Genomic DNA, 57671 nt, shown 5'->3' with positions numbered 1-57671 from the left:
TGATTGAGGCCGAACGCGATCTTGACCTCGTCGACTGCACGACGAACGGCGTCGGGACCGAGACGCAGCGCATCGAGGCGAGCCCGATAGCGTTCTTTGAAAGGCTTGGGCCGCACCGGGAATCGGTACATTGCCAACCCGGCACCCCCGAGCGAGAACGTGCGGTCGAGAATTCTGCCGATGGCCTGGCCGCCGGAGAGGTCCCCGAGATAGCGGGTGTAGTGGTGGGCCACCAGCGCTCCGCCCCACGAGGCCGTCTCGATACGGTCGCGGTAGGCCTGCGCGGCGGGTGACTGGATCTCGCTGCCGCCGTTGGGTTTCCAGTGTTTGAGGTCTTCCTCGATGGCCGGCAGGCGCTCCAACAAGGGGTCGTACACCGCGGCCACCATCGGATCGTCGCGACGGCTGCGGACGGCATCCTCCAAGGCGGCATAAACCACACGCAGCCGAAGCAGGTAATCGGCGTAGCCGTGATTGTTGACCCGTCCCGCCAGCAACTCGGTCACGAACGGCGACTGCTCCGCCCGGGCGTGCTCTTCGGCCGAGCCTTCCTTCATCGCGACGGAAAGCGGCCGGCCCGTCTCAGCGACGTTCACCGGCATTGTGTGCTCTCCTCGACGTGGCGGCACCATCGTCTTGGATGCTACCGAGCCACCACCCACGGTGGCAGGTTGAACCTTCCGTTAGCCGACATCGAGCGCGCCGGCTAAACGGTTGTTGACCGAGGTGTATCCCGCGCGTGACCTGACCGCGACCACGGCAATGGACGCTCGTCACCATGGCGGTTCTGGTGCTGGTCTGCGCGCTCGCGACGACGACGTGCGTCGGCTATTACGCGGGCCGGCGCGCGAGCTCGTCGCCGCCGACCTGGAGACGACGCACCAGTCGGGTCGCGATAGGCAGGCTCGCGATGAGCTTCGTCATGGTGGTGGCCGCGCGCCGGATCCGGCGCACCGTCGTGGCGCACCGCCTGATCCGCAACGTGACGGGCACGTCGGGTCTGAGATCCGTTGAGCCGCTTGAACTCGTGCGTGGCGGCGTCGCGTTCGTACTGAGGCGCACCAGCTTGGTGTGAGGCGCCTCGGGGGCCCTGGTGGTATGCGCCGGCGTGACAGTTGATTTGCTAGTCGCGCGCCCCGCGAACCGCGGCGCGTCTGCGACCGCGGTTTGAGAGGACGAAGATGACGGCATTGCAGGGCAAGGTCGCGTTCGTGACGGGCGCGTCGTCGGGCCTGGGCGCCGAAACGGCCAAGCTGCTTTCCCGGCAGGGCGCAACGGTTTTCGGCATAGCCCGGGATAGCGCACGCCTGGCCGAGGTCTTCGCCGACGTCGAGCGGGGTTCCTACGCTTCGGTGGACGTCAGCTCGGCGCAGGCGTGCAAGGACGCCGTCGAGCAGTGCGTCCGCGAGTTCGGCGGTCTCGACGTCCTGATCAACATCGCCGGCAAGCACCAGATGCGCCGAACCGAATCGATGACGGACGACGACTGGACAGCGGATCTCGCCGTCAATCTGAGCGGCCCGTTCTACCTGTGCCGGGCCGCGCTGCCTGCGCTGCTGGAACGGGGCGGCAACATCGTCAACGTCGCCTCCATCGCCGGTGTCGAAGGGCAGGCCTATTCGGCCGGCTACTGCGCGGCCAAGCATGGACTCATCGGGCTGACCCGAGCATTGGCGGTGGAGTACACCGCGGACCGCTTGCGCGTCAACGCGGTATGCCCGGGCGGCATGCTCACACCGCAACTGGAACAGTTCACCGCGCCGGAGAATCCGAACTACGACCTGATCATGCGAACGGCCTCGCCACGCGGCATGATGCAGCCCCTCGATGTCGCGAATGTGGTCGCGTTCCTGGCCAGCGACGCCGCGGTGGCCATCCACGGCGCGGTCTATCGGGTCGACAATGGCAAGGGTGCCGGGTAGTTAGCCGAATCCCGCTCGCGGCCAAGCGAAGTCAGGGCCGGATCAGACCTCGCCGGCCCACCCGCGCGAGTTCGCGTTGGACTTCTTTTCCTCGTACATCAACTCGTCGGCTTGGGTGAGCAGCTCGTCCACGGTGGTGGTGGGCCCGTCAGCGGACGCGCGCACCAGACCGATGCTGGCCGAAAGACGATAGGGCCGATCGCTGGTCTCGTTGAAGGCCCGAAATGCCCGGGCCACCCGCTCCCGCAGCGTCGAGGTGCCGCTTGCGTTTTCGGTCACCATGATGCAGAACTCGTCACCGCCCAAGCGGGCGAGGATGTCGGACTCGCACAGTGTCTCGCCCAGCACGTAGGCGACATCTTTGATCAGCATGTCGCCCACCTCGTGGCCGTGTTCGTCGTTGACTCGTTTGAGACCGTCGACGTCGAGGAAAGCGACCACGCTGTCGTGGCCGAGGAAGTGCGCCCCGCGGAGCTTTTGCGCTGCCAACAGGTAGAAACCGCGACGGTTGGTGAGCCCGGTCATTTCGTCGGTCACCGAGAGCTGGCGGATCTCTTCGTTGGCCTGCTCGAGCGCGGCGGTGCGGTCGCGAACCCGCTGTTCCAATTCGGAGTAGACCTGGATGTTCTCCATGGCGATCGAGGTCGAATCGGCCAGGGCCTGCAGTAAGCGGACCTCGTGCTCGGTCGGCTGATGTTCGTCGGCCCAGTAATTACCGATCGCGCCGATCGGGTCGCGCCTGCGGATCGGAACCATCACCAGGCTCTTGACGAACGTCGGGCGGTACAGGTCGTGCGGGATACGCGAATCGAGATAGATGTCCGGGATGATCGCCGCATCCTGGTTGAGCATCGCCCACCCGCTGATGCACGACGTCATCGGAAAGCGCAGACCCTTCCACAGCGGGCCGATCGCGTTCTCTTCGGCGTAAAAGCACTTGCCGTTATCGCGCAGCACCAATGTGGCGCCGTCACAGCTGGTGAGTTCGCGCGCCGATGACGAGACGAGCAGCTGGATGTCGGCCTGGCTGCGAGCCAAGGAGAGGTCCTGGACGGCCTGCAACAGGCGCTCCATACCTTCGAGATACTCGGCATCGCCGAATCGGGGCGCGGGCGCCGCGGTTGCCGGCAGCCCGGGCAGGAACGAGGGTTCCATGCCTACCTCCGAGCGAAAAGGCCGCAGGTACCCTCGCGGCTCCACAAGCGGTCGCCAACACTAACATTCATCGATCGTCTCGCCGCGCTAATTCCGCCGATAATATGCGCTCCCGGGCTGGTCCGCGTAGTAATGGCGGCCCACTTTGATGTCGCAAAAGCGCCAGCATGTGGGCATCTGAGCGTGATCTTGTGGCACCTGTGAACACAATCTTGACCAAAATTCTTGGGCGGCATCCGGTGCAAGCCGGTTTCGTTCGTGTGCTTGCCGACATTCCGGGCGGCCCCAGGCTGCTGCGGCTCGCCAACACCCCGGCGCAGGGGGCGTTCATCGCCTTCGTGGAGGCCATGCTCGCGGCCGACCCCGACGCACCCACGCGGTGTGCCGGATGGACCGTCCACGAGCTCACCGCGCATATGGCCGCGGGGTCTGCCGAAATCGCCGATCTGGTTGCGCTCGAGCTCTCCGGGGCTGGTTCCCGCCCCACCCGCGACTTCGAAGAGCGCGAGGCACCATACCGGGCACTTAGTCCAAAACAATTGCGTCGCAGGTTCTTTGAGGAAGCACTCAAGGCGACGGTTGCCGTGGAGCGGCTGCGGCAGTGCACCGGGCGCAGCGTGGCATTCACGGGTACTGTGCTGGACGCACGAGCGTTGACGCTGCACGTCGAAAGTGAATTGATACTGCACCGATGGGATATCGTCGGCGGCGACGAAACCAGCATCCGGGCACTGAGCGACGTACGTATCGGCGTCCATGCCGCGACGACGGTCGCCGCCATGAAGCCGAACGTGTTTCCTCCCCGCGGAGGCGAATACGAGTCGCTCATCCTGCGCTCAGCGGGTGCCTCCGACATCACCGTTACCGGTGGTCCGGTGACGAAAATCGAACTCGCCTCTGCCGACCATTTACATCCCGTCGTGGAATGTCACCCGGCGGCACGGACCCTATTGATTTGGGGACGCTGCCCGGGACCCGATCTACTGACTCCCGTCGGTGACCCGAAAATGGTCGACGCCGTCATCACGATGCTGCGGCCAAATCCGCACCGTGTGACCCACCACGAACACCAAGAATGTTGAACCGGGACCGCCCACCGAAGAAATAAGTTGTCGGCCTTTGTACAGGTATTGGATAGGTCAGCCGGGTAGCGTGCCCCCATGGCTTTCACAGTGACCTGGGCAGATGGCACCGAAATTACGTACGGTGACGAATTCCATTTCGACACCGATGGTGCGGTGCTCAAGATCGGGCCTTCCACGGGCAAGTGGACGTGGTACTTCTCGTCCCACCAGTGGGCACGCATCGAGAATGAGGATCCGCACACCTCGCTGCGACCCGAATTTCCTCCGATGGTCGTCCACGCTCACCCCTCGGCCTGAGAGCCAGACCTGCCCGCGGGCAGGCAGATACGCCGCGCCGGGTCGATCGGTGTGAACCGCCCCGGCTGGTAGGGTCCGCGAGGATGCCAGGCTGCGCGCGGCCATCCGTTTCGGCATTTCTCACGCAGGTCGCGACCGACCCGAGGGCTGGATTTTCCGCGGCGTACGACGCGCGGTGGCGGGTATCTCTCTATCCACCGAGAACGGAGACAGTATGAGCCCAGGCGCGCAAACGAAAACGATCACGACGCATGTTCCGGCGCGGCTGGACCGGCTGCCGTGGTCGAGATTTCACTGGCGCGTCGTGGTGGGGCTGGGCGGGGTATGGATCCTCGATGGGCTCGAGGTCACCATGGTCGGCAACGTCTCGGCCCGGCTCACCGAGAAGGGCAGCGGCATCGAGCTCAACCCGGCGCAGATCGGCTACGCGGCGGCGATCTACATCACCGGGGCATGCTTGGGCGCCTTGTTCTTCGGTCACCTGACCGACCGGTTCGGACGGCGCAATCTGTTCATTCTGACCCTGGCGGTCTACCTCGTCGCCACCGTCGCGACCGCATTCGCCTTCGCGCCGTGGTATTTCTTCATCGCCCGCTTTTTCACCGGCGCCGGCATAGGCGGCGAATACGCGGCGATCAACTCGGCGATCGACGAGTTGATTCCGGCCCGGGTGCGCGGCCGGGTCGACCTGATCATCAACGGCACCTACTGGTTGGGTTCAGCCGCCGGAGCCGCCGGCGCATTGGTCCTGCTGGACACGTCGAACTTCCCCGCGAACGTCGGTTGGCGGCTTGCCTTCGGCATCGGAGCCATCTTCGGCATCTTCGTCCTGCTGGTCCGGCGCAATATTCCGGAAAGCCCGCGCTGGCTGTTCATTCACGGGCGCGACGAGGAAGCCGAGCAGATCGTCGGCGAGATCGAACAAGACGTGCAGCGCGAAACCGGACAGCCGCTGCCCGAGCCGGACGGCGAGCCGCTGAGAATTCGTCAGCGCCATGCGATTTCGTTCATGGAGATCGCCCGGGTGGCGTTCAAGCTCTATCCCAAGCGCGCGGTCCTGGGGCTGGCGCTGTTCATCGGCCAAGCGTTCCTGTACAACGGCGTCACGTTCAATCTGGGCACGCTGTTGAGCGCGTTCTACGGCATTCCATCCGGAGAAGTGCCGGTGTTCTTCATCTTCTGGGCGATGAGCAATTTCCTTGGCCCGTTGGTTCTCGGGCGGCTGTTCGACACCATCGGCCGCAAACCGATGATCACCGGCACCTACATCGGCTCCGCGGTGATCGCGGTTATCCTCGCAGTGTTATTCGTGGATCAGGTCGGCGGTGTGTGGACCTTCATCGCCGTGCTGGCGGCGGCGTTCTTCCTGGCGTCCGCGGGCGCCAGCGCGGCCTACCTGACCGTCAGCGAGATCTTCCCGATGGAGACCCGGGCGCTGGCGATCGCGTTCTTCTACGCGGTGGGCACCGCGATCGGCGGCATCACCGGCCCCGTGCTGTTCGGTGAGCTGATCAACTCGGGCGATCGGGGCCAGGTGCTGTGGTCGTTCCTGATCGGGGCGATCGTGATGGCGATCGCGGGCCTGGTCGAGCTGTGGCTCGGGATCGCCGCCGAGCAACGCGCCCTGGAAGACCTGGCGTTGCCGTTGACAGTGGCCGACGCCGAGCACCAATAAGAAGCGACCACGGCGGCGGGGCTATCGTCGGCGACGTGACGGTCCCGCGCGGCGACGTCGATCCGTACTACGACCTCGGCTCCTACCACCGGGCCGTCGATACGCCCTCGCCGGATGCCCAGGTGTGGTTCAACCGCGGCATGGTGTGGGCCTATGCGTTCAACCATGAAGAGGCAGTGCGATGCTTCGACCAGGCGCTCGCCTTGGACCCGGACCTTGCGGTCGCGCGATGGGGCGTCGCGTACTCGGTCGGCCCGAATTACAACAAGGCATGGGACGCATTCGATCCCGTCGATCTGGCAGCGTCGCTGGCCCGGGCTCGCGAGGAGCTCCACCTCGCCGCCGCGGGCCGTGCCACGGCCACCGAGCGCGGCCTGATCGACGCCCTGGCCGCTCGCTTTCCGACCCTCGACATCGCGGACTCCGCTGCGCTGGCCGACGGAAACGCGACGTATGCGGAGTCGATGTCGAGGTTGGCGTCGGCCTACCCGGACGACATCGATGTCGCGGCTCTGGCGGCCGATGCGCTGGTCAATGTGACGGCCTGGGCACTATGGGACACCCGCACCGGTGACCCGGCGCCAGGATCCCGGGTGGTGGAGGCCAAGCACATTCTTCAGGCCGCCCTGACGACCCCTGCCGGTCGTGCCCATCCGGGCATCCTGCACTTCTACCTGCACACGATGGAGTTGTCCGCCCATCCCGAGGAGGCGCTGCCCGCGGCCGATCTGCTGCGTGGGCTGGCACCCGACGCCGGTCACCTCGAACACATGCCCACCCATATCGATGTGCTGTGCGGCGACTACCGCAACGCGGTGGTGTCAAACCTTTCGGCAGTGCGCGCGGATCGCAAATTCCTCGAACGCCAAGGCGCACTGAACTTTTACTCGGCCTACCGTGCCCACAACCTGCACTTCGTGGTGTACGCGGCGATGTTCTCGGGGCAGTCGGCCGTCGCACTGGAGGCCGCCGACGAGATCGCCGGGCAGCTCACCCCGGAGGTGCTGTCGATCGAGTCACCCCCAATGGCCGACTGGCTGGAAGCCTTTGTGCCGCTTCGGGTGCACGTCTTGATCCGGTTCGGCCGTTGGGAGGACTTGATAACCGAACCACTGCCCGCAGACCAGGATTTGTACTGCACCACGGCGGCCACCGTGTACTACGGCCGCGGCGTTGCCTATGCGGCCACCGGCCAACTGTCCCAGGCAGATTCCGCGCGGGAAGCCTTTACCGATGTCTATGCCCGCATCCCCGCATCGCGGTATCTGTTCAACAACACCAGTCGTGACATTCTCGCGGTCGCCGAAGCGATGCTCGACGGTGAAATCGCTTACCGGAAGCGGCAATTCGATTCGGCTTTCATGCACCTGCGCCACGCGGTGGAACTCGACGACGCCCTGCCCTACGACGAACCATGGGGCTGGATGCAGCCGACCCGTCACGCCCTCGGTGCACTGCTGCTCGAGCAGGGTCACGTGAAAGAAGCGGCCGACGTGTACGCGGCCGATCTGGGTCTGGATCCGTCCGTGCGCCGATGCTGCCAACATCCGGGCAATGTGTGGAGCCTGCACGGGTACCACGAGTGTCTGCGACGTCTTGGTCGCTTCGCCGAAGCGACGATCATCGAGCAGCAACTGACCCTGGCGCGCGCCCACGCCGACGTCCCGATCACCGCGTCCTGTGCCTGCAGGGCCGGCTCTTGACCCTGAGTATTGTATACTATACCTAGGATGAGTGAGAAACTTCCGGCTCGGCTGGCGGAGCACCCCACCGTGCGAGAGGTGCGAACGCGCCGGTTACAGAAACCCGGAGTGCTCGACGCGGATTGGCTGCGCGAGCTGTGCCTGGACGTCGGCGTCGACGACGTCGCTTTCGCCAGCGTGGACAACCCCGAGTTGGCCTCCGAGGTCGAGCACGTCGAGGCCGCGCTGCCCGGCACCAAGAGCTACATCTCGCTGGTGGTCAAGATGAACCGCGACAACATCCGCTCGACCGCGCGCAGCGTCGCCAATCAGGAGTTTCACCGCAGCGGTGAGGTGCTCAACGAGGCGGCCTACCGCATCGTTCGGCGGCTGCAGGACGCGGGCCACCGGGTGCTGAACCCGTCGGCGACCTTTCCGATGGAGATGGACAACTACCCGGGACGCATCTGGGTGGTAGCGCACAAACCCGTCGCGGTCGCTGCCGGACTCGGGGTGATGGGCATCCACCGCAACGTGATCCACCCCAAGTTCGGCAATTTCATCTTGCTGGGCACGATCTTGGTGGACACCCCGATCAGCAGCTACGGCGAGCCGTTGGACTACAGCCCGTGCCTGGAATGCAAGCTGTGTGTCGCGGCGTGCCCGGTCGGCGCGATCGGCAAGGACGGCAGCTTCGATTGGCTGGCGTGTTCGACGCACAACTACCGCGAGTTCATGGGCGGCTTCACCGATTGGGTGCAGACCGTTGCCGACAGCACCGACGCGGCCGACTTCCGTTCGCGGGTAACCGATTCCGAGAACGCGTCGATGTGGCAGAGCCTGGCGTTCAAGCCCAACTACAAGGCGGCCTACTGCCTGGCGGTGTGCCCGGCCGGCGAGGACGTGATCGAGCCCTACCTGGACAACCGCAAGAGCTTTATGGACCTGGTGCTAAAACCGTTGCAGGACAAGAAGGAAACCCTGTACGTGCTACCGAACTCCAAGGCGAAGGAATACGCGCAACGCCGCTATCCGCACAAGCAGGTGAAGGTCGTCGACGGCGGGCACCGTTAGGACTCGGCTCCGTACGCGCGGGCGATGTCGGGGGAGTCCGGCCAACCCGAGTAGGTGGGCCGTGACGGCCAGCCTTCCGGCGAATCGAGCCATTCCTCCTGACGGCCCCACGGCAGGAGGTCGATCAACGCGAACGAGTGGCTGAGTTGCTCGGTGCCGCGCCCGTTCGTGTGCCAGGTGCGATACACCGTGTCGCCGTCGCGCAGGAACACGTTGACCCCGAAGCCCCCGCCCGGCGGCGCGTCCATGTCGGCGCCGAAGCTGCTCTGCGACGACGAGTACCACTGCATCCGATTACCGACTCGCTGTTTGTAGGCGAGCGCCTCCTCGATCGGGCCGTTGGTGACAATGACGAACCGGGCGTCGTAGTTGTCCAGGAATTCGAGTCGGGTGAACTGCGACGTGAAACCCGTGCACCCGGGGCACTGCCATTGGGCGCCGTCCGACCACATGTGGTGATAGGTGATGAGCTGCGATCGGCCATCGAACACGTCGGCGAGGCGGATGGGCCCGTCGGCGCCGATCAGGGTGTAATCGGGCAACTCGACCATCGGCAACCGGCGCCGCTGTGCGGCGATCGCATCCAGTTCCCGGGTGGCGGCCTTCTCGAGTTTGCGCAGTTCATCGAGCTCGACGCGCCAGGTCCGCGCGTCGACGATGGGCGGTAGCGCCGTGTTGTTCGGGGACATGGGATCCACCTTCATTTCTGTCGAAGGGTCTCGGTTTTTTTCCGGCTCGATGTCTGACCGTTCGTCCACCCGGAATTCATCGGCGAGCGCCGGCGAGTGCGAAAGCGCTGTTCACAGCTGAGAACTCGCTTTGAATATGGTTTGCGACGCGCGCGCTGGGGTATCTATGTGCAAACTTTAGATGTCACGCGGGGGGACCCTGGGTCCGGAAAGGCGACGCAAGATGACTCAGGGGTTGAGCCCGAACATCGACGACGTGCAGGCGCGGTACGACTTGTCGGACGACTTCTTCCGCTTGTTCCTCGATCGCACTCAGACCTACAGTTGCGCGTACTTCGAGCGCGAGGACATGACGCTGGAAGAGGCCCAAATCGCCAAGATCGATCTGGCGCTGGCCGAGCTGGATCTGCGGCCCGGCATGACATTGCTCGACGTCGCCTGCGGTTGGGGCACCACGATGCGACGGGCAATCGAGAAGTACGACGTCAATGTCGTCGGACTGACAAGGTCCAGCGATCAGGCCGCCCACGTCCAGAAAATGTTCGACGAGATGGACACCGAGCGCAGCAAGTGGGTGCTGCTGCAGGGCTGGGAAGAGTTTACCGAGCCCGTCGACCGGATCGTGTCCATCGGGGCGTTCGAGCAGCGCCGCTTCGACCGCTACGACGATTTCTTCGAGATGGCCTACACCGTCCTGCCAGACGACGGTGTGATGTTCTTGCACACGATCACCGGTCTGCCGTCGATCGACCCGGTCGAGCAGCACGCTGCCGGGGCGGGTTTCACCCTGACGCTGCGCGAGCCGCTGCAGCCGCATTACGTCAGAACCCTCGACCTGTGGGCCGAGGCGCTCGAGGCGCACCGGGCCGAAGCCATCGCAATGCAGTCCGAAGAGGTCTACGAGCGATACCTGCACTACCTGACCGGTCGGGCCAACGCGTTTCGCACCGGCCAGATCGACGTCAACCAGGTAACCCTCGAGAAGAACTGATCGCTCACGCGAATCTGCAGACAACGACACGGCCAACGAGACGATAACGATTCGCACATCACCCTGGCACGGCGTCAATGCCAGTGGGAGGGTGGTGCCCGTGAGTGTTCATGTCAACGAGCTGGCGCATGGCTCGCGCACGCAATGGATGGACAGACCACCACAACGGTGTGCACGTGGTCACTGGCTGTTGCCCGGACACATGATCGTGGCAACCGTGCCGTGTTCCTGCGGCCGGCATATCTGCTGGGAATGTGAGTGCGGTGCGGCGACCTATGGGCCCGAGCTGGCCCAGTCGTGCAGCCTCGCCAAGGGTCGGCGCGGATCCGCAGTGATCGCGTCGGACTCCATGAAAAGCCTGTCCTGAAACAGGTTTGGCTTCCCTCGCTACGACCGGGTCACGACCGCGGAGTTGTGATTGGGCGCCCATGCCCGTCCGAAGGTGGCGATCGGTATCTGCTCGTCGCGGCCGCTATCGATGCCGCTGTCGTTGAGATGCACGACGCCGGCCTTGGTGTCGATGCCGGTGACAACCACAAAGTGGTTCCCGACGTCGCGATTGCCTGGGCGGTTCCAGATGGTCTCGGCGTTGACCAGCGCGATCACCTTGCGCTTGTCGGCCAGATCCTGTTGTAACGCAGCGATATTGGTCTGGACGTTGTCAGCCCTGACCCAGTAGTGCCAGAGCAGCGGCGGCAGATCCCTGATGTCGGTGTTGCCTGGAGGATTCCATATCGGTTTGGAACCCGTTGCCCCCGAAGTATTTTCGGCTACGGCGGCGATCTGCCACTCGGTAGGCTGGCGGCCGGTGAGCTCGCCGACCACGTCGGCGACCGCGATCTCGCCGCAGTCCGAAGAGTGTTGGCGACGCCAATGCGGGGCGGCCGCCGCCGGGTCGCCGTACATGCCCGCCTCGTGGTCGGCGTCCGGCGCGGGCGGGCCGGGGGTGGCGTGGGCAGCCGCGGCCCAGGCGATCGATGTCGCCGCGGCGGTAACCCATGCCAGAGCGGCCGTGGTGGCTCTCGTCATCAGGGTGCGGGCCATGGGCGTCCTTTTCTCGAGCCGCGGCTGGCGGCGCGCAACGGTATTGAGAAAAGGGTTGCTAGTCGCCCTCTGCGGAGCATTAAACGGTAAGTTGGCCAAGATCGTGGGCCAACGCGCCGAAATGTTGCCGGCATGAGACCGCGCCGATCCACCCGCTACCGCCCGGTGTCCGACTCTTTTCATCAGCGTGACTTTTTACGCCGGTGCCGCTGATGGGAGCGCGCGACGTCGACGTCACGCCCGGCTAAGTCGGTGTGCGGGCTCCGTCGCCGCCCTGGCAACGACGAATACCGTGTTGTAGCAGCGCCGTACGGGTACGCGTGCTTTGCTACGCTCGCGCCATGCATGCGGCAGCCGGTTCTCTGGAACGCTTTGCCGACGTGCGCTGTTGTCGCTGACTCTGCTGTCCGTTCGCGGTCTGGTCTCGAGTTGGCGAATTCCTCGGATGCCTTAGTGCCCTTCCGCAGCAACGGGATCGACGCACCCACGTCCCGCACTGGAAGGCCGGCTCATGCTCGACGACATCGGTATTGGACCCCGGTGGCGCCATGGCGTCGCGATACTGTCGGCCGCCGGCCTGGTCGCGGCATGTGCGGGCGGCGCCAGCGATGCCGTGGGCGGCAGCGGGCTGAACAACGCGGACACCAAGATCACTCTGGTGGCCTATTCGGTTCCAGAACCTGGCTGGAGCAAGGTGATTCCGGCCTTCAATGCCTCGGCAGAAGGCAAAGGCGTCCAGGTGGTCACGTCTTACGCGGCGTCAGCCGACCAGTCGCGCGGGGTCGTCGAAGGGAAACCGGCCGACATCGTGAACTTCTCCGTCGAACCCGACATCACCCGCTTGGTGAAGGCGGGAAAGGTGGCCGCGGATTGGGACAAGGGCGCCGGCCATGGCAACCCGTTCGGGTCGGTCGTGACTTTGGTTGTGCGCAAGGGTAATCCGAAGGGCATCAGAGATTGGGACGATCTGCTCAGGCCCGGCGTCGAGGTCATCACGCCCAGCCCGCTGAGTTCGGGTTCGGCGAAATGGAATCTGCTCGCGCCGTATGCCGCCAAGAGCCGTGGCGGCGCGGATCCGCAGGCGGGTATCGATTTCATCAGCACGTTGGTGCACGAGCACGTCAAGTTGCGGCCCGGGTCGGGGCGGATTGCCACGTCTGTTTTCGCCGAGGGCAGTGGCGATGTGTTGATCAGCTACGAGAACGAGGCCATCGCCGCCGAGCGGCAGGGCAAGCCCGTCGAACACATCATCCCGTCGCAGACGTTCAAGATCGAGAATCCGGTGGCCGTAGTGAGCACCAGCGCGCACCTGGATGTCGCGACCGCCTTCAAGAACTTCCAGTACAGCGCCGCCGCGCAGAAGCTTTGGGCGCAAGCAGGTTTCCGGCCGATCGATCCCGCCGTCACCGCCAGCTTCCGGAGTCAGTATCCGGTGCCTGTCAAACTCTGGACGATCGATGACCTCGGAGGCTGGGGCACGGCGGATTCGCAGCTGTTCGACAAGAACACCGGAAACATCACCAAGGTCTACATGCAGGCCACCGGATGACTGGATCCCTTTTAGGCGAAAGCCTCGGTCCGGAGGCGATCCGGCCCGAGCTGGCCACCCCCGGTAGCGAACTTCCGGAGCCGCCGGAGGGGCTGCGCCCGACGACCAGGCCGGGTCTGACCTCACTTCGGGTTGGGGTGACGACCCTGTGGCTGTCGGTGATCGTGCTGCTGCCGTTGGTCGCCATCGCGTGGCAGGCCGCCGGCGGCGGATGGCAGGCCTTTTGGCTGGCGGTAACCTCGCATGCCGCGGTCCAGTCGTTTCAGGTGACGTTCGGGATTTCCTTGGTGGTAACCATTCTCGACGTGGTGTTCGGGCTGGCGACCGCGTGGGTGTTGGTGCGGGACGACTTCGTCGGGAAAGGGCTGATCGACGCGATCATCGATCTGCCGTTCGCGCTGCCGACCATAGTGACCAGCCTGGTGATGCTGGCCCTCTACGGCAAGAACAGCCCGGTGCACATTCATCTGCAGCACACGCCGCCCGGAGTGGGGATGGCGCTGGCGTTCGTCACGCTGCCGTTGGTGGTGCGCGCCGTGCAGCCGGTGCTGCTGGAGATCGATCGCGACGTCGAAGAGGCGGCGGCATCATTGGGGGCGAGCGGCACGAAGGTCTTCACCACTATCGTGCTGCCCTCGGTAGCTCCCTCATTGCTGACCGGCGCCGGGTTGGCCTTCTCGCGGTGCATCGCCGAGTTCGGCTCGGTGGTGACCATCGGCGGTGCCGTGCCGGGCAAAACCGAAGTGTCCTCGCAATGGATCCGCTCGTTGATCGAAAACGACGACCGCACCGGGGCGGCCGCGATGTCCATTGTGCTGCTGTCGATTTCGTTCACCGTGCTGGTGCTGCTGCGCATCGTGGGCGGGCGCACGGCCAAACGCGAGGAAAAGGCGGCATGACGTCGTCTTCGTGGGCTCGCTACGTCACCCGATCCGTGACGCTGGCCTATGTCGGCGTGATGCTGATCGTCCCCGTGTCGATCATCCTGTGGCGGACCTTCCGGCCGGGGCTCGATCAGTTCTTCGCGTGGATCACCACACCGGCCGCGATCTCGGCGCTGCACCTGTCACTTCTCGTCGTCGCAATCGTGGTGCCGCTGAACGTGGTCTTTGGTGTACTCACCTCGTTACTGCTCGCGCGCGGCCGTTTTCGCGGGCGTGGTGTGCTCCAGGCGCTCGTCGACCTGCCCTTCGCCGTGTCGCCCATCATTGTGGGGGTCGCCCTGATCCTGCTGTGGGGCTCGGCCGGGGCTTTGGGCTTCGTTGAAAACGACCTCGGCATCAAAATCATCATTGGTCTTCCCGGGCTTGTGCTCGTCAGCATCTTCGTGACCTTGCCCTTCGTGGTGCGTGAGGTCCAACCGGTGCTGCAGGAGGTGGGAACCGAGCAGGAGCAGGCGGCGGCAACCCTGGGTTCGGGGCCGTGGCAGACGTTTTGGCGGATCACGTTGCCGACCATTCGGTGGGGCCTGATCTACGGAACCGTGCTGACCACCGCGCGCACCCTCGGCGAGTTCGGCGGGGTCATCATGGTGTCGTCCAACTTGCCGGGGGAGTCGCAAACTTTGACGCTACTGGTCAACGACCGCTACGCCCGCGGGGCCGAGTACGGCGCCTACGCGCTGTCCACGCTGATGATGGGCGTCGCGGTGTTGTTCCTGATCGTCAAGACGACCCTGCTGGTGCGCCGCAAACGCGCTACGGCCGCCTGACCCGACACAGGAAGCGAGCCTGCACGGGTAGGCGATACGGGGTCTCATGTTCGAAACCGATGAAGCGCATCGTTGACGCGTGCGTAACAAGTTTGCCATCGAAACTTCCTAGGGTGGGGCGGTCCACCTTCCCGCAAGCGAAGGCAGAGGCCCCCCTCACGATAGGAACTCCATTGAGCGGAAACGCAGTGCGCCTGCAGGCGATCAACAACGTCGAGGCATACGTCCCCCCGGCCATCAGCTTCGTCGCCGGCGAGGCTCCCGGCGAGGTCTTCGGATCCAGTGTCTTCACCAAGGCCGAGATGCAGGCGCGGCTGCCCAAGTCGGTGTTCAAGTCCATCGTGGCGACCATCGAGAAGGGCGCCAAGCTCGACCCCGCCGTCGCCGACACGGTGGCGGTGGCGATGAAGGACTGGGCGCTGGAGAAGGGCGCCACCCACTACGCCCACGTCTTCTACCCGATGACCGGCCTGACCGCCGAGAAGCACGACAGCTTCCTCGAACCCGTCTCCGATGGACAGACGCTGGCCGAATTCGCCGGCAAGACCCTCATCCAGGGCGAGCCCGACGCGTCCAGCTTCCCCTCGGGTGGGCTGCGCAGCACCTTCGAAGCGCGCGGCTACACCGGCTGGGACGTCACCAGCCCCGCCTACATCCTGGAAAATCCGAACGGCAATACGCTCTGCATCCCTACGGTTTTCGTCTCGATGACCGGCGAAGCGCTGGACTACAAGACGCCCCTGCTGCGCAGCCAGCAAGCCATGGGCACGCACGCCGAGCGCATCCTGACGTTGTTCGGTCATAAGGACCTCAACAAGGTGGTGTCCTTCTGCGGCCCGGAGCAGGAGTACTTCCTGATCGACCGGCACTTCTTCCTGGCGCGACCGGACCTGGTCAACGCTGGTCGCACCGTGTTCGGGGCCAAGCCGCCCAAGGGCCAGGAATTCGACGACCACTACTTCGGCGCGGTGCCCGAGCGGGTGCTGGGCTTCATGATGGACACCGAACGCGAGCTGTTCAAACTGGGCATCCCCGCCAAAACCCGGCACAACGAGGTGGCCCCCGGCCAGTTCGAGATCGCGCCGATGTTCGAGCGGGCCAACATCGCCTCCGATCACCAGCAACTCCTGATGACGATCTTCAAGACGATCGCCAAGAAACACGGCATGGAGTGCCTGTTCCACGAGAAGCCGTTCGCCGGTGTCAACGGTTCGGGCAAGCACGTCAACTTCTCGATGGGCAACTCCGAGCTGGGCTCGCTGCTGGTCCCGGGCGACACCCCGCACGAGAACGCCCAATTCCTGGTGTTCTGTGCCGCGGTGATCCGGGCCGTGCACAAGTTCTCCGGGCTGCTTCGGGTGTCGGTCGCATCCGCGACCAACGACCACCGGTTGGGTGCCAACGAGGCACCGCCCGCGATCATCTCGATCTTCCTGGGCGAACAGCTCGCCGACGTCTTCGAGCAGATCGCCAAGGGCGCGGCGACGTCCTCAAAAGGCAAGGGCACCATGATCATCGGTGTCGACACGCTGCCACCGCTGCCTACTGATGCCGGCGACCGCAACCGGACCAGCCCGTTCGCCTTCACCGGCAACCGGTTCGAGTTCCGGGCGCCCGGGTCCGGGCAGACGGTCGCGGTGCCGTTGATCGTGCTGAACACGATCATGGCGGACTCGCTGGACTACATGGCCGGTGTTCTAGAGCAGGCCGTCGCCGACGGCGAGGACTTCGATCAGGCGGTGCAGAAGCTGCTCACCGAGGTCATCACCGAGCACGGCGCGGTGGTGTTCAACGGGGACGGCTACTCGGACAACTGGCAGATCGAAGCGGCCGAGCGCGGCCTGCCGAACCTGAAGACCACGCTGGACGCCATTCCGGAGCTGATCAAGCCGGATGCGATCGAGCTCTTCACGAAATACGGGGTGTTCAACGAACGCGAGTTGCACAGCCGCTACGAGGTCCGGTTGGAGCAGTACGCGTTGACGATCGCGGTCGAGGCGAAGTTGGCGTTGGAAATCGGGACGACCATCATCCTGCCCGCCGCAATCCGTTATCAGACCGAACTCGCGCAGAACGTCGCGACGATGAAGAAGGCCGGCGTTGCAGCCAGCACGGCGGTGCTGGAAGCGGTTTCGGCCCCGCTGGCTGATTTGTCTGCGGCGCTGACGACGTTGAAGGCGGCCCTGTCCGATCACTCGGCGGAGTCGGCTCTCGACGAGGCCGTGCATGCCCAAGAGGCGCTGCTGCCAGCGATGGAAGCGGTGCGTACCGCCGCCGACACGCTGGAAGGCGTTGTAGCCGACGACTTGTGGCCGCTGCCCACCTACCAGGAGATGCTCTACATCCTCTAGATCCGTCGTCGGGCGTGGGGGTCGACCGCGCGCTCGCGGGGCTTGGTAATCCGTGGCTCCCACGCTCGGCGACTCGACATCCCGCTACACGTGCCGCATCTGACGCGTTAAGTTCTGAAGGGACGAAGTCGCGCGGTCAGGGGAAAGCATGGGGCCATTTGACGACGCCCAGCGTCGTGTCGCCGAACTGGAGGCGTACCAGGCGCTGTGGAACCTGTGGCGTTCCGCGCGGCGATCCGACATCGAGAACTGGGAGTCGGCGTGCCAGATGCTCGAAAATTACTACACCGTCGGCAAAGCCCGGGACAACGCCGAAGTCTGCGAAATGCGGATCCACTACTTGGAGATCGCTGAACCGTTGCCCCGGCTTGCGGACTTCGTGCAGCCGCCGGCCTACGACCGAGTGCCCGACGCAGAGCGGCTACTGGGGCAGGCCCGCTATCAATATCAGCTGGCCCGCCGGCGGCACCCGGTGCGCGAACAGCAGCGATTGAAAGAACTCGAAACGACCAAAGCGCTCTATGCGGCGGTGCGGGCCGCCGAAGCGAGGGCTAAAGCCGCGGAGCTGGCCCGCCGGCGTGAATGGCAGCAGAGCTGCTGGCCCAAAGGCGTTGTGCTGGAACGCGACGTCTACGACCTCGACGGCGTGGCCGCGCAGGTGGATCGGCAGAACGCGAAAATCGAATCCCAGGTAGCCGCCCTGACCGATCTGCTGCGAACAGGATTGCGCCAGCTGCCCGACGCGCCGACGCCCGCCCCGGCCGAGTTGGCGGCCCACGTCGAATCGGTGCTCGCGGCGATGTCGTTGCCACGCGGCATCACCCCCAAGCCCGTAGTCGAGTATGCCCCGGCCACAGGCCAATTGGTCGTCGAATATGAACTGCCCACCGTGGCTGTCGTCCCGTCGGCCAAGGCGTACCGCTACGTCAAGAGCCGCGACACGGTTGTCGAGACGGCGCGGCCGGTAGGGCAGGTGAAAGCGTTGTACGCCAGCACTATTGCACGGCTGGCGCTGCTGGCTTTGGCGACCGTCTTCGCCCTCGACGGCGAGCGCCGATTCAGGGTGGTGATTTTCAGCGGTGTCGTCGAAACGACCGATCCGAACACGGATCAGCCGGTCCGCCCGTGCTTGATCAGTGCGCGGGTCGACGCGGACACGTTCGCCGGGATCGACCTGGACGACGTCGACCCGTCCGTGTGCCTCAAACGCCTCTCGGCGCTGGTGTCGCCGAACCCGGCGGGGCTCGTCCCGGTGTCGCCCGTGGGCGATCAGCCGTAGGCGTCCCACCAGGTGTGCAAGTCCTCGACGGTGGCGGGATCGCCCGCGACGTCGCTGAGCATCAGCTTTTCCTCGTTGGTCCAGATCACGTTCGGGTGGCCGTTGTAGGTGCCGCAGGCGATCAAACCGGCCATTTCATTGGGAGTTTGGTCGTAGTGCCAGCTCACCGGCGAGGCCCCCTCGCCCGGGCAGTTCACCAGGCTGACGTTGGCGATGTCATCGGTGAAGGACTTCTTGAGCCGGTCCGGCGTCGGGAACAGGCCGTAGGTGGCCTTGCTCGGGCCGCCGGGCTGCGTGTTCTTTCCACAGGACACCATCGCTACCGCGTTGGTCCAGATGCTTCCCGATTCGGGTGTGGCCGGCGTGCACGTGCCGGCCAGGTAGCCGGGCGGAAGCAGGCTGATCAGCCGGGCCTGATCGTTGCTGGGGCCCTGGCTCGACGGCACCGTGGTCTTCCCGCCACCCGCCCTGGGCGGCGGTTGCTGCGGGGTGGGCGAGGGCTTGATCGTCAGCCAGATGCCGACCGCGGCAGCGGCGACGACGACAGCGGCGCCGGCCGCGGCCAGGATCGGCCAGCGGCTGCGCTTACCTGGCGTCACCGGCTGATCCGATTCGGCGGCGCCCGGCGCGGTTTCGGGGCTGGGTTGCTCGGCGTTGGGTGCCGCACCGCCGACGGTCGTCAGCGGCGGCGGTGGGCTGTCCGGCTGCGTCTCGGGTCCGGATGGCAGCGGGTTGTACCGCGTGTGCGGGGAGCTCGACGACTCGGCCGTTGCGTTCGGCTGGGTGTCTTGTGGCTTCGCCGATGTTTCACTGCGCCGCAGAATGGTTGCGGCGCGGTCGCGCTCCGGCCGGGAAAGCGCGTCGTGTGCGGCCTCTGCCAGATCACCGGCGCTGGCATAGCGTTCGATCGGGTTCTTAGCCATGCCGCCCGCGATTACGGCGTCGAATGCCTTGTCCACGCCGAAGCCTTGGGCGCTGGGCAGCGGGATGGGCTCCATCATGTGCGAGGTGACCAGCACGCCGGTGCTGTCGGCGGGATAGGGCGGCGCCCCGGTCAGGCACTCGAACAGCACACAGGCCAGCGCGTAGACGTCGGCCCGGGGAGTCACCTCGTCGCTCGAAAAGCGTTCGGGCGCCATGTATTTCCAGGTTCCCACCGCGGTGCCCATTTGGGTGAGCTTCTCGTCGGTTTTCGCGCTGGCGATACCGAAGTCAACGAGATAGGCGAAGTCGTTGCCGGTGATCAGGATGTTCTGCGGTTTGACGTCGCGGTGCGTGACCCCGGCGGCGTGTGCGGCATCCAACGCCGCGGCGACCTGAAGGATGATGGCCACCGCGCGCGGCGGAGTCAGCGCCCCGTCCCGCTCGAGCAGGCTGCCCAGGTCGATGCCCTCGATCAGGCGCATCTCCAAGTACAGTTGCCCGTCGATTTCGCCGTAGTCGTGGATGGGCACCACGTGGGGCTCCAGCAAACGGCCGGTGATGCGGGCTTCGCGCTCCATCCGCTTGCGAAAAACCGGATCCTGGCTGTACGCAACCGACATCAGCTTGAGCGCCACCGTCCACTGCTTGACGGTGTGCTCGGCCTCGTAGACCTCGCCCATGCCGCCGCGGCCCAGCAGCCGTTTGAGATGGTAGGGGCCGAACATCGTCCCCAACCGCGAGCCCTGCGCGCCGCTCATCGCTGACTCCTATTCACGGTCCGGCAACCATGACGGTAAGCCGCGACCAATATCACCGCTCGAAAACTACAACATCACGGTGGCAAATGCGCGATCGTGTTACCCCCGCGGCTGCCCGTGTTTTCGTCCAACAGGCCACCGCTATTCGCGGGCCCCGGCCGGCCGCTGCGAACGGTTGGTGAATTCCAGGCAACGCAGGGGTTCGTGCTTTGCTACCCGGCGTAACGGAAACACTAAATCCCTTGTGCCGCATCATATTTGACGTGTTCAGCGATGTGCGAGCGCAAGGATCTGGGGCAACGCTTCGCGGGCAGCGGCCCGGCCGGCCTCGCGGGCCTGGTCGATCTGATGGAACTCCAGCAGCCCGACACCGCGGCTGCTGGGTCGGATCACCACGTCGGCTTGAGCCAGCGTCGCGGCGGCGGCCAGCCCGCTGCCCATCATCATCGTGCGAATGAGGGTCTCGCCGATCCCGGGAACACGTGGGGGATCGACGAATTCGCTCGTGGACGCCGTCGCGTCGCCGCCGAAACCGACGGCAACCGCGACCAGCGGGCCCTCGGTGCTCGACAGCGACGAGACGGGAAGGTTGTCGAGTACCCCTCCGTCGACGTGCAGCGTGCCGCCGTAGACGTAGGGCGGGAAGATGCCCGGCAGGCGCAGCGAACACCCCACGGCGTCGGCAACCGGGCCCCGGCGGTGCACCACGGTGCGCCGCCCCAGCAGGTCGACGCTGACGCACCGGAACTCCTTGGGCAGTTCCTCGATCAGCCGCTCGCCGTAGGCCCGACGCAGCAGCGCCGGAATGCGCCGCCCGCGCGTCAATCCCTTGATCGGCACGGTGTAGTCGCGGATCGGATTGGTGCGGATGAAGTACTCGTACACGTAGGCGTCGACGCCCGCCGCGTCCAGGCCGCTGGCCGCCAGCGCGGCGACGATCGCGCCCATGCTGGTGCCGGCGAATCGATCGACGACGACGCCGGCGGCTTCCAGCTCCTCGAGCACGCCGAGATGGGCGAACGCCCGAGCACCCCCACCGCCCAGGACCAAACCGATCGAACGCCCGACGATGCGCGCTGCGAGCGGCCGCAGGTCCTCGGCAGAGCCGGAGGTACGCAACGTCAGTACCGACCGCGGCGTGAGCAGTTCTTCCCAGGCGCGCCGATGCTCCCGGCTGGCGGGCGGACCGGCCAGCAGCAGATCTGCGCCGACCGCGCGATCGGGCAGCGGATCGGCCGGTGGCGCCGGATTTCCGGCGACGAGCACGATCCGATCGGCGACGCGCAGGCAGAAGTCTCGCCATTCCGCATCGTCGACCTGCGCCTGCAACACCACCTTGTCCGCGGCCCGCTCGGCCCGCTCCAGCCCCTCGCGGTCGACGCGGCCCGGTCGCACCGCGCGGACGTAGCCCGACAGCAGGTACACCAGTTCGTGGGCCACCATCGTCACGGGCGCGTCGGCGTCGACGCCGACAATCGCGACCACCACATCGCAGGTCGTCAGGTTGGCCGTTGTCGGCGGTGGCAACTGGTGCAGCCGGGTGGCCAGCGAGCGCACCAAGGCGCCGAGCATGCCGACGTCGGCGATCTTGTCGAACTGCGCCTTGGTGAGCCGTACCAGGGTGGAGTCGCGCACCGCCCGGATGGACGCGGACCGCGGTGCGCCGGTGAACAGTCCGAGCTCGCCGATCACTTCGCCGCGCCCCAGTTCCCGGATCGCAACGCCCTGCTGCAGCGCTTGCACGCGGCCGTTGCGCACCACGTACAGGGAATCGGCCGCGTCGCCCTCGTGGAACAGATAGGTGCCCGCCGTGAGTTCAATCTCCTCGGCGCTGTGCCGTAGATCGGCAAGAGCGTCCGGATCCAGGCCGGCGAACAGCGGCAGGGTCTCCAGCAGGTCGTCTTTGCGGTCGACCGCAAGCACCTGTTCGTGCCGCGCGACAGCCGTTGCGCGCGAACGTGGTTCGAATTTCGGTGTCGGTTCGGCGACGACGGCGGCATCCGCCGCCTGTGGACCGGTGCGGCCGAGGAACAACGCCCCGATGGCTACCGCCGCGAAGCAGATGGCTGCCATCACCCAGCCTCGTCGCAACGCCTCCGCGGCCTCACCGCGTGCCGGTGTCCCGATCAGGACGACCAGTAACGCGATTCCGATCACCGCGCCCAGTTGGCGGCAGCTGCTGACCACCGCCGAGGCGGTCGCGTAGCTGCCGCCCTTGGGTACCCGGGCCAAGGCGGCGCTGCCGAGCAGCGGCAGCGTGGCGCCGACGCCGAGCCCCTGCAGCAGCTGGCCGGGCAGCCACTCGCGCAGGAAGTTCGGATGCGTTCCGACGCGCTGGAAGTACCAGACCAGGCTGCCGGCCCAGATCAGCGCCCCGATGAAGATGATCGCGCGGTGTCCGCGCCGGTCGGCGATCTTGCCCAGCTTCGCCGCGACGACGGCCGCGACGAGCGCGGCGGGGGCGACCGCGAGGCCGGTCTCGAGCAGGTTGTATCCCCACACGTAATTCAGGAACAGCACGTGCGTCAGGAGATAGCCGTAGAAGCCCGCGCCCGCGACGATCGTCAGGGCGTTGCCCGCGACGAAGGACTGGACCCGCAGGTAGGCGGGTTCGATCAGCGGCGACGGGTGGTGTCGGGAGCTGATCACGAACCCGACCAGGGCGAGGGCCGCGGCCACGAACGACCCGATCGTGCCGGTGCTGGACCAGCCCCAGTCCGGGCCCTTGATCAACCCGAGGGTCAATAAGCCGAGTGCGGCCGCGAGCAGCACCGCCCCGCGCAGATCGGGCAGTCGTCGTTGTCCGGGCGAACGGCTTTCCACCAGCTCGCGTCGGGCCACCACCACCGCGACGACGCCCAGCGGCACGTTCACCAAAAACGCCCAGCGCCAATCGGACACCTGCACGATCGCCCCGCCGATCGGCGGACCCAGGCCCGACGCGATGGCCGCCGCGGCGCCCCACAACCCCACGCCGTGGGCGCGGCGCGCGACCTCGAAGCCCTCGACGACCAGGGCGAGGGATGCCGGCACCAGCAGTGCGGCGCCGATGCCCTGCAGGATCCGGAACGCGACCAGTTGCTCAACGGTGGCGGCCAGCGCGCACAGCCACGAGGCCGCCGTGAACAGCACGACGCCCCAGATGAACATCCGCTTGCGCCCGAGCAAGTCGGCGAGTTTGCCCGCGGCCACCAGGAACGCCGCGAACACGATGTTGTACGCGTTGAGCACCCAGGACAGGCTGCCGATGGGGTAGGTGGGGAAGGACTGCTGGATGTTCGGGAATGCGACGTTGACGATCGTCGAGTCGAGGAAAGCAAGGAAGGCGCCGAACGCCGCTACCAACAGCACCGCCGTCGACGACGGCTGGCGGCGCACGCTGAGTGCCCCCATCATCGGATGGTTGGCCTGACGCGTCGCGTCCGTATTACCTTTCGCCGCAACGCCACCCGTTGTCGTCGTGTCGGCGGCTTTGGATTGACTCTGCGCATGGGACGTTTCGAGATCCATCATTGACCCCTGGGGTGAAAGCTGGCGGGCGGCTCAGTCGGCGTTTCGGATGGGCATTTCCGCGGTGGACTCGGGACTGCCACCCGGATCCCCGGCGCTTCTCCCCGGAAGAGTCGTCGACCCGGTGGCCTGCCCGCGGCCGATGACGGGAAATACCGTCTCTTTCCCGCTTCGGCCCTTGAGCTCGACTTCTTCGCCTTCCCCCCATGTGAATTGACTCTCGACGGTGCGGCGCACTCCGTTGGTCACCATGACCGATGCGCGCCCTTGCCGCCCGGCCAGGCCGGCCAACCGGAACGCCACATTGGTCGAGTCGCCGATCACCGCCTCTACCGATCTCGTCATCGCCGCCAGCGCGACCCGGCCGACCACCACGCCCCAACCCATGCGGATCGGCGAGCCGTCCGGGCTGCGCAACGGCAGTCGGGGTCCCAGCTCTCCGACAAGCCGGTTCGCGGCGAGCGAAAAATCGATCGCGCGCTCGGCGGCATCCGGAAACCTATTCGCCTCCCAGATCGCGAATATCGCGTCGCCGGCGTAGTGATTCAGCGTGCCGCCATGGGCGTGCAGCACAGCGCCGATCTCGTGCCACAGCGTGTGCAGGCTCTGCGCGATGACCTCTCCTTCGGTCACTTCGGAGATCGTCGAGTAGTTGATGATGTCGCCGACCACCATCACCATGGCGGTCTGGCTGATTCGGGTCCGGGTAAGGCCGGGGGCTATTCCGGCGTCGACGGCGTTGAACCGCTGCGAGCGGAAGATGAATGCCACATCGGCGATCCGGATCTCGTCACCGGGCTGGATCGGCCGGGGAACGGCTCGTTCCAGCCGCATCCCGTTGAGCAGTGTGCCGTTGGTGCTGGTGTCGATCACGAAAGCCTGATCGGCGACGGAGTCCAAGCGGATTTCGAGATGAGTCCGGGAAATCTCGGGATCGCGGATCACGAGCCTGCGTGACTCGCTGATTCCGGCGCACTCCCGACCGATGAACAACTGATCGATGATCGGCACGCTGTGTTCGGTGCCGCCGTCGCGCAATTCGAGGTAGGCCAGCGGGGTGCCCGGCTGCAGGCCTGGCATCCCCGTAGACGACGTCATGATTGCCTCGCTGCTCGCCGTGTCAGTCCGCTCACCTGAAAGTCGGTTAGTGCCAATGCTCCTCCGCAGTCACGACGTCGCTGCGGTCTCATGACACGCCGTCATCAGCCGGGGTAGGGCGCCAGTTCGCCAATCGTCACCCATACGCTGCCTTTCCCGGTGAATAGGCTTGCCGCGACCACGTCGACTCGCTGGTCCTTCGAACTCACGGCTGTCCTTCGTGCCGGTGATTTGGTGACGGTGCGGACATTACCGGAAACCACCCCGGGGAGTTTGGAAATCCCGAAATGGCCTACGGAAGCGAAATTATGGGTAAATCGCCGGTTAATCAAAGATGACGTTTGCCCGTGCCGAATTTGAGCCCTCATACGTTCCGGCCGCGATGCCGGGTTGGACTCTGCGCCAAAAGGATTCGAGTGTGGGGGTGGTCGCCGTAGTATTGGCGACCGCATACTCCCTTGGCGCCCCAGCGTTGACGGCGGCAAACGGGGGATCGGTTCTGCCGAGAGCTGGCGGAATTTCGAAACACGCGTCGGTCGACAGATAAGCTCCTGACCGACACCATCAACCGTTTTGGAGCGCCGGGGAGGAAGAGCATGCGTGCAGCAATCCCGTTTGCGGCCACCGAGGCGGTCCGCTCACCCGGCTCCATCGACGTACGGTCATTAGATGAGTACTAGGCGGCAGTGGCGAGTCGCCGACGCGCGAAAGGCGCTGCGGAATGTTCCGATACTCGCCGACATCGACGCGAGACAACTCAACGACCTGGCGAGCGCCGTAGACCGGCTGCATATCCCGGCTTACGAATGGCTGTTTCGGTTGGGCGAACCATCCGACGCCATTTACGTCATCGACTCGGGACGGTTCGCGGCCGTCGGTGCCGATGGGCAGGTCATCCGGGAGATGGCGGGCGGCGACTCCATCGGGGACCTCGGTGTGATTTCCGGAACCGTGCGCTCGGCGGGAGTCCGAGCGCTTCGCGACGGCGTCGTCTGGCGCATCGCGGCCGAAACCTTCAGCGAGGTGCTCGCCAACGCTCCGCAGCTTCAGTTGGCGATGCTTCGAGCGATGGCGGTGATGCTGCGCGACTCCCGGTCCGCCAACATCTCCTCGGCGCCGCGCGTCATCGGCATCGTCTCGACCGGATATACGGTGGCGGCACCGTTCGTTGACGCGATCGCGACGCGGCTGGGCGAATACGGCTCGATCGCCGTGGTCGCGCCGCCCGCCGAGAAAACCGCCGAGGTCACGGCGCACGCCGAACTCGTCGAGGCGTTCGCCGAAACCCTCGACCGCGCCGAACGCAGCCACGATTGGGTGTTGGTGGTGGCCGACGCGGACTCAGGCGAGTTTTGGCAGCGATACGTTGTCGCACAAAGCGATCGGCTCGTGGTGCTGGCCGACCAAGCCGAGCCGCCGGAGGGGCTCGATCAGCTCAATGCCCAGGGGCCGGTCCACCTGATCGCGCTGACCGAGCCGGATACCCGTTGGTGGGACCTGCTGGAGCCGGTGTCGCATCATCGCGGCGACGACGACGGAATCGCCGCGGTGGCTCGCAGGATCGCCGGCCGGTCCTATGGACTCGTGCTGGCGGGCGGCGGCGCTCGGGGGCTCGCGCACTTCGGCGTCTACGAGGAACTCACCCGGGCCGGCATTGTCATCGACCGCTTTGGCGGCACGAGTGCCGGTGCCATCGCCGCTGCGGCCTTCGCGCAGGGAATGACCGCGGACGAGGCGACGGAGGCGGCCTACCGCTTTGTCGGAAACACCAGCCCGCTCGGCGATTACACGATCCCCGCGATCGCACTCACCAGGGGGACCCGCATCGAGCGTTTGCTTGAGGAGTTCTTCGGCGGCAGCGTGATCGAGCATCTGCCGAAAGGATTTTTCTCGGTCTCCGCGGACATGATCACCGGTGAACAGATCGTCCATCGTCGGGGATCGCTGACGCTCGCGGTGCGCGCGTCGATCTCGATTCCCGGCCTCATTCCGCCGGTGCAGCACGGCGAGCGCCTGCTGATCGACGGGGGACTGCTGAACAACCTTCCCGCCGACGTGATGTGCGCAGACGGTGACGGCGAAGTCATCTGTGTCGACTTGCGGCGAAAGTTCTTGCCGTCGAAGGGCTTTGGTTTGCTGCCCGCAATCGTTCAGCCGCCCGGATTTGTCCGGCGCCTACTCACCGGCACCGATGTCGCTTTGCCGCCGCTGCAAGAGACGCTGCTGCGTACCGTCGATCTGGCGGCATCCACCGGCGACCTGCGCGCGCTGCCGCGGATCGCGGCCATCATCGAGCCCGACATCTCGACGATCGGTCCGCTGGACTTCAAGAAGATCGATGCCGCCGTGGAGGCCGGACGGCTCGCCACCCGGGCCGTGCTGGAGGCGCAGCCGCACCTGGTCGGCGTGACCGCCGGCGCTCAAGTCGCAAACATGATCTGACGCAGCGCCGAGAAGTCCAAGGGCTTGGTGAAGTAGCCGTGCGCGCCGAGGGCGGCCGCACGCTGCGTGTAGCTCGGGCTGTCGTACGCGGTCGCGAGGTAGATGCGGACATGCGGCCAGTGGTCTCGCACGTGTTCGAGTAATTCGAGGCCGTTCATCTCCGGCATCTCGATGTCGCTGAAGATCAGGATGACGTCGGGGTCGACCGTTTCGAGCACCTCGAGGGCCGCGCGTCCGGACTCGGCGAACTGCATGATGATCTGCCCGGAGCGCAGCTCACGGCGGAACCGCTGCCGAAAGAGCGTGACCACATCGGTTTCGTCGTCGACGACGAGCACGTGCATCGCCTTGGCGGCGACCGCGGTGTCGGTTCCGTTCATCCTTCGTCTCCCCCTTATCGGCCTGAAGTGGATTGGGTGTCAATCGCTCTAGGCAGGTGCGCCGGCTTTGGCGGCCACTGCCTCCAGCGGGAGTTTTACGACGAACCGAGCGCCGGCCCCGGGCGCGTTGCTCGCGGAAAGCTCGCCCTGATGCAGGTTATCGACGATGTTCTTGCTGATGGAAAGGCCAAGGCCGGTACCTCCGCTGCGGTACTTGGTGGTGAAGAACGGCTCGAAGATGCGGGGGAGGGTTTCCGGGTCGACGCCCGGGCCGTTGTCCGTCACGACGACCGTCGTCCATTGATCCTCGTGCTGCACCGTGATGTGCACCTCGCCGACCCGGTCGGCGTCCGTCGACGCGGCCTCTAGCCCGTTCATCACGAGATTGATCATCACCTGGACGAGATCGCCCTCAAAGCCGCGCACGATCGGGTCGTCGTCATCGAGGCTGATCCGAATTACGCAGCGCACCCCCTGGTGGCTGGCTCGCCACGAGTGCTCGGCGAGCCCGGCACTTTGCTCGACGATCCTGTTGAGGTGACACGGCTGTGCGTCGCCGGCGTGCGACCGACCGACCTGAAGCATCGTCGCCATCACCGCGAGTGCCCGGTCTGCGTGGTGAACGATCTTCTTGGTGTTCTCTTCGACGTCACCGACCAGCTCGTCGCCGTCCTCGGCGATCACTTCCCGCAGCTCGTCGCAGAGCTCGAGGTTCAACTCCGCGAAATTCTTGACGAAGTTCAGCGGGTTCTTCGTCTCGTGGGCGACGCCGGCGGTCAGCGTTCCCATCGCGGCAAGCTTGGCCTGTTCGACGAGGCTCTGGCGAAGCTCGCGTTCGGCCAGCTGGCTCGTATCAAGGGAATTCAGCAGGTAATTGAACGATGCGGCGGTCCGGCCGAATTCGTCGTCGCTGTAGATGGGCAGGCCGTAACGCAACGTCAGCGGCTCCCACGTATCGGTCCCGATGCTGTCGGCGATCTCGCGTTGCGCGGCCATCAGCCGATCCGAGACCACGTGTAGCCGATGGCGCACGACCCGGCCGACGATCAGATAATTCAACAGGCCGATCAGGACCCCCGCGGTGATGCTGATGACGACGGGCTGGACCCGAAATGCTTCATCCCGCTGGATTCCCAGTCCGAGCAGCGAGATTCGCCCCATGATGGCGACGAGGATGCCAAAGCCGATCATCGCTATGGCGAGATTCCAAAAGACCTTGGTCGTCGGCCACGGCTGCCGGACGTTGGGCGCACTGCTGTCTTGTTCCACGCTGCCTCATCGGTGTTCGTGTGTAAGCGCAGTGTAGGGACAATGTCGCCGCCCACGCGCGGCAACCGGCAGAACGTGCTGACCCGAATTCCGTTGCGCCACTGAATCGCGGGCACAGCTGCGGGTACGGTCGGAATGTAACCTTCCGTTCAACTGCGAGATAGGTTCCGACGGCGTGGAACCGCACTCGACCCGTATGGGGGTCGGCTACGATACGGGTGAACTTCAGTCGACGCGGGCAACGCGATGCAGGTGCACAATGCATTTCGAGCTGGTGAACAAACACCGAACCCACAGGTCGGCACGTAATTGATTTGATGCGCCGACGATTGGGGCCACTGTGCCAGAGACTGATCAACCGGTGCGGCTTCTGGTCGTCGATGACGAAGAAGACGTCGGGGCGCTGTTCAAGGGCCGCTTCCGCAAGGAGTTGCAGCGCGGCGAGTACGACCTGATCTTCACCACGGATCCGGTGCACGCGTTGAAGTTGGTGGATGCGAGCCCGGATCTCGAGGTCTTGATCACCGACCTGAACATGCCGCAGATGAACGGCCTCGAATTGCTCACCGAGGTGACGAAGCTGCGTCGTCCGCTCAAGACCATCGTGCTCACCGCCTACAACGACCTCGAGAATGTGCGCGCGGCAATGATGCGGGGGGCCTTCGACTTTCAAGTCAAACCGCTTGATGTGGCAGACCTGCGGACCACGATCACCAAGGCCGTCACGATCGTGCGCGAACTGCAAGCCGGCGAGGACGCGCGGCGACAGGCGAAGGAGCTGACCGAACAGAAGCGCCGTGTCGAGGAGATCTTCGGCCGTTACGTCTCGGAAGAGGTCAAGGCGCGGCTACTGGCGCGTCCGGAAGGAAACCTGAGCAGTGAGCGACTCACGCTCACGGTGCTGATGGCCGACATTCGTGGGTTCACCGCCTTGTCCGAAGTTCTTCCGCCGGAACAGGTGGTCCAGGTGCTCAACGGCTTCCTCGAGCGAGCAACCGAGGTCATGTTCCGCCGCAACGGCACGATCAACGAAATCCTCGGCGATGGCCTGCTCGTCTTCTTCGGTGCACCCATCACCGACGACAACGCCGCCGAGCATGCGGTCGTCGCCGCACTCGAGTTGCAGCTCGCGATGAACGATCTCAACGCGGGGCATCGCGAACAGGGGCTACCGGAGCTTGCGCTGGGGATCGGCGTGCATACCGGGGAGGTCGTGGTCGGCACCATTGGCTCGCGGCGACGGCAGAAGTACACCGCGGTCGGCAAGACGGTCAACCTGGTCGCCCGCATCGAAGCGCACACCGTCGGCGGCCAGGTTCTGGTCTCCGATTGGACACATCGCGAGATCAGCGGGATCGCAAGCACTTTGGGTTCGTTTCAGATCCGCGCGAAGGGCTTCAAGGATCCGGTGACCGTCCACGATGTCAGAGGCCTGGCCGGCCAGTACGACCTTCAGCTCCCCAGTGCCGACCGGGTCCTGAGCAGTCTCGCGGTGCCGAAACCGATTGGCATCGCGATCATCAAGGACAAAATCCTCGGCGAACAACATGCCGCCGAGGTGATCGCCAGCGGCGAGGAAGCGCTTCGCATTCGCACCGAAGTGACCGTCTGTCCTTTTGACGACCTCGCCCTCGAGGTTGCCGGCCAGCAAGCGTTCGTGAAGGTGATCGAATGCGATATGCAAGAAGGGGTTTGCGATCTCTTCGCCGTGTACACGTCGGTTCCGGCCGACGTGCGGCAGGCGCTGTCGGCACTCAACGGCGCCGATGCGGTGCGTTCCTGACGCGCTGACTACCCGAGAAGCTTGGTCAGCCAGGTCGCGTCTTGGTAGTTGATCGACTTGTTGCCGTCCCAAACGAACGGTGTCCCAGAGGCATTGAACCCGGCCAGCGTCGTGTCGCCGGCTTCGGCCTTTGCCTTGGCCGTGGCCATGTCGTCGCCGGCTTTGATGCAGTTGATCACGTTCGCGTCGACACCGACGGTCTTGGCCAATTGCGCTAACTCGCCGTCGGTTCGGTCTTCGGGGGCGCCTTCTTGCGGCTGGAAGGCGCTGGCGAATATCCCCGAGTAGAAGTTCATGTAGAGCTTCGGATCGTTCTGTGCCGCGACGCAGTACGTGGCCGCCACCGCGCGAGTCGAGTAGTTCTTGCTGTGCGACTTGTCGTCGAGGAAATTCAGCAGGTGATAGCGCACCGCGAGTTTGTGGTTGTTCACCGCGGTTTCGATGTCGCCCGCATTGGACCGGATGAAGCTACCGCAGGGCGGGCACATGGGTTCGTTGAAGATATCGATCGTGACCGGTGCCGCCGTGCTGCCCACCAATACACCGTCGTCGAGTACGCGGAGCTCAACCCCGTCGGCTGCGGTCGGTGGTTTGGACGAGGACGGTCCCGACGACCGCCAGGGCTGGGCGACCACGAGAACGGCGCCCACCAGCGCTACGACGACGAGACCCGCAAGGGCGACCCATAGCCACGCTTTGCTTCCGCGCCGGGGTGCCGGCGGCGGGGCCCACGCCGTGCCGACACTGGAGGGGTCGCCCCAGCCGGGAGCGCCGGGCCAGCCCGTCGGTTGTGGGATCGGTCCGCTTGGCGGAGCGGGGATCCCGGTCGCCGACGGGGGCCAACCCGGGACCTGGTTCGCCATGGCGGGCGGAGTGGACGCAAAACCCAGCGGCGCCTGACTCGCGTACGCGGCCGGTAGTTCGGCGACTTGGCTGCGTTGCAGAATATCGGTCGCCCGGTCCTGATCGGGGGTGGCTAGCGCGGCGTACGCGGCGGCCGACAGATCGCCGCAGGTGGGATAGCGGTCCAGCGGATCCTTCGCCATGCCCCGCGCGATCACCTGGTCGAAGGCCGCCGGGATGCCCGGCCGGGCGGCGCTGGGCCGTGGGATCGGCTGGTGCAGGTGCGCGCTCATCACGCTGACCTGATCGCCCTGGTATGGCGGAGATCCGGTCAGGCATTCGTACAGGACGCAGGCCAGCGCATAGATGTCGGCCCGGTAGGTGACGTCCTTATCGCTGAACCGTTCCGGCGCCATGTACTTGAAGGTGCCCACCGTGGTGCCGAACTGAGTCAGCTTCTCGTCGGAGGTGGCGCTGGCGATCCCGAAGTCCACCAGATAGGCGAAGTCGTCCCCGCTGACCAGGATGTTCTCCGGCTTGACGTCGCGATGCGTGATACCCGCCGCGTGGGCGGCGTCGAGCGCGGAGCCGATCTGGCGCACAATCGCCACCGCTCGCGGCGGTTTCAGCGGCCCGTACCGGCTCAAAATGGTGGCCACGTCCCGGCCGTCAATCAGGCGCATGTCCACATAGAGTTGGCCGTCGATCTCACCGAAGTCGTGAATCGGCACGACATGAGGCTCCTGCAGCCGTCCCGCGGTGCGGGCCTCGCGTTGCATCCGGGTGCGGAAGACCGGATCGCTGGACAGCGTCTGGGACATCAGCTTCAGCGCGACGACCCGCTCACGGACCGTGTCCTCGGCCTCGTAGACGTCGCCCATCCCGCCGCGACCCACCAGCCGTCGCAGCAGATAGGGACCAAACTGCGAGCCCTCCCGCGAACCCGCGGTGTCACCCATTGCCGACTCCTCTTTGCCAGGCATAAGGCTAATAGTGTGGGTCAACCGGAGGCACGGTGAATAGGGAGAATGTCGGCTAATTCGATAGCGCGCGCGTCGCGCGGCCGGAAGAGCACTTTCAGCAGGCCGTCAACCGAGCATCAGCGGCGTTCCTCGTCACCGGTCCGGCGTTCGCTGAGGCCCTCTCTCGATAGCGCCCGGAGGAACCCGTACGCGTGAATCCCGGCCTTACCGGGATTCTGGACGATCCATTCGTTGATGTTTCCCATCGCCGTGGCCAGGTGGTCGCGTTTGATCCGCACCAAGTAGGTCAGTCGATCGTCGTCGGGATCGTCGCTGGAGTCGGCGACCGCGACGGGATTTCTGAACGCGTAGGCAATGCCATGAACCGAATCGTGATTCAGCGCCCAGCGAAGTTCGTTGGGCCGCAGCCCGTTCACCGCGATGTTGCGGTAGCCGTCATCGTCGTCTGAATTGCTCACTTGACCGATGGTCCTCCTCTGGAACCGCGCGAAAGTCGATGACGGTGCGCTGAAGGTGATGTCGCACAGGCAATTCGACGAACGTTTGAACTTGTGTCACCGCGGCGAAACCGGGTGCATGCTCCGGGCTTGCCCGTCGCAGGCAGAGGCGGGGGATCGGCCCGGACACATATTCGGGAATTACACCGCCACATCAATCCACCGTGACACAGCACCGTGGTTGCCGCCATCGCAGCAGCACAGCGCGGGTAGGGCGGGACTGCGAGGCAACCATTGCGGGGCATCCGTTTCGGACATCACCGGCAGGAGCGCCGTAAAGTGACCTCCCGACCCATCAACGTTGACTGGGAGGACGCATGACCGAACGCATTGAGATTCAGCGCACCATTCCGGCGCCGGCGCCCGAGATCTTCAGGCTGCTGTGCGACCCGCGGGGTCATGTTGCGATCGACTCCACGGGAATGCTGCAGGACGCCGACGGCGATCCGGTGACGGCGGCCGGCGAGAGCTTCGTCGTGCACATGGACCGCGAGGCCCTCAACGACTACCCGCAATTGGGCAAGTACGACGTCACCGTCGAGATCACCGAATTCGAACGGGACCGACTGATCGCGTGGACGGTCCTCGGTCAGCTTCGCCCCCAGATCGGCCACATCTACGGCTTCCAGCTCGAGCCGACCGAGGACGCGGCGAGCACCGTGGTCACCTCGTTCTACGACTGGTCGAAGATCGACCCGAAGTGGCGGGAAGCCGGGATCTTTCCGGTGATCTCCGAGGGCGCACTGCGGGCGACGCTGGGCATTCTCGACCGCACCGTGCGCCGGGGATACCCGCGGGGATAGCCGCTCGGCGCCCTCAGAATCAGCGGCGATACTTCAAGAACAGGTAGTCGTCGTGGGCCAGTGCGTGCTCGAGCCGCAACGCGGCCGGCAGCGGCAATCGCGACGGCTCCCGTCGGTGACCCACCGGTTGGCTCGCGGCGAGCTTGGGGGCCAGCGTGACGCAGACCTCCGCGACGACGTCGGCGTCCACGAGTTCGTCGAGCAGGGTCGGTCCGCCCTCGCACAACACCCGGGACAGGCCGTGCGCACGCAGTAGCGCAATCGCGCGCGCGACATCGACGGTGTCCTCGCCGGCCACCAATACTCCGCATTGTTGATCGCTGCTGCGGTTGTGCCGCGCCGCGGAGTCCGCGCAGGTCACCAACAGCGGCGGTTGGCTCGGGTCGCTGACGAGTCTGGTCGGAAGCTGGCCGGTCTGGCTGATCACGGCGATCGGGGGCGGCTTGCTCCTGCCGGCGCGCTGCCGTTCGGCCTGTTGGGTCTCGCTGAGCTGCACCGGCCCGTAGTTCTCGGCGCGCGCGGTGGCGGCGCCGACCAGCACCACGTCGGCGAATCCCCGCAGGATCTTCAGGAGCTGTTGGTCGGTTCGGCCCGACAACGGGCCGGCGCGACCGCCGAATGCCGAGGCGCCGTCGGCGCTGTAGATCATGTTGACGCGCACCCCGTCCGGGGGCTCGGCATAGAACGACGCGAGTTCGGCGATGTCGCTGACGGTCCCGACGCGGGGCGAAACGTGCACCATGTGCGCCTGCTTGCGGTGATGATCGGACGCCGTCATGCCTCGTGGCCCGGGTCCAACGAGCGGACATCATCAAAGGACACCCATTGCTCCTCTTCGGTCGGCGGGTCGCCATCCAGCGGTTCCAGCAAGTGCCCGACGTGGTCGCCGAGGGAGAAGCGATCGAGGATCTTGCCGACGAACCAGGCGGCTGCGTCGTCGAGGATGGGTAGCTCAGCCGGGCCGCGGTGCCAGCGGCAGCGGTTGAATTTGTTGGTCTCGTCGCCCGTCTGGCTGCCGAACAGTTCGACCAGGTCGATGTGTTCGATATCGAACACGTGTACTGCCAGATGGGTGGCCTCGGCGGCCACGCGGAAGGTGTGGTTTTGCTGGGACAAGCCGACCAGGAATCGCGGCGGACTGATGCTGGCCTGGCACGCGAAGCCCACCAGGCAGCCGGCCGTCGAACCGTTGGACTGCGTGGTTACCACGAACATCGGGTAGTTGAGCAGCGCCACCAACTTCTCAAACGCACTAACCCCCGGCTCGCCCACCCGCTCTCTATTCCCATTCGGTGCGGTTTGGAATCACTGCGACTCCCACGGCCGGCAGCAACACGGTCCGGCTGCCTAATTCGGCCATTCAGAGGGTATTCGGCGGTCCTGTGTGGTCGTTGGGAGGTACCTGACGAATCACCTTGTGTATGAAGCCTAATTTGCTGATCACCGGTGGCGGGATTTCGAAGGGGTACAACGGCGCCTTGCCCATCGCGGTGTTGATGCGGTTGAAAAACAGCGCGAGCCATTGCCAGTCATAGAGCAGCTGCTCGACGGGGGTCTGCGCATAGGAGGCGAGCGGGACGATGTCGCGGGGAACGGCGACGCTCGCGCGGTCGGCGACCAGAATCAAACCGGCCTCGCGCACGGTGTTGATCGTGTCGGTGATGTGCAGATAGTGCGCAAAGCATTCCGCGAAGTCCTCCCACGGATGCATTGTCGCGTATTCCGAAATGAACGAATCTTCCCAGTTCTCGGGCGCGCCGTATTGGTAGTGACGAGCGATCGCGGCTTGGTAATCGGCGCGTTCATCGCCGAACAGCTCCCGGCATTCGTCCAGATAGCGCACGCCGGGGCCGGTCTCGACCAACAGATTCTGGTAGAAGTGACCAACCTCGTGCCGGAAATGCCCCAGCATCGTGCGATACGGCTCGCCCAGGTGCACCCGCAGCGATTCCCGGTATGCGTCCAGCGACTCCGTCAGGTCGATGGTGATCACCCCACCGGCATGGCCGATCACGATTTTCTGCCCCGAGCTGTAGCTGGACAGCAGGTCGAAGGCGAGGCCACCCTCGGCGCGCCAGAACGGATCCACCGGAAGTGCGAGATCCAACAGCTGATAGATGAGCCTGCGCAGGTCGACCGTGGTGGACACCAGCTTCTCGAGCGCAATGGTGTCGTCGGCGGCCGGTTCCCGCCGGATCAGTGAATCGGGCAGGCATCGTCCCCGGCTGGCATGATCCGGATGTTCGGCAGGGACCAGCCAATTGCAACCCAGGTCGGCCGCTTTCGTGCACCCGATCCACCGGCCACCGTCCACCATCGCGGCACCGGATGAGGTCGCGACCATGGCCATCGACGGCGCGTGAAACCCCAATGCGGCCTGGCAATTCGGGCAATGGTGCGATTCGAACGTCACGAACCCGTGGCACACCGGGCAGGCGAATGCGCGCACGCGATCATCGTGGCATACAACCAGGTCGAACAATACCCGCCGCGGTCAGACTTTCACGCGCGCAGGTGATTACCGAGCGGGTCGTTCGCCCGCACTCCGCGATACATGCCCCAGCGGACGAGGCCCGGCATCACCACGCGCTGGACCGACCAGGCGGGCAGCCGGAACGCCTGGCCGGTGGGCAGGAAGACCTCCAGCCCGTCGGCCTGAATTCCCACCAATGAGCCCCACCGTCGTCCCGGCGTTCGATAGGTGCGCAGCCGTCGACCGGTGAACTCGGCCCGGATGTTGTGCGCTACCAACGAATCTCCGCGGTTACGCGCCGAGCTGCGCAGGGGGTCGCTGGCGGCGACATCTCCGACGGCGAACACGCCGCGATGGCCGGGCACTTCCAACTTGGGTGACACCCGAACGAAACCGTGTTCGTCGAGCAGTTCGGGCGGCAGCCAATCGGTGTTGGGTCGTACCTTGCCGATGGCCCAGAGCACGGCGTCTGCGGTTGCCGGCGGTTGTCCGGTGGTCCAGCTGACGGGTTCGCTGGTGATCTCCTGGCCCGCCGCGCCGTTCGAAATCACGGCGCGGTGTCCGGGGTGCACGCCCACGCCCAGTTCGGTGAGCCGGCCGCGGATCCGGTCCCAGGTCCGGGGGTGATACCCGACCAGTGCGGCCTCGCCGGGGAAGTACAAGTCAATTCGCTTGTCCGGCCAGGTCGTTGCCATGTTGACCGCGCTGCTGACCGCCGCCGCCCCGCCGCCGACGACGATTACCGAGCTCGCCGCGGCCAGGCGATTGTGGGCGGCGTGCAGCCCGGCGCCGATCTCGGCGGCCGATTCCATGGCCGGTTGGCGCCAGAAGCCGTTCGTCACCCCAGTGGAGATCACCAGCGCGTCGAACTCCTCGGCGATCGTCGCACCGTCGCCGCCGCGGCCGAACACCGTTCGGGAAGCCAGGTCCACGCCGGTCAACGTGGCCTGCACCGTGCGCACCCGATCCAAACCGCGGAACCGGTCGAACGGAATCCAGTAGTCGCGTGCCCAGTCGCCGGGGCGGGAGATTCGGACGCCGAGTTCCTGGCCGCTTACCAGGGCGGACTTGGCCGAAATTCCGACGACGTCGGCGTGCTTGGCCAGCCGGATCGCGGTCAACAGGCCCACGTCACCCAGCCCCGCCACGACGACGCGCTTGTGCTCCGCCATTACGGCGTATTCATTTCTGCTGCAGGGCGTTTCCGTGAAATCGAACGCGCGCGGCCACCGGCACTGGAATCCATGCGGGCCTCCTCGCCGTGAAACGCCCGGCTGACAAAATCACCGGCCGGAATCGGCAAACTGTAACACGTTCTACTATGCCACCTGGCTCGCCGTGGCCGGTTGCGGGGAACCCAGGCGAGGCAGGCGAATTGGTGGTTCACTAAGCCGATCGGCACCATGTTCAACTCACGGTTCGTTACCACCGTGCGCGCGGTGGCGGTGGCCGTGTACCTCGGTGCGGCCGCTGTGCCACTGGTGTCAGGCTGCCATTCGACGACGGCATCGGCGCCGTCGTCGGCGGTCACGTCGGTGGCCGCCAGCGCGGGCGTATACGGCGACCCGGGTGCCGCGGCCAAATATTGGCGGGCGCAGTCGCTCGAGGACAATTGCGGGCTGATGTCGGTGGCCGACGTGGTCGGCGAGCTCACCGGGAACGAGCCGACGGAACAGCAGATGATCACGTTGGCGCAGAACACGCCGTCGGGCACCAATCCGGGCCCGATCTACGCGTCCTCGGCCGATCCGAGCCACGCAAACGGCAATGGCGGCGTGGAGATGGCGGATCTGGTTGTGCTGCTCGACCATTACGGAATCAAGTCCGCGATGTACTGGACCCAACACCCCGAAACGACCGGGATGCCCGCGCTGCAGCGGTACCTGCGCGACGGGCGTAAGGCCATCGCCTGGGTCAATTCCGCCGTCATCTGGAACACCTATGACCAGCGCACCAAGGCCGACCACTACCTTGTGGTCACCGGGATCGACACCGACAAGCAGGTCGTCCACCTCAACGACCCCGGCGCCGACCACCCAGACGAACAGGTCAACATCGGCACCTTCACGAAAGCCTGGCAACCGGGCGAGGAATCGATCGTCGTTACGGCGAGGTCCGGCTGAGCCTCAACGTCTTCGCCGTTGCGCGGCCATTTGGCCACTAGCATTAGCGCGCGCATCACCGTGGCAGAAAGGAACGGCTCATGACGACCCAAGCTGACGGCCATCGACACAACCCACAATTGATCCCACGCCGGCTGCTGCACAGCGGACAGATCCATCACCCCGCTGTCCTCGAGGAAGCTAAGAGGCGCAGCGCCAATGTCCAACTGCGGCTGGCGGACCGGATCACGGCATTTGCCGGATCGATGAATTTCGTCTGGCTGCACGCGGCCTTGTTCGGCGTGTGGATGGCGTTTGTGGAACCCAGTCCATGGCCGACTCTCACTCTGGTGGTGTCCCTCGAGGCGATCTTCCTGTCGACGTTCGTGATGATCGGACAAAACCGTCAGGCGGCCTTCCAACAGGTCAGGGCCGACCACGACTTTCAGACGCAGGAGCTGGAGCTGAAGACCAACACCGAGCTCACCCGCCAGATCCATGTGCTCACCGAGGAACTGCACCGGCGGTTCATCAACGGAAAGCCTGAGTGACCCGTTTGGTCAACGAAGCGAAAGGCATTGGTAGAGCCGGTGGTCGCTCGCGTGGGGGTTGATATGGCGGAATTGCAAGAGGCGATGCACCCGCGGTTGCGTGCCGCCTTGCGAACGTTGGTGCGGGCATCCGCACCTCGTCCCGCCGCGGCCAAACGGGCAGCCAAGGATTTGGGGCTCCCGCTGCGGCAGGCCGTTGCGGCCGAAATCCGCTGGGCCTTCACCCCGCCCCGGACCTGGCTGATGGGCGTGGTGGCGAACGTGATCTTCGCGGTGGGGTGGTTGGCGGTGCAGCCGCTGACCCTGGGCCGCCACCAGGACTGGGTGGTCCTGGTCGGCACCTACTTCTCGTCGTGGATCCTCGCCGATGTCACCACTACAAATCTGCTTGGCGCGGACCACTATCGGGTCATCCAGGCCGTGTCCGACGGCGTGCCGTTCTGGCGGGTGCTGGTGATCAAGAACTTGGCCCTGCTGGTGATCGTCGGGCTGCCGACCTTGGTGACGGCGGTGGTGCTCACACTGTGGCTGGAAACCCCGCAGCGCCTGGGCATCACGATCCCCACGGTCGCGGTGCCCATCGTGTCCTGGCTCGGGGTGGGCAACTTATTCTCGGTGCTGCACCCGGTCGGCGTCGCGCCGCTGATCCGGCGATGGCGCCAGCGTGGCGACCTTCGCCGCACCCGCGGCTGGATCGTCGCGCTGACGCTGCCCTACGCGCTGTATTACTTCGCCGACCCGATGAACGGGGTGGAGCATCGGCTGCTCTGGACACAGATACCCGCGCTGATCTGGCCGGTGTTCGGCCGAGACACGAAAAGCATGGTGCACCTGGGCATTGCGCTGACGGTGTGGGCGGCCGGAACCATTGCGGCGGCGCTCTGGGTGCGCAAGCGTGGTCTGCGGATCGGGTGACCTGCTAGGTGGTGGGGTCGGTGACCTTCCGCAACAGGGCACGGGTTCGTGCCGTGGTTCGTCGTCGCCGAACGGGTACGCGACGAATTCGTCGACGCCGGCGGCGCGTATTTCCTCGATACGATCGATGACGGTGGCCTCGTCACGACATCGATGGGTAATCGGTATAGCCCAACGCGCCGCCGGTGTAGAGGAATTCCATGCGGGGCACGTTGAGTTGTGCGCCGTAGGTCCAGCGCCGCACCAGATCGGATTCGCCAGATAGGCGCTGTCGATGGTCACGGCGTCCGCCGTGCCGGTCGTGACAACGTCGACGGCTCGCTCGCGGGTGGTCGTCGTCTGGAAGCTGCGATTGAGCAGCAGGCGGTCTGGCCATCGGCGACGCAGCCACGAGTAGATCGGTCGTTCGGGTGGAACGCGAGCGTGCAGATATGCCAACCCCAGTTCGCGGGCGTTCCTGGCGAGGATCAGGTGTGCCTCCAGGTCCGGTTCGTGAATGTCGTTCTCCGGATTGCCCGGCGAGATGCGCAGCCCCAGCCGGTCGGGACCGATCGCGTCGGCAACCGCGGCGATGACCTCGCTTGGCAGCCGCGCCCGATCCTGGGCGGACCCGCCGTAGGGGTCGCGTCGATAGTTCGCGTCGTAGGTGAGAAATTGACTCAACAGGTATCCGTTGGCGGCGTCGATCTCGACTGCGTCGGCGCCGGCCGCGCGGGCACGGCGCGCTGCGGACACGAAATCAGAAACGATGCACCGTATTTCGCGAGCATTGAGTTCGTGCGGAACAACGAAGGCCTTTTTCCCGGCGGCGGTGTGCACCGTGCCGTCGGGTCTGATCTCCGACGGCGCCACGGGCCGTCTACCGCCCAGGATGTCGGGATGCGAGATCCGGCCAGAGTGCATGATTTGCAATACAATTCGACCGCCCGCCGCGTGAACCGCTTCGGCGACGCGCGCCCATCCAGCTTGCTGCGCGTCGGTATGCAAACCGGGCTGGTTGGGGTACGCCTGCCCCCGCGCCGAAGCGAAGCTGCCTTCGGAGATGATCAAACCCGAACTCGCCCGCTGCGCGTAGTAATCGGCCATCAGCCCGGTGGGCACCCCGTCGTCGGCCGCGCGGGTGCGTGTGATGGGCGCCATGAGGATCCGGTTCGGTGCGTACAACGCGCCCAATTGGATTGGGGCCAGCAAAGAATGGCCCGGGCACAGCAGCCGCGGTGGTAGTCCGTTTGCGGCCGGGTGCGACGAGTAGCGACGTTGCGCTCGACCGGCAACGGCGAATCTTCGAGCCACGATTTTCCGCGCCTTTCGTAGGGGAGTTGGCCGCCACGACTCCGGACGTGCGAACTGCCCGTTGATCGTGCGACAACTCCATGGTGTCGGCGCGATACCGCCGCCGCTAGGACTCGTGTCCTACCGCGTCGGAGGTGTGGACTCCCACAGCGATCGAACCCAGCTAGCGGACGTTCGGCTTGATCTCCTCGATCACCCACTGCGCGTAGTCGAGATATTCGTCGACCCCGCGTACCGCCGGAATGGGAACGGCACTGACCGTCACGCCCTGCGCGGCAAACCAGTTCAACCGGTCGATAATCTGCTCGGCGCTCATACCCGGCCGGTCGCGGATCCCCTTCTGGACAACATGCGCCTCGCCGACCCGATTGGTTCCCATCCCGTGCATCACGTCGAACGGCCGACCGTCATAGCACGGCTGAGATTTGATGTAGTCCACCCTTTCGGCAATTCGCTCAGGCGGCGTCAGAAACGCCCACCAACCCGAGGCATGCCGGGCCGCCCGGCGCAGTGCAGCGTCGGCGTCACCACCGATCCAGATCGGAAGGTGGGGTTTCTGAACGGGTTTCGGCTCGAACGCGATGTTGTCGAAGGATACGTAGCGACCCTCGAATTGCGGTGTGTCGCTTGTCCACAATTCGACGATCGCGGCGAGGTACTCGTCGGCGATGCGGCCCCGCTCGTGAAACGGCACTCCGAGCAGTTCGAACTCCCTTGCCAGCCAACCCACTCCGAAGGTCACCATCATCCGGCCCCCACTCATCCAGTCGGCGGTGGCCAATGCCTTGGCCAGGACGATCGGGTGCTGCAGCGGCAACACGGTGACACAGGAATTGATCGCGATGCGTTCGGTGGCGCCGGCGACATGGGCTTGGGCGACCGTCGAGTGCAGATAGTGCGGCCCGGACAGTTCGACATGCTCGGCCGGAATGACGAGGTGTTCCGGGAAAGCGATCATGTCGTAGCCCAAGCGGTCGGCGCATTTGGCCATCCGGGTCTGGTCGGGCCCGGTGACTTCTGGTTCCCAGGGCTGCATGGTGGCCTTGAGGCGGAGCATATGCGGAAGAGGGAAGACGAATTTCACGCAGGAACTCCTTCTCGAATGCGGCCGACAGGGAAATCAAAGCCCACTCGGCAGCCGTCGTCACCCAAAACCGGTCATCCAGCGGTGTCCCGGCCAGCGGTCAGTGCCGCCCACGCTGCCAGCCTGTGTTGTTAACCTAGCGACGTGGCGCAGACCAGCGGAAAGCTGAATAAGGCGGCGCTTGCCGCGACTAGTTGGGCGCTGCTGGGCATGATGTCCTACGAAGAAGAAGTCTCCGGCTACGACCTGAAGAAGTGGATCGACTGGAGCGTCGACCTCTATTACTGGAGCCCGTCGTTCAGCCAGATCTACACCGAGCTGAAGAAGCTGGAGGGTCTGGGCCTGGTGATCTCGCGTGTCGAGCGCGACGAGGGCACCCGCAGCCGCCGGTTGTACAAAATCACCCCGGCGGGGATGGACGCGATCACCGAGTGGACCAATCACGCGCCCGTGGATCCGCCGGTGCTCAAACACAGCGTGCTGCTGCGCATGACGTTCGGGCATCTGAGTAACCCCGCGCGGCTCAAGGAATTACTGCAGGAACACGTGGATTACGCCGAAGCCAGGCACCGTAAGGCCGTCGAGGACGCCGAGGGGGCCGAAGCCGAACCCGCGTGGGCCTACTCGGTACTCGCACTGCGCTGGGCGGCCAAGTATTACGCCGCCGAGCGTGAGTTCGCCCTGGACATGATGAAGGAAATCGACGAGGCCGACCGCATCCTGCAAACGGCGCCGAAGGGTAGTGCGGGTAAACCGCGGCCGACGCCCGGCTATTGGCGCGAGGTCGAAAAGCAGGTCGAGGCCAAGCGCGAAGCCGATTAGTCGACCCCGGCCGCGTCTCGTGCGGCGATGTAGCCGTAGACCAACCCCTGCGCGATCGTCGCGCCCGCCCCCGGATAAGTCGTGCCGAAGGCGTTGGCGGCAGTGTTGCCGATTGCGTACAACCCGTTGATCACCGCGCCGTCCTCGCGCAGCACCCGCGCCCGGTGATCGGCTTTCAGCCCGCCGCAGGTGCCCAGGTCGCTGAGCACCATCTTGACGGCGTAGAACGGTCCTTTGGTCAACGCGCGCAGGTTGGGATTGGGCGCGATCGTCGGGTCGCCGTAATAGCGGTCGTAGGCGCTGCGGCCCCGGCCGAAGTCGGGATCGACACCGGCAGCGGCGTTCTCGTTGAAAGCGGTGACCGTCGCGGTGAACTCCGGGACCGGCACGCCGATTTGGGCGCCCAGCTCGGCGAAGCCGTCCGCACTTACCGCGATGCCGGCGTCGTACCACGTCTGCGGGATGCGCATCCGCGGAAACAGTTGGGCGCCAAAGACATAGCTGTTGCGGTACTGCTGGTCGAAAATGATCCACATCGAATCGACCGGGCTGCCGGCTCGTTCCAGCTCGAGCAGTCGCTGGCCGAAAGACATGTAGTCCGACGACTCGTTGGCGAAGCGGCGGCCGTGCTGGTTCACGATCAGGCTGCCCGGCAGCGACCGTTCGGCCAGCATCACCGCGGGTGGCTGACCGGGCAGCGGGGCGACGGCGGGAAACCACCATGCCTGGTCCATCAGATCGATGCCGCCGCCGAGTTCCAGTCCGGCGCGAATGCCGTCGCCGGTATTGGCCGCCGCACCGAGACTCAGGTTGGGGCGCAGCGACTCCGACTGGAATTTCCACCGCATGTCCATGCTGTGGTCGAAACCGCCGGTGGCCAGCACGACCCCGCGCCGGGCGGTGATCATCACCTCGCGGCCGCGGTGCGACACGACCGCGCCGCGGACCCGGTCACCGTCGACGTCCAGGCGCAACAAGCTCGTTTCGGTCCAGACCGGGATGCCGGCCCGCAGCACCCCCGCGAACAATCCGGCCGCCAGGCCCTGGCCACCCGCTGCGTACCGCCGGCCCAGCATCAGGCCGCCCACCCCTTGCGCAATTCGCTTGGCGAACGTCGGAATTCCCTTGCGCGGCACCCGCGCCACCAGATTCATCCAGCGGTAATCGGCACCCGTCGTCGGGACCGGGACGCTCACCTCCATCAAGCCCGGCTCCAACCGGGCCCGGTAGGCGCCGAGCCGCGACGTGTCGAACGGGCGGCATTCGCAGGTGCGGCCCGCCGCGCTGCCACCCGGCTCTTCGGGGTGGTAATCGGAATAGTCACGCGCCCAGAAGAATCGCAGGGGAGTGGTCCGCCGCAGCATTTCGACCGTCCCGCCCACATGCGTCAGAAATGCCGCCGAGCGCTGCCGCGGCGCCGAACCCGCGACCACCGAGTCCAAGTACGTCGCCGCCCGCTCCCGCGTATCGCCGGCATGCGCCTCGGCCAGCACCGGACCCGCGGGTAGCCACAACGCGCCACCGGAGCGGGCTGTCGAGCCGCCGATGTGCGACGCCTTCTCCACGACCAGCACCGACAACCCGAGTTCCTGGCCGGCCAGCGCCGCGGCCATCCCGGTTCCCGACCCTACGACCAGCAAGTCGACGCTGGTGTCGGCCACGGAAAGTCCGGTAGGGATCGTCGCGCTGTGTGCAGTCACGCGGAGAACCGTATGTCGCGGCGTCGATGCGGCGGAATAGTCGTCCTGATGAGTGGAACAGGCAACCCCGAACCGGGTGCTTTGCAGTTTGAATCATGCCCATGCATGACACCGACGAAATTCGGCTCATTGAAGCCCAGGCCGCCCCGGCCCGGTTTGCCCGTGGCTGGCATTGCCTCGGGTTGATCAGAGATTTCGGTGACGGCAAGCCACACGCGATCAAGGCGTTCGGTCAGCAGCTGGTCGTCTTCCGAAGCGGGGACGGCACGGTCAACGTCCTGGACAGCTATTGCCGGCACATGGGCGGCGACCTGTCCCAGGGCGAGGTGAAGGGTGACGAGATCGCCTGCCCGTTTCACGACTGGCGCTGGGGCGGCGACGGGCGATGCAAGCAGGTGCCTTACGCGCGGCGCGCGCCCAAGCTGGCCCGCACCGCGACCTGGACGACGCTCCAGCAGGACGGCATGTTGTTCGTGTGGAACGACCCGGAGCGCAAGCCGCCACCGCCGGAGGTGACGATCCCGCGTATCGAGGGTGCCGCCAGCGACGCGTGGACAGACTGGCACTGGTACACCACCGTGGTGAACACAAACTGCCGCGAAATCATCGACAACGTGGTGGATATGGCGCACTTCTTTTACATCCACGGATCGTTGCCCACGCACTTCAAGAACATCTTCGAAGGTCACGTAGCGACGCAGTACATGAACAGCGCCGGACGTCCCGACCTCGGCGGTGAGGGCCCCAACATGCTCGGCACTACCTCGGTGGCCTCGTATTGGGGACCGTCGTTCATGATCGACGACCTGACCTATCACTACGAGGACGCCGACCACCAGACGGTGCTGATCAACTGCCACTACCCGGTCGACGCGAATTCGTTTGTGCTGCAGTACGGCATCATCGTCAAGAAGTCGGACGCGATGCCCGAAGACCTGGCCATGCAGACCGCGATTACCCTCGGCGACTTCGTCAAGATGGGCTTCGAGCAGGACGTGCAGATCTGGCGTCACAAGGCGCGCATCGACAATCCGCTGCTGGTCGAGGAAGACGGGCCGGTCTACCAGCTGCGTCGCTGGTATCAACAGTTTTACGTCGACGTTGCCGACGTGCAACCTGACATGGTGGACCGCTTCGAGTTCGAGCTGGACACCACCCGGCCGTACGAGGCGTGGATGAAAGAGGTCGAGGCCAACTTGGCGGCTAGGGCCGGATGATGCAGGAATCGTCTGTGTGCGAGGATAATCGGCTCCGTGAGATGCCGATGGCCCCGGTGGCGTGTCGCGAGTGTGGTGCCCGGGTGTTGGTACGCAAAAGCAGTTGGAACCAGACCAGCGTGCAGTGGAACGCGGGTGCGTCGGCGCGCTGCATCCAGCGACGTGAGGCCGAACGGCTGGCCGGTCACCACCGCGGGCCGTTCCTGGTATGTGCCGCGTTGCGGGACTCGATTCAGGTTGCCGTTGCGACAGGAGAATTGGCGGTCGTCGACACCACTGACCACCGTCAGACGCAGAGCGAGGGGCGGTGGTGACCGGTGCCAGCCGTGGGGCCGCCGTAATCAGGCGTGCGCGCCGCCGTCGATGCGGATCTCGGTCCCGGTGATGAATGCGCCGTCGTCGGAGGCCACCATGGCGACCACCGCTGCCACCGAACTCGGGTCACCCAGAATCTCGTTCTCCTTGCCGTGCAGCAGCGGAGTCTGCTTAGCCCACAGCCCGAGGTCATAACCTTCGGGCATCTTGTCCAGCGTGCTCATCGCCAGTGCGGTGGCAACCCCACCCGGCTGGATGTTGACCGCCCGCAGACCCCGTTTGGAATATTCGAGCGCCAGCGCATGGGTGAAGGACAACACCCCACCCTTGCTGGCCGCGTACGCCGCCATATACGGGTGCGCGAAAGACGCTGCGGTGGAGGTGAAGTTGACGACCACGCCGCGCCCGGAGGCCAACAGCGCCGGGAGCGCCTGCCGGGTCATCAGGAAGGTTCCGGTCAGGTTGACCGCCAGGGTGGCATTCCAATCAGCCAACGTATGCTCGTGGGTATCCGCGCAGCGCTGGATGGCGGCGGCGTTGACCAAGACCTCGAGACCGCCGAGGTCGGCGACGGCGGCATCCACCGCCGAAGCGACCGCCTCTTCGTCGGAGATGTCGAGGACCGCGGTGGCCAACCGCTTGCCGGTGCCGGCCTCGCCGGCCGCAGCCGTTGTGCGCTGCAGGCCGTCAGCCGAAATGTCGTAGGCGACCACGGTGGCGCCCTCATCGAGCAACCGGGCCACGATCGCCTGTCCGATGCCGGAGCCCGCTCCGGTGACGATGGTCCGCCGATCCGCGAAACGATCCATTGTGCAATACCTTTCGGTCACGTCAGCTGGAAGGCGCTGATCGGTGCCTCCTCCGGATATGCGGCCGGACCGCCGATGTCATATGCGGCGTTGAGCGCCCCGATGAACTCCGGGTTGTGCAACGGTTCGCTGGGGATGTCGAGCTTGACCCCTTTGGAGTTGACATCGTCGACCATGATGTCGATCGCCTTCTCGACGGTCAGGTCGTCGGAGCCTTCCATGTTCTTCTTCAATTCGTCGTAGTCGGTGAACACCTCGGCGGACCAATGCACCAAGAACCGCAATTCGTCGGTGTGGTGGCGCGCGATCACCTGATCGCCATTTTTGAGCAGCCAATGGTCGTGGTCGTCGGGATCACCGCTGAACATCGTCTCGAAGGCCAAGCCGGCCGGAACCTGTTGGTCCAGCGGCCCGTTCGCCTCGCCGCGGTGCACCATCATCTCGTTCTGGACGACGACACCGCGGTTGTTGATCGGCGGCAGGATGCGCTGGGGCGCCTTGAGCGGCCCCTCGGGCCAGTAGGTGAATCCGCTACCGCCATCGAGCGAGAACCAGGTGATCACCTGGGCCATCTTGATCAGATAGTCGGTGAACAGACCGGACTTGCCCATCACACTGGTCAGCCACGTCGGCGCGTTCTCGTGCCGGACACCGCGAAAGCTCGGCGAATCCAGGTGTCCCGGATCGCGATTGGCGCACGGCCCATTGATGTTGAACAGCATCAGCTCAGGCTTGGCATACGCGGCGCCCCAATAGCGCTTGGCCAGCTCCAGGAAGCGTTCGTTGTAGAAGCAGTCGTGCAGCTGCGGATAGAGCACCGCGCCGTAATTCGCGAGGTAGCCGCGGAAGGTCGGGGTGAGGAACAGGTCCAGCGATGGGGTGAACCCTTCCGGAAACAATCCGCTCATCGTGGCGATCAGCTCGTCGGCCGACGCGAAGTGCTGGGCGATGATCAGTCGCCACGGGCCCTCGGTCCAGACCACGTCGAGTAATCGCTCGCGCTGGTCGTCGGTGTAGACGTTGTCGATCTCGCGAGGCGGGGCGGCCGGTCGCAGCACGTCGGAAAGCTCCATCCGCCGCTCGTCGGTGAGCATCAGCCATCTCCTTCTACCGTCGGTGAATTTCAGATTGTGCGCAGCGTGACCGCGGGACGCAGCGACGATGTCCGGTGATCGGGACGTCAAAATCGCAGCGGGTGAGCGAACTTCGCCCGCAGCAGCGCCCCGATCTCGGCGATGGCGAGCCGGCCCCGCGCGCGATTGCCTCCGATCGCATCAAAAACCCGTGATACATCCCCGGATAACGGGTGATGGTGGTCTGCACGCCGGCGTCCCGGAGCCGGTCGGCATACCGTTCACCCCAATCCCGGATCGGGTCGCAACCGGCGGTCACCACGATCGCCGGCGGCAGCCCGGACAAGTCGGTTGCGTAGGCAGGGACCAGGTACGGGTCATTCGGTGGTCCAGCGTCACCGTCAGCGAGTGTGTGCAAATAGTCGATGTCGTCGCGGGCGAGCAACGGCGCATCGGTCAGGGCGGCGATCGACGGCACGGTCATGTCGCGGTCGAGTCCGGGATACATCAGCACCTGCGCGCAGATCGCCGGCCCACCGCGGTCCCGGGCGGCCAGCGCGACCCCCGCGGCCAGCGATCCACCGGCGCTGTCGCCGACCACGGCGAGCCGGCAGTCGTCGACGCCGAGATCGGCGGCGTTGCGCCATACCCATTCGGTTGCGGCATAGGCATCGTCGAACTGGGCGGGCGGCGGCGCCTCCGGGGCCAGCCGGTAGCCGACGGCCACGACGGTGGCCTCGGCCGCCGATGCCAGTTCGCGTGCCAACGGCTCGAACGAGCGGTTGGAACCCATCACCAGCCCGCCACCGTGGAAGTACACCAGCACCGGTCCGCTGCAAGCGGTTCCGGGACGGTAGATCCGGGCGGGGATGTCGTCGGCGGGCCCGGGGATGGCGGAGTCGGTGACGGCCGCCATCTCCGGCATCTCCGCGGGCAGCGGGGCGGATTCGAGCCCGGCCCGCACGGCGGCCAGACCGCGCACACGCATCGACGGCACAGTTCCGAAAGAGGCGATCCGTGCGGCGGCATCGGGATCCAAAGGGGGCGTCACCATGTCATGGCTTCGTGGAGTTGAAGCGGCTTGCGGTGCGCAGCATCGGAGCGCTCTGTGCGGCAAGAATGTTCGCCCGCTCGGCCATCGCCGCGCCTACCGCATCCGGATGCGTATGGAGGTAGAAGCGACCCGATGCGGCCTGCGCGAACAACACCTCTGCTGCCCTGAGCGGATCCATGGCCGTGGCCTTGACGGCCAGCATCGCGGTCCGCTGCATCTCGGCGGCGCCGGCGTCGGTGGCCCGCGCCGGGTCGACGCCGCCAGCGGACTCGAAGATGTCGGATACCACGGCCCCGGGAAGTACGGCCTGTACGTGGATGTGGTGATCGTGTCCGGCCGTTTGGACCTCGAGATATAGGCACTCGGTCAAGGCGAGCACCGCGTGCTTACTCATGATGTAGGGCGCCTGAAACGCAATCGCGACGACGCCGCCGACCGACGACAGGTTCCACACCCACGCCTGGTCGTCGGTGGCCATCATTTTGGGTAGGAACGCCTTGATGCCGAAGAAGACGCCGCTGACGTTGATATCGACAACGCGCCGCCAGTTGGCCACCGGTGTGTCCCACAGGTAGCCGAACTGCTCGATGCCGGCATTATTCACGAGCAGACGCACTGCACCGAAATCGCGGTAGACCCGGTCGGCGAGTTCTTGCATTGCGTCGGGATCGCGGACGTCGCAGACGATCTCGACCGCCGCGCCCCCGGCCGCCCGGAGCTCGTCACGCAGTGCGGCGATCGCGTCGCCGTCGATGTCGGCCAACACCACCGTCATGCCCAGTCGGCTGGCGTAACGTGCCAACCCGGCCCCGATTCCGGCGCCGGCACCGGTGATGACCGCGACACCGTCGCCGAAGGTATCCCGAACCTTCACGAACCGACGGCGGTGCCGAAGGCCAGCTCCGACAGCAGAACTGAGTTTGTGGTGTCGAGGACGACGTCCATCTCGGTGAACTCCAATCCGGAGGCGCCGCGCCGGACCGCGACGTTGACCACCCCGCTGGATACCGCGAACGGCACGAAGTCGGCGATCTGGTTGACGAAGATGTAGAACCGCGCCTTCGTCACGTCACCGTCGGTCCCGTTGCGGTGCACGTTGGTGGCGTGGTGGCGCAACGGGTAGGGGCTCTGCTTGCGGTGCTCGGACAGCCATTCCATCACGGCGTCGCGCCCGTGCAGTTCCGGTGACATCAGTTCTTCGAAAGGGCTGGTGCCTGAATCACTTCGGCTCGCATAGCGGACGTCCTCCGCATAACTGGCCGCCAGCTCGTCGTAGTGCGCCTCGTCGTAGTGGTACCAGAAGCCGGCGATGAACTCCTGCAGTTCGGGCAGACTGATGTCAGTGCTCATGGCGTCAGTCAACTCCGAATGTGGCCGGGTCGACAGCACGGTTGCCCGGTCAGTGGAACACGGTCTGGGACTCAGCCGGTGATCAGGCCCCAAAGCCCGCCCGCACTCGCGTACAGCGCCGCGTCGGTGACCTGTTCGTCCCAGTCGCGCACCGAGCCGAACTCCGAACGCCAGGCGAGCGCGGACCGGGTGAACTCGTGCAGCCGGTGCTCACGGGTGGTGCCGAGGGCCCCGTGCACCTGGTGAGCGTTGCGGACGACCACTGATGCCGCGTGCCCGGCACACGAACGGGCAACGGCGACAAGCAGGCCGAGGTCTGGGCCCGACCATTGACCGGCCACCGCCGCGCTCAGCGCCGCCTCGGTCGTCGCACGGGCGAGGGCCGCCTCGGTTGCGATGTCGGACACCAGGTTTTGTACGGCCTGGAATTTCGCCAGCGGGCGGCCGAACTGGGCCCGTGCAGTCACGTGCTCGATGCACAGCTGTAAGATTCGGTCCAGGGCTGCGCACACTTGGATCGACCGCACCAGACCCGACTTCAACCGGAGTTGGGTGATGGGAGCAAGACCGATCGGAGCCCCTTCGACAGCGGCCAGATCCGCGTCTACAGTGTCTCGTGGTTCGCCGATCAGGTTGAAATCCGGTGTGATAGTGAGCATTTCGCGTGCCACATCTGCGACGCGATATTGGCCGTCGGATCGCCAGACGAGAACAACGCGGTCGGCCGACGCGGCCCATGGCACTTGAGTTGCGGCTCCCTGTTTGTCGAGCACGCATACGGTCCGCACCGCGTCGTCGACGGGCATGCCGGTAGCATCAAGTAGCCAACAAGCCAATAAATCGTGTTCCGCCAAAGGGATTCGCACTCCGTGACCGACCGCGGCAGTCAGCAATTCGGCCGCTTCGTACCATGTCGCTCCGCTGCCGCCGTTTTGCTCATTGCCGGTCAGCCGGACCAGACCGAGCTCGTCGAGCTGCCGCCATAAGGCCGGATCCCGCCGAACGATCGGGGTGGGCGGATGTTTTTCACGGTGACTGGCGAAAACTGCCGCCATCATGTCGACGAGTGCGCCGTCCGCGGCGGGCCCGGCAGTCATCGCATACCCAAACCGCGTGCGACGACGCCACGCAGAACTTCGTTGGTACCGCCGCGCAGCGTAAAGCCGGGTCGCTGGTCCACCGCCGCGCGTACCAGGCCGGCGAACACCGAATCGGGGGAGTCCTGCAGGTCGGCGAATTCCGCGATGTCGCCCTCGGTCGTGGTGCCCAGCACCTTGACCACCGCGGCCGGTAGGTCGGCGGGCTCGTTTCGTTCCAGCGCACCGGCCACGGCGGTGGACATCTGATGCAAACCGGCGATGCGCGCCACCAGCCGCCCCAGACGAGGGTCGCGGGGGATGGCGTTGGACGCCATCCGATCTGCGCAGGCCGCCAGCAGCACGAAGGTGGACAGGAACCGCTCGGGCCCGCTGCGCTCGAAGGCGAGTTCCGAGGTCACCTGTTGCCAGCCGTTACCGATCTCCCCGAACACCATCGCGTCGGGGACGAACGCCGAATCCAGGATCACCTCGTTAAAGTGGTGGTCGCCGTTCATGGAGATGATCGGGCGGATTTCGACGCCGGGTCCCCGCAGGTTCACGATGAACTGGCTGAGCCCGGCATGGCGGTGCGCCGGATCCGCCGCGGCGGTGCGCGCCAGCACGATGAACGCGTGCGCCCGGTGTGCGCCCGACGTCCAGACCTTGGTGCCCGTCAGCGACCAACCCCCGTCGACACGCTCGGCCCTGGTGTGCACGCTGGCCAGGTCGGACCCGGAGTCGGGTTCGCTCATGCCGATGCCGAAGAAGCACTCGCCACGCACGATTCGCGGCAGAAACTCCGACTTTTGTTGCTCCGTACCGTATTTGAGCAGCGAGGGTACGATCTGGCGGTCGGCGATCCAGTGCGCGGCGACGGGTGCGCCCGCGGCGAGCAGCTCCTCGGTAACGACGAAGCGGTCCAGGAACGAGCGGCCGTGTCCGCCGTACTCGGAGGGCACCGTCACACCCAGCCAGCCTCGCGCGGCCAGCGCGGCGGTGAAGTCCGCATCCCAGCCGGTCAGCCAGGCATCGACCGATGGCGTGAACGCCCCGGCGGCCAGCTGCTCGGCGAGGAACTCTCGCACCTCAAAACGGAGGTCCTCGGTGGCCGCGGCGTCGATGTGGGCGGGCGGCACCAAGCGGGGGAGCGCCATCAGCGCGTCTGCCGTTTGTCGAAGAGCTCAACGGGTCCTTCGACATAACCTTCGTGCACGAGTGACGAACTCCTTCCGGGCACAGCTAATTCGGATTTAGCTCAGTGCATGCTGTTCGATGCTGAAGCGTTCTCGCAACAATCGTTTGAGCAATTTGCCGCTCGGGTTCTTCGGTAACGCATCGACGAAGAAGACACGCTTGGGTGTCTTGAACCCGGCCAGGGACGCTCGGCAGTGCGCAATGACGTCCGATTCGGTCAGTGTTGCGCCCTCGCGGGGCACGATCGCGGCGACCACGGCCTCTACCCACAGCGGGTGCGCGAGCCCGAAGACTGCGACTTCCTGAATGCCACTGTGGCGGTATAGGACTTCCTCGACCTCGCGGCTGGCTACGTTTTCGCCACCGGTCTTGATCATGTCCTTCTTGCGGTCGACGACGTGCAACAGGCCGTGCTCGTCGTAGTAGCCCAAGTCCCCCGAGTGGAACCAGCCGCTGCGGAAGGCTTGGGCGGTGCGGTCCGGGTCATCCAGGTAGCCCGCGGTCAAATGCGGGCTGCGGTGCGCGATTTCGCCCACCAGGCCCGCGGCCACCATGTTGTCGTCCTCGTCGAGGATCACCGTTTCCACGTTGACTACGGGGCGCCCGGCCGACCCGGCATGTGTGTCTTGCTCGTCGGGTCCCAGCGCGCAGGCGAGCGGCGCCATCTCGGTCTGGCCATAAAAGTTCCACAGCCTCAGATTCGGCAGCCGCTCCCGGATCTCGGTCAGAATTTCCACGGGCATCGCTGAGGCGCCGTAATACCCTTTACGCAGGCTGGACAGGTCCACGTCATCGAACATCGTTGAGCGCAGCAGCGAGATCCACACCGTCGGTGGTGCGAAGTAGCTGGTGACGTGGTAGCGCTCGATGGTGCGCAGCACCGCTTCCGGGTCGGGCCGCGGCAGGATAATGCTGGTGGCGCCCAGGTAGATATCCGTGGCCAGAAAATTGTCCAGCTGCGCACAGTGATACAGCGGCAACGAATGGATTTCGACGTCGTCGTGCGACATCTCGCCGGCGACAATCGTGCTGACATACTGCCACATCAGGCCGCGGCTGGTGTGCATGGCGGCTTTGGGGCGTGATTCAGTTCCGCTGGTGTACATCAGTCGCACCAACTGGTCGTCGTCGATGTGCGGACGCGGGGCTGGTGTCTCGGTGTGCAGCCACCGCGCGAAGTCGTCCCACCCGGGCGCCGGCCGGTGTCCGCCGGGTACCAAGGCGACCTGGGTCGTTACCACTCCACCACGCCGCATCGCCCCTTCGGCGGTCGGCGTCAGGTCGGCTTCGACGACGAATCCGCTGACTTGACTGTGGTCGAGGAGGTAAGCGATCTCCTCGGCGGTCAGCATGTAGTTGATCGGCACCAGAACCACCCCGGCGCGCGCCGTTGCGAACGCCAGCACCGCGTACTGCCAGCAATTGTGGGCCAACAGGCCGATGCGGTCACCGACATCGAAACCGTTGTCGTGCAAGGCGGCCGCAGCGCGTTCCACGAGGTTGTCGAACTCAGCAAAGGTCAGCACGACATCGCCGTCGATGATCGCGACCTTGTCCGGGTGCCGGCGGGCCGATCGGCGTGGAATCTCGCCGAGGCCATGGCTACGAGCCCGCGCAACCAGAGCGTTGAGGTCATCGGACGGCATGCCTGCCACCGTAGGCGCCGGCACTGAGGTGCGAGTCATCCACGTCCCGCTGAGTAGACAAAGCCCTGCCGACCGCGGCCGATCACGCCGATACTCCGTTGGCATGAGCACTGGCTTCCCCGTGACGACCGAAAGCGCCGGACGGGCGGGTCTGGATCCCCGACAGGTCGGCGAATTGCGGACCAACCTGCATCAGGCAGATCCCGGGGTGCTGGTCGCCGTACTGGCGCAGCTGACCGGCGATCCGGCGGTGGTCGACCGATTCGCACCGAAGATCACCCATGTGCCCGATCCGCCGGAGCAGGCAGGCAGCACCGATCCGGATACTGCCGAGCAGCTCATCCAGGAGATCGTGGCCGCGCTGCGGGCTCCCCGTCCTGCGGATGCGCTACCCGTCGACGATCCCGGCCTCTTCGCTCGTGTCGCCCCTGTGGCACTGGGCGGTGAGGTCGGCTCGGAGTATCTGCAGCTGCTCCTTGAGCAGGGTGGATTCCAGCCTTCGCAACCCGTATTGCCACGTACCGCAAAGCTTCCCAACGCCTTTCGGGTGGTCATCATAGGCGCGGGCATTGCCGGGATCACCGCCGCGCTCGCATGCACGGACGCTGGCATCGATTTCCAAATCATCGAACGCAACGCCGAGGTTGGCGGCACGTGGTACACCACCGCCTATCCCGGCATCGGTGTCGATACGCCTTCGGCGTACTACTCGCTGTCCCGCGATATCAACGGTGACTGGTCGAGTTACTACCCGCAGGGTGCGGAGTATCAGGCCTACCTCGTGTCGGTGGCGGACAAGAACCGTCTCCGCGAGCGCACTCGGTTCGGTACCGAGGTGCAAGCGTTGTGGTGGGAAGAGCGGTGCCAGCAGTGGCAGATTCATTCAGTCGGCCCGGACGGCACCCGTGACGTCAGCTACGCCAACGTGGTCATCCCGGCCGTTGGCTACCTCAATCGGCCACGTTGGCCGGATCTACCTGGCCGCGAGACGTTTTCGGGGATCTCTGTCCATTCTGCGCAGTGGGATCCCGAGCTGGATCTGACGGGCAAACGGGTCGCGATCATCGGAGCCGGCTGCACCGCAGTGCAGATCGTCGACGCGTGCGTGGACCAGGTCGCGCACTTGACGGTGTTCCAACGGCAGCCGCATTGGGTCGCGCCGCGACGGCGGGCATCCGACGACGTTCCCGCCTACCAGCGGTGGCTGGGCACCCGGTTGCCGTACTACGCCAATTGGATTCGGCTCAAGTCGTATTGGGGGACATCGGACAACAACTATCCGGTGATCCTGCATGACCGCGAGTGGGCGGCCGAGCATTTGTCGATCTCGCCGGCCAATGATGTCCTGCTACGAATGTGCCTGGAGTACATCGATCGCGTGTTTGGGGCGGGCAGCGAACTGGCGCGCAAGGTAACCCCCGATTTTGCTCCGTACGGCAAGCGCATCATTCGTGATCCGGGCGGTTACTACGCGGCCCTGGCGCGCGAGCATGTCGATGTCGAGGCCAGTGAACCGGCCCAGGTCAACGAGGAGGGAATCGTGACCGCCGACGGTCGGCAGCTCGACCTCGATGTCATCATCTACGCGACGGGGTACTACTTGGATTTCCTTTCCACCGTAGATATTCGGGGCCGGGCCGGCAAGAAGCTGACCGACGAGTGGGGCGATATTCCGCGGGCCTACCGCGGCGGCATGGTGCCTGGCTTCCCAAATATGTTCATCTCCTCGGCGCCCAACTACAGCCCCGGGCACGGGGGCGGCCACAACTTCGGCGTCGAGGTGATGGTGCACTACGTCATGGAGTGCCTGCAGTTGATGGCGCTGCGCCAGGCCACCACCCTCGAGGTGACCCAACGCGCCTACGACGAGTACGTTGCCGACATCGACGCGATGATGGCCGACACCGTCTGGTGCCACACCCCGTCAGCCCACACCTACTACCGTTCCGGCGGCGGGCGGATCGTGACCGCGTTCCCGTACCGCCTGGTCGACTTTTGGCGTGACCACCGCGCGCCCGTCGAAGACGATCTCGAGCTGGAATGATCCCAACTATGCCGGGAAAGCTCTGCGGGAAGACGGCTTTGGTGACCGGCAGCAGCCGCGGAATCGGGCGGGCGGTCGCCCAACGGTTGGCGGCCGAGGGTGCCACGGTGGTGGTGACGGCGCGCTCCGACGCGACGTCCGAGTCGATTCGGGCCGGTGCCGTCGCCACCCTTCCCGGCACGATCGGCGAGACGATCGAGTTGATCGAGGCTGCCGGTGGACGGGCATTCGGTGTCGCGGCGGACCTCGAGGATCCCGGACAGCGCGATCGACTGATCGACGAGGTGCTCGACCGTGCCGGCCGCATTGACATCCTGGTCAATAATGCTGGTTTCGCCGACTACTCGGTGGTCGAGGACATGAGCCTGGACACCTTCGACCGCACCGTCGAGCACTATCTGCGGACACCGTTTGTGCTGACGAAAGCCGCTGTGCCGCATATGCGTAAGCAAGGCGCCGGTTGGATCGTCAACATCGGCTCCGTCACCGGGGTGGCCCCGGTGCGTCCCTATCGCGAATACAACAAAACGTCCGGGGACGTCATCTACGCGTCGTGCAAGGCGGCCCTGCACCGCTTCACGCAGGGCGTGGCGGCCGAACTCCTTGACGCCAACATCGCGGTGAATTGCGTCGGCCCATCGACCGCTGTACGCACACCGGGTGCGGCACAACTAATCCCGGACTCGTTCCCGACCGAGCCGGTGGAGTACTTGGCCGAGACTGTGCTGGCGATGTGCCATTTGCCCGCCGTGCAGCGCACGGGGTTGGTCGCGTTCAGTCTGCATTACCCGTGGTCGCAGCAATTGCCGGTACACACCTTGGACGGCACGGTGGTGTTGCCGGCCCTGCCGCCACCCCCGACCGCCAACCCCAACGTCCGCCCCGCCGGAATCTAGCCCAGTACCGGGCCGGTAATCGCACAGAAACTGTGGCAGACCCGGTCGCGGATGATGACGTCGTTGGTCTCGGGATCGAACCAACGGTCTACCACCGCCCAGTGGATGGGGTGCATCAGGTAGGGCCCCATCAAGGCATTCACATCTGCGAATTCCTGCTCGAACACGTGGGTCCAGGGCGAGGTTCCGATCGCGTCGTCGACGCGACTGAGCTGCCACGCCTTGATGCCCGATATGTAGCGCGGCATCGAGGTCAGCTC

At 65.5% G+C, this 57671-nt stretch carries 49 protein-coding genes and 2 pseudogenes (2 of these 51 only partly in view); 24 read left to right on the top strand and 27 right to left on the bottom strand.

Annotation, left to right across the window (positions count from 1 at the left end):
* A protein-coding gene (locus tag SKC41_RS19545) for a biliverdin-producing heme oxygenase (RefSeq protein WP_330979326.1) crosses the window boundary here: on the bottom strand, nucleotides 1–602 show its 5' portion. 49 nt of this gene lie to the left of the window's left edge; only the first 602 of its 651 coding nucleotides appear in the window; it begins with the start codon at nucleotides 600–602; its stop codon lies off the left edge, out of view.
* 176 nt (nucleotides 603–778) lie between these two features.
* Here SKC41_RS19545 and SKC41_RS19540 point away from each other — a divergent pair, with 176 nt between their 5' ends.
* Nucleotides 779–1075, top strand: coding sequence for a hypothetical protein (locus SKC41_RS19540; RefSeq protein WP_330979325.1), 297 nt, complete (start codon nucleotides 779–781; stop codon nucleotides 1073–1075).
* A gap of 106 nt (nucleotides 1076–1181) precedes the next feature.
* The gene (locus SKC41_RS19535) at nucleotides 1182–1922 is read left to right on the top strand and encodes an SDR family NAD(P)-dependent oxidoreductase (RefSeq protein ID WP_330979324.1); all 741 of its coding nucleotides are present in this window, start codon (nucleotides 1182–1184) and stop codon (nucleotides 1920–1922) included.
* Nucleotides 1923–1964: 42 nt separating this feature from the next.
* Here SKC41_RS19535 and SKC41_RS19530 read toward each other — a convergent pair whose 3' ends face one another.
* Nucleotides 1965–2996 (bottom strand): GGDEF domain-containing protein, encoded by a 1032-nt coding sequence (locus SKC41_RS19530; RefSeq protein ID WP_330979565.1) that lies wholly within the window; start codon nucleotides 2994–2996, stop codon nucleotides 1965–1967.
* A 281-nt stretch (nucleotides 2997–3277) separates the two neighbouring features.
* On the opposite strand from SKC41_RS19530, the gene SKC41_RS19525 reads away from it, so the two are divergent.
* The 5 genes from SKC41_RS19525 to SKC41_RS19505 all read left to right on the top strand — a co-directional run bounded on the left by SKC41_RS19525 (nucleotide 3278) and on the right by SKC41_RS19505 (nucleotide 8890).
* Entirely contained in the window at nucleotides 3278–4159 is an 882-nt protein-coding gene (locus tag SKC41_RS19525; RefSeq protein ID WP_330979323.1) for a maleylpyruvate isomerase N-terminal domain-containing protein, read from the top strand.
* 78 nt (nucleotides 4160–4237) lie between these two features.
* Complete coding sequence (locus tag SKC41_RS19520) at nucleotides 4238–4459, top strand: hypothetical protein (RefSeq protein ID WP_330979322.1); 222 nt, start codon at nucleotides 4238–4240, stop codon at nucleotides 4457–4459.
* 214 nt (nucleotides 4460–4673) lie between these two features.
* Nucleotides 4674–6134, top strand: a complete 1461-nt coding sequence (locus tag SKC41_RS19515) for an MFS transporter (RefSeq protein WP_330979321.1) — start codon at nucleotides 4674–4676, stop codon at nucleotides 6132–6134.
* 35 nt (nucleotides 6135–6169) lie between these two features.
* Nucleotides 6170–7837 carry a tetratricopeptide repeat protein gene (locus SKC41_RS19510; RefSeq protein ID WP_330979320.1) on the top strand — a complete coding sequence of 556 codons (1668 nt, stop codon included), beginning with the start codon at nucleotides 6170–6172 and terminating at the stop codon, nucleotides 7835–7837.
* 27 nt (nucleotides 7838–7864) lie between these two features.
* The gene (locus tag SKC41_RS19505; protein ID WP_330979319.1) at nucleotides 7865–8890 is read left to right on the top strand and encodes an epoxyqueuosine reductase; all 1026 of its coding nucleotides are present in this window, start codon (nucleotides 7865–7867) and stop codon (nucleotides 8888–8890) included.
* Here SKC41_RS19505 and SKC41_RS19500 read toward each other — a convergent pair.
* Entirely contained in the window at nucleotides 8887–9579 is a 693-nt protein-coding gene (locus SKC41_RS19500; RefSeq protein ID WP_330979318.1) for a DUF899 domain-containing protein, read from the bottom strand. The genes SKC41_RS19505 and SKC41_RS19500 overlap by 4 nt on opposite strands.
* Nucleotides 9580–9802: 223 nt before the next feature.
* On the opposite strand from SKC41_RS19500, the gene SKC41_RS19495 reads away from it, so the two are divergent.
* Complete coding sequence (locus SKC41_RS19495; protein ID WP_330979317.1) at nucleotides 9803–10570, top strand: class I SAM-dependent methyltransferase; 768 nt, start codon at nucleotides 9803–9805, stop codon at nucleotides 10568–10570.
* Between the two features lie 387 nt (nucleotides 10571–10957).
* On the opposite strand, the gene SKC41_RS19490 is transcribed toward SKC41_RS19495, so the two are convergent.
* Nucleotides 10958–11614, bottom strand: a complete 657-nt coding sequence (locus SKC41_RS19490) for a C39 family peptidase (protein WP_330979316.1) — start codon at nucleotides 11612–11614, stop codon at nucleotides 10958–10960.
* 511 nt (nucleotides 11615–12125) lie between these two features.
* Here SKC41_RS19490 and SKC41_RS19485 point away from each other — a divergent pair.
* The 5 genes from SKC41_RS19485 (at nucleotide 12126) to SKC41_RS19465 (ending at nucleotide 18504) form a co-directional block, all read left to right on the top strand.
* On the top strand, nucleotides 12126–13163 hold the full coding sequence (locus SKC41_RS19485) for a sulfate ABC transporter substrate-binding protein (RefSeq protein WP_330979315.1): 1038 nt from the start codon (nucleotides 12126–12128) through the stop codon (nucleotides 13161–13163).
* Entirely contained in the window at nucleotides 13160–14062 is a 903-nt protein-coding gene (gene cysT / locus SKC41_RS19480; RefSeq protein ID WP_330979314.1) for a sulfate ABC transporter permease subunit CysT, read from the top strand. Before SKC41_RS19485 ends, cysT begins: the two co-directional genes overlap by 4 nt.
* The gene (gene cysW / locus SKC41_RS19475; RefSeq protein ID WP_330979313.1) at nucleotides 14059–14874 is read left to right on the top strand and encodes a sulfate ABC transporter permease subunit CysW; all 816 of its coding nucleotides are present in this window, start codon (nucleotides 14059–14061) and stop codon (nucleotides 14872–14874) included. The genes cysT and cysW overlap by 4 nt, the downstream gene beginning before the upstream one ends.
* 173 nt (nucleotides 14875–15047) lie before the next feature.
* Complete coding sequence (locus SKC41_RS19470) at nucleotides 15048–17225, top strand: glutamine synthetase III family protein (RefSeq protein ID WP_330979312.1); 2178 nt, start codon at nucleotides 15048–15050, stop codon at nucleotides 17223–17225.
* Nucleotides 17226–17373: 148 nt separating this feature from the next.
* Nucleotides 17374–18504: a hypothetical protein gene (locus tag SKC41_RS19465; protein ID WP_330979311.1), complete on the top strand. Its 1131-nt coding sequence runs from the start codon at nucleotides 17374–17376 to the stop codon at nucleotides 18502–18504.
* On the opposite strand, the gene SKC41_RS19460 is transcribed toward SKC41_RS19465, so the two are convergent.
* The 3 genes from SKC41_RS19460 to SKC41_RS19450 all read right to left on the bottom strand — a co-directional run bounded on the left by SKC41_RS19460 (nucleotide 18495) and on the right by SKC41_RS19450 (nucleotide 24794).
* On the bottom strand, nucleotides 18495–20186 hold the full coding sequence (locus SKC41_RS19460) for a serine/threonine-protein kinase (protein ID WP_330979310.1): 1692 nt from the start codon (nucleotides 20184–20186) through the stop codon (nucleotides 18495–18497). The genes SKC41_RS19465 and SKC41_RS19460 overlap by 10 nt on opposite strands.
* A gap of 267 nt (nucleotides 20187–20453) precedes the next feature.
* Complete coding sequence (locus tag SKC41_RS19455) at nucleotides 20454–23582, bottom strand: MFS transporter (RefSeq protein ID WP_330979564.1); 3129 nt, start codon at nucleotides 23580–23582, stop codon at nucleotides 20454–20456.
* A 147-nt stretch (nucleotides 23583–23729) separates the two neighbouring features.
* Nucleotides 23730–24794, bottom strand: a complete 1065-nt coding sequence (locus SKC41_RS19450) for an adenylate/guanylate cyclase domain-containing protein (RefSeq protein ID WP_330979309.1) — start codon at nucleotides 24792–24794, stop codon at nucleotides 23730–23732.
* Nucleotides 24795–25463: 669 nt separating this feature from the next.
* On the opposite strand from SKC41_RS19450, the gene SKC41_RS19445 reads away from it, so the two are divergent.
* Nucleotides 25464–27236: a cyclic nucleotide-binding and patatin-like phospholipase domain-containing protein gene (locus SKC41_RS19445; RefSeq protein ID WP_330979308.1), complete on the top strand. Its 1773-nt coding sequence runs from the start codon at nucleotides 25464–25466 to the stop codon at nucleotides 27234–27236.
* On the opposite strand, the gene SKC41_RS19440 is transcribed toward SKC41_RS19445, so the two are convergent.
* A complete protein-coding gene (locus SKC41_RS19440) occupies nucleotides 27215–27616 on the bottom strand; it encodes a response regulator transcription factor (protein ID WP_330979307.1) in 402 nt (133 codons plus the stop codon). The genes SKC41_RS19445 and SKC41_RS19440 overlap by 22 nt on opposite strands.
* Before the next feature lie 48 nt (nucleotides 27617–27664).
* Nucleotides 27665–28885 carry a sensor histidine kinase gene (locus tag SKC41_RS19435; protein WP_330979306.1) on the bottom strand — a complete coding sequence of 407 codons (1221 nt, stop codon included), beginning with the start codon at nucleotides 28883–28885 and terminating at the stop codon, nucleotides 27665–27667.
* 340 nt (nucleotides 28886–29225) lie between these two features.
* Here SKC41_RS19435 and SKC41_RS19430 point away from each other — a divergent pair, with 340 nt between their 5' ends.
* Nucleotides 29226–30668: an adenylate/guanylate cyclase domain-containing protein gene (locus SKC41_RS19430; RefSeq protein WP_330979305.1), complete on the top strand. Its 1443-nt coding sequence runs from the start codon at nucleotides 29226–29228 to the stop codon at nucleotides 30666–30668.
* Between the two features lie 8 nt (nucleotides 30669–30676).
* Here SKC41_RS19430 and SKC41_RS19425 read toward each other — a convergent pair whose 3' ends face one another.
* Nucleotides 30677–32470, bottom strand: coding sequence for a serine/threonine protein kinase PknE (locus tag SKC41_RS19425; protein WP_330979304.1), 1794 nt, complete (start codon nucleotides 32468–32470; stop codon nucleotides 30677–30679).
* Nucleotides 32471–32610: 140 nt separating this feature from the next.
* The gene (locus tag SKC41_RS19420; RefSeq protein WP_330979303.1) at nucleotides 32611–32952 is read right to left on the bottom strand and encodes a hypothetical protein; all 342 of its coding nucleotides are present in this window, start codon (nucleotides 32950–32952) and stop codon (nucleotides 32611–32613) included.
* A gap of 356 nt (nucleotides 32953–33308) precedes the next feature.
* Between SKC41_RS19420 and SKC41_RS19415 the strand changes: the two genes are divergently transcribed.
* Nucleotides 33309–33794: a polyketide cyclase gene (locus tag SKC41_RS19415; RefSeq protein WP_330979302.1), complete on the top strand. Its 486-nt coding sequence runs from the start codon at nucleotides 33309–33311 to the stop codon at nucleotides 33792–33794.
* A gap of 19 nt (nucleotides 33795–33813) precedes the next feature.
* Here SKC41_RS19415 and SKC41_RS19410 read toward each other — a convergent pair whose 3' ends face one another.
* From SKC41_RS19410 to SKC41_RS19395, 4 genes are all read right to left on the bottom strand, one after another.
* On the bottom strand, nucleotides 33814–34533 hold the full coding sequence (locus tag SKC41_RS19410; protein WP_330979563.1) for a pyrimidine reductase family protein: 720 nt from the start codon (nucleotides 34531–34533) through the stop codon (nucleotides 33814–33816).
* A gap of 35 nt (nucleotides 34534–34568) precedes the next feature.
* Entirely contained in the window at nucleotides 34569–35009 is a 441-nt protein-coding gene (locus SKC41_RS19405; protein ID WP_330979562.1) for a flavin reductase family protein, read from the bottom strand.
* A gap of 145 nt (nucleotides 35010–35154) precedes the next feature.
* Nucleotides 35155–36243: a zinc-binding metallopeptidase family protein gene (locus SKC41_RS19400; RefSeq protein WP_330979301.1), complete on the bottom strand. Its 1089-nt coding sequence runs from the start codon at nucleotides 36241–36243 to the stop codon at nucleotides 35155–35157.
* Between the two features lie 53 nt (nucleotides 36244–36296).
* Nucleotides 36297–37439, bottom strand: a complete 1143-nt coding sequence (locus tag SKC41_RS19395) for an FAD-dependent oxidoreductase (RefSeq protein WP_330979300.1) — start codon at nucleotides 37437–37439, stop codon at nucleotides 36297–36299.
* 231 nt (nucleotides 37440–37670) lie between these two features.
* Here SKC41_RS19395 and SKC41_RS19390 point away from each other — a divergent pair, with 231 nt between their 5' ends.
* The 3 genes from SKC41_RS19390 (at nucleotide 37671) to SKC41_RS19380 (ending at nucleotide 39835) form a co-directional block, all read left to right on the top strand.
* Nucleotides 37671–38390: a C39 family peptidase gene (locus SKC41_RS19390; RefSeq protein ID WP_330979299.1), complete on the top strand. Its 720-nt coding sequence runs from the start codon at nucleotides 37671–37673 to the stop codon at nucleotides 38388–38390.
* 80 nt (nucleotides 38391–38470) lie between these two features.
* Entirely contained in the window at nucleotides 38471–38920 is a 450-nt protein-coding gene (locus tag SKC41_RS19385) for a DUF1003 domain-containing protein (protein ID WP_330979298.1), read from the top strand.
* 63 nt (nucleotides 38921–38983) lie between these two features.
* Nucleotides 38984–39835 (top strand): hypothetical protein, encoded by an 852-nt coding sequence (locus SKC41_RS19380; RefSeq protein ID WP_330979297.1) that lies wholly within the window; start codon nucleotides 38984–38986, stop codon nucleotides 39833–39835.
* A 456-nt stretch (nucleotides 39836–40291) separates the two neighbouring features.
* On the opposite strand, the pseudogene SKC41_RS19375 reads toward SKC41_RS19380, so the two are convergent.
* A pseudogene (locus tag SKC41_RS19375) lies at nucleotides 40292–40975 on the bottom strand (oxidoreductase); the annotation flags it as partial.
* 316 nt (nucleotides 40976–41291) lie between these two features.
* The gene (locus SKC41_RS19370; protein WP_330979296.1) at nucleotides 41292–42212 is read right to left on the bottom strand and encodes a TIGR03619 family F420-dependent LLM class oxidoreductase; all 921 of its coding nucleotides are present in this window, start codon (nucleotides 42210–42212) and stop codon (nucleotides 41292–41294) included.
* A 210-nt stretch (nucleotides 42213–42422) separates the two neighbouring features.
* On the opposite strand from SKC41_RS19370, the gene SKC41_RS19365 reads away from it, so the two are divergent.
* Nucleotides 42423–43034 (top strand): PadR family transcriptional regulator, encoded by a 612-nt coding sequence (locus tag SKC41_RS19365; protein WP_330979561.1) that lies wholly within the window; start codon nucleotides 42423–42425, stop codon nucleotides 43032–43034.
* On the opposite strand, the gene SKC41_RS19360 is transcribed toward SKC41_RS19365, so the two are convergent.
* Nucleotides 43031–44734: a 3-ketosteroid-delta-1-dehydrogenase gene (locus tag SKC41_RS19360; protein ID WP_330979295.1), complete on the bottom strand. Its 1704-nt coding sequence runs from the start codon at nucleotides 44732–44734 to the stop codon at nucleotides 43031–43033. The genes SKC41_RS19365 and SKC41_RS19360 overlap by 4 nt on opposite strands.
* Before the next feature lie 101 nt (nucleotides 44735–44835).
* Here SKC41_RS19360 and SKC41_RS19355 point away from each other — a divergent pair, with 101 nt between their 5' ends.
* Together SKC41_RS19355 and SKC41_RS19350 are read left to right on the top strand one after the other, a co-directional pair.
* Nucleotides 44836–45951: a Rieske 2Fe-2S domain-containing protein gene (locus SKC41_RS19355; protein ID WP_330979560.1), complete on the top strand. Its 1116-nt coding sequence runs from the start codon at nucleotides 44836–44838 to the stop codon at nucleotides 45949–45951.
* Nucleotides 45951–46265 (top strand): ferredoxin, encoded by a 315-nt coding sequence (locus tag SKC41_RS19350; RefSeq protein WP_330979294.1) that lies wholly within the window; start codon nucleotides 45951–45953, stop codon nucleotides 46263–46265. The genes SKC41_RS19355 and SKC41_RS19350 overlap by 1 nt, the downstream gene beginning before the upstream one ends.
* Before the next feature lie 27 nt (nucleotides 46266–46292).
* Here SKC41_RS19350 and SKC41_RS19345 read toward each other — a convergent pair whose 3' ends face one another.
* The 8 genes and pseudogenes from SKC41_RS19345 to SKC41_RS19310 form a co-directional block, all read right to left on the bottom strand.
* A complete protein-coding gene (locus tag SKC41_RS19345) occupies nucleotides 46293–47075 on the bottom strand; it encodes an SDR family NAD(P)-dependent oxidoreductase (RefSeq protein WP_330979293.1) in 783 nt (260 codons plus the stop codon).
* A gap of 17 nt (nucleotides 47076–47092) precedes the next feature.
* On the bottom strand, nucleotides 47093–48169 hold the full coding sequence (locus tag SKC41_RS19340; RefSeq protein WP_330979292.1) for a hypothetical protein: 1077 nt from the start codon (nucleotides 48167–48169) through the stop codon (nucleotides 47093–47095).
* Nucleotides 48170–48182: 13 nt separating this feature from the next.
* Nucleotides 48183–49202, bottom strand: a pseudogene (locus tag SKC41_RS19335) (alpha/beta hydrolase).
* A gap of 1 nt (nucleotide 49203) precedes the next feature.
* Nucleotides 49204–50076: an SDR family NAD(P)-dependent oxidoreductase gene (locus SKC41_RS19330; protein ID WP_330979291.1), complete on the bottom strand. Its 873-nt coding sequence runs from the start codon at nucleotides 50074–50076 to the stop codon at nucleotides 49204–49206.
* The gene (locus tag SKC41_RS19325; protein WP_330979290.1) at nucleotides 50073–50552 is read right to left on the bottom strand and encodes a nuclear transport factor 2 family protein; all 480 of its coding nucleotides are present in this window, start codon (nucleotides 50550–50552) and stop codon (nucleotides 50073–50075) included. Before SKC41_RS19325 ends, SKC41_RS19330 begins: the two co-directional genes overlap by 4 nt.
* 71 nt (nucleotides 50553–50623) lie before the next feature.
* On the bottom strand, nucleotides 50624–51649 hold the full coding sequence (locus tag SKC41_RS19320; protein ID WP_330979289.1) for an acyl-CoA dehydrogenase family protein: 1026 nt from the start codon (nucleotides 51647–51649) through the stop codon (nucleotides 50624–50626).
* Nucleotides 51646–52785: an acyl-CoA dehydrogenase family protein gene (locus SKC41_RS19315; protein ID WP_330979288.1), complete on the bottom strand. Its 1140-nt coding sequence runs from the start codon at nucleotides 52783–52785 to the stop codon at nucleotides 51646–51648. Before SKC41_RS19315 ends, SKC41_RS19320 begins: the two co-directional genes overlap by 4 nt.
* A gap of 96 nt (nucleotides 52786–52881) precedes the next feature.
* Complete coding sequence (locus tag SKC41_RS19310) at nucleotides 52882–54471, bottom strand: acyl-CoA synthetase (protein ID WP_442931713.1); 1590 nt, start codon at nucleotides 54469–54471, stop codon at nucleotides 52882–52884.
* A 103-nt stretch (nucleotides 54472–54574) separates the two neighbouring features.
* Between SKC41_RS19310 and SKC41_RS19305 the strand changes: the two genes are divergently transcribed.
* Nucleotides 54575–56515 (top strand): flavin-containing monooxygenase, encoded by a 1941-nt coding sequence (locus SKC41_RS19305; RefSeq protein WP_330979287.1) that lies wholly within the window; start codon nucleotides 54575–54577, stop codon nucleotides 56513–56515.
* A gap of 8 nt (nucleotides 56516–56523) precedes the next feature.
* Nucleotides 56524–57411 carry an SDR family NAD(P)-dependent oxidoreductase gene (locus SKC41_RS19300; RefSeq protein ID WP_330979286.1) on the top strand — a complete coding sequence of 296 codons (888 nt, stop codon included), beginning with the start codon at nucleotides 56524–56526 and terminating at the stop codon, nucleotides 57409–57411.
* Here the strand turns inward: SKC41_RS19300 and SKC41_RS19295 are convergent.
* On the bottom strand, nucleotides 57408–57671 hold the 3' portion of the coding sequence (locus tag SKC41_RS19295) for a Dabb family protein (RefSeq protein WP_330979285.1). It continues 363 nt past the right edge of the window; only the last 264 of its 627 coding nucleotides appear in the window; its start codon lies beyond the right edge, outside the window — the gene reads right to left on this strand; it ends in the stop codon at nucleotides 57408–57410. The two genes, SKC41_RS19300 and SKC41_RS19295, sit on opposite strands and share 4 nt — an antisense overlap.

The sequence above is a fragment of the Mycobacterium sp. 050128 genome, assembly GCF_036409155.1.
Lineage (GTDB): Bacteria > Actinomycetota > Actinomycetes > Mycobacteriales > Mycobacteriaceae > Mycobacterium.
Note: the sequence above shows the minus strand (reverse complement) of the source record. Positions and strands in the feature narration are given on the sequence as shown.

Excerpts from the sequence above, each read along its gene's own strand:
- SKC41_RS19540 (WP_330979325.1), top strand. The coding sequence starts at position 779 with ATGGCGGTTCTGGTGCTGGTCTGCGCGCTCGCGACGACGACGTGCGTC.
- SKC41_RS19535 (WP_330979324.1), top strand. The coding sequence starts at position 1,182 with ATGACGGCATTGCAGGGCAAGGTCGCGTTCGTGACGGGCGCGTCGTCG.
- SKC41_RS19530 (WP_330979565.1), bottom strand. The coding sequence starts at position 2,996 with ATGGAGCGCCTGTTGCAGGCCGTCCAGGACCTCTCCTTGGCTCGCAGC.
- SKC41_RS19520 (WP_330979322.1), top strand. The coding sequence starts at position 4,238 with ATGGCTTTCACAGTGACCTGGGCAGATGGCACCGAAATTACGTACGGT.
- SKC41_RS19515 (WP_330979321.1), top strand. The coding sequence starts at position 4,674 with ATGAGCCCAGGCGCGCAAACGAAAACGATCACGACGCATGTTCCGGCG.
- SKC41_RS19505 (WP_330979319.1), top strand. The coding sequence starts at position 7,865 with ATGAGTGAGAAACTTCCGGCTCGGCTGGCGGAGCACCCCACCGTGCGA.
- SKC41_RS19500 (WP_330979318.1), bottom strand. The coding sequence starts at position 9,579 with ATGTCCCCGAACAACACGGCGCTACCGCCCATCGTCGACGCGCGGACC.
- SKC41_RS19495 (WP_330979317.1), top strand. The coding sequence starts at position 9,803 with ATGACTCAGGGGTTGAGCCCGAACATCGACGACGTGCAGGCGCGGTAC.
- SKC41_RS19490 (WP_330979316.1), bottom strand. The coding sequence starts at position 11,614 with ATGGCCCGCACCCTGATGACGAGAGCCACCACGGCCGCTCTGGCATGG.
- SKC41_RS19485 (WP_330979315.1), top strand. The coding sequence starts at position 12,126 with ATGCTCGACGACATCGGTATTGGACCCCGGTGGCGCCATGGCGTCGCG.
- cysT (WP_330979314.1), top strand. The coding sequence starts at position 13,160 with ATGACTGGATCCCTTTTAGGCGAAAGCCTCGGTCCGGAGGCGATCCGG.
- cysW (WP_330979313.1), top strand. The coding sequence starts at position 14,059 with ATGACGTCGTCTTCGTGGGCTCGCTACGTCACCCGATCCGTGACGCTG.
- SKC41_RS19465 (WP_330979311.1), top strand. The coding sequence starts at position 17,374 with ATGGGGCCATTTGACGACGCCCAGCGTCGTGTCGCCGAACTGGAGGCG.
- SKC41_RS19460 (WP_330979310.1), bottom strand. The coding sequence starts at position 20,186 with ATGAGCGGCGCGCAGGGCTCGCGGTTGGGGACGATGTTCGGCCCCTAC.
- SKC41_RS19455 (WP_330979564.1), bottom strand. The coding sequence starts at position 23,582 with ATGATGGGGGCACTCAGCGTGCGCCGCCAGCCGTCGTCGACGGCGGTG.
- SKC41_RS19450 (WP_330979309.1), bottom strand. The coding sequence starts at position 24,794 with ATGACGTCGTCTACGGGGATGCCAGGCCTGCAGCCGGGCACCCCGCTG.
- SKC41_RS19445 (WP_330979308.1), top strand. The coding sequence starts at position 25,464 with ATGAGTACTAGGCGGCAGTGGCGAGTCGCCGACGCGCGAAAGGCGCTG.
- SKC41_RS19440 (WP_330979307.1), bottom strand. The coding sequence starts at position 27,616 with ATGAACGGAACCGACACCGCGGTCGCCGCCAAGGCGATGCACGTGCTC.
- SKC41_RS19425 (WP_330979304.1), bottom strand. The coding sequence starts at position 32,470 with ATGGGTGACACCGCGGGTTCGCGGGAGGGCTCGCAGTTTGGTCCCTAT.
- SKC41_RS19415 (WP_330979302.1), top strand. The coding sequence starts at position 33,309 with ATGACCGAACGCATTGAGATTCAGCGCACCATTCCGGCGCCGGCGCCC.
- SKC41_RS19405 (WP_330979562.1), bottom strand. The coding sequence starts at position 35,009 with ATGTTCGTGGTAACCACGCAGTCCAACGGTTCGACGGCCGGCTGCCTG.
- SKC41_RS19395 (WP_330979300.1), bottom strand. The coding sequence starts at position 37,439 with ATGGCGGAGCACAAGCGCGTCGTCGTGGCGGGGCTGGGTGACGTGGGC.
- SKC41_RS19390 (WP_330979299.1), top strand. The coding sequence starts at position 37,671 with ATGTTCAACTCACGGTTCGTTACCACCGTGCGCGCGGTGGCGGTGGCC.
- SKC41_RS19385 (WP_330979298.1), top strand. The coding sequence starts at position 38,471 with ATGACGACCCAAGCTGACGGCCATCGACACAACCCACAATTGATCCCA.
- SKC41_RS19380 (WP_330979297.1), top strand. The coding sequence starts at position 38,984 with ATGGCGGAATTGCAAGAGGCGATGCACCCGCGGTTGCGTGCCGCCTTG.
- SKC41_RS19365 (WP_330979561.1), top strand. The coding sequence starts at position 42,423 with ATGATGTCCTACGAAGAAGAAGTCTCCGGCTACGACCTGAAGAAGTGG.
- SKC41_RS19355 (WP_330979560.1), top strand. The coding sequence starts at position 44,836 with ATGCATGACACCGACGAAATTCGGCTCATTGAAGCCCAGGCCGCCCCG.
- SKC41_RS19350 (WP_330979294.1), top strand. The coding sequence starts at position 45,951 with ATGCAGGAATCGTCTGTGTGCGAGGATAATCGGCTCCGTGAGATGCCG.
- SKC41_RS19345 (WP_330979293.1), bottom strand. The coding sequence starts at position 47,075 with ATGGATCGTTTCGCGGATCGGCGGACCATCGTCACCGGAGCGGGCTCC.
- SKC41_RS19340 (WP_330979292.1), bottom strand. The coding sequence starts at position 48,169 with ATGCTCACCGACGAGCGGCGGATGGAGCTTTCCGACGTGCTGCGACCG.
- SKC41_RS19325 (WP_330979290.1), bottom strand. The coding sequence starts at position 50,552 with ATGAGCACTGACATCAGTCTGCCCGAACTGCAGGAGTTCATCGCCGGC.
- SKC41_RS19320 (WP_330979289.1), bottom strand. The coding sequence starts at position 51,649 with ATGACTGCCGGGCCCGCCGCGGACGGCGCACTCGTCGACATGATGGCG.
- SKC41_RS19315 (WP_330979288.1), bottom strand. The coding sequence starts at position 52,785 with ATGGCGCTCCCCCGCTTGGTGCCGCCCGCCCACATCGACGCCGCGGCC.
- SKC41_RS19310 (WP_442931713.1), bottom strand. The coding sequence starts at position 54,471 with ATGCCGTCCGATGACCTCAACGCTCTGGTTGCGCGGGCTCGTAGCCAT.
- SKC41_RS19305 (WP_330979287.1), top strand. The coding sequence starts at position 54,575 with ATGAGCACTGGCTTCCCCGTGACGACCGAAAGCGCCGGACGGGCGGGT.
- SKC41_RS19300 (WP_330979286.1), top strand. The coding sequence starts at position 56,524 with ATGCCGGGAAAGCTCTGCGGGAAGACGGCTTTGGTGACCGGCAGCAGC.